We start from the raw sequence: 54,926 nt of genomic DNA on the forward strand, positions 1-54,926 counted from the left end.
GGGCATCCATATGGCCCGGGAAGTCCGGCCATTGCTTGGCGTTCTCGAACCGCTTCGCGCCGGCCATGGCAGCGGGGATGCTCGAGCTGAAGGAGGCCATCATCCCGTCCAGCGATGCGGGATCGGTGACGTGCGCCAGGTCCCGCAGGGCGTCCACCATGGACCGGATGGCCAGGCGCGTCTCGTACACGGCGATGAGGTCGGCGCTCGACTGGGTGTCCAGCCGGTCGGCCGTGTCGGTGATGACGCCCTCCAGCTGGTTCGCGGACTTCTCAAGCGCCGCGGTCTTCTCTTCCACACGCGGCTCGATGATGGCGCGCAGCTTCTGCTGGGCCTCGTTCATGCCGGCCGACAGGCCGGCGCCAAGCTCATCCGCCCCGATGCGCGCCTGCGCCACCCGGTCCAGGCTCGTAAGGTTTCCGAACATCGCCTGCGCCTCCGTCCGGAGGCTTCCCAGGACCTCCGCCGGGGCGCCGAACCGTTCGGCATCCCCGATCAGCGCGCTGAGCAGCGCCTGCTTGCGCTCCAGATCGGCCTTCAGCGCCTCGCGGCTGTCCTGCCGGTCGGCTGCGGCGAGCGCCGGGGCCAGGGCGACGAAGCGCGCGCTCTCCGCGTTCAGACCGTGCGCTGCCGAAAGGCTGGGAATGCTCTGCTTCACCACCTGGGTGAGGGCGTCATCGACGGTGTTGAAGGACAGCCAGCCGATGCCGGCGCCGAGCACCGCGATGGCCGAAATCGTGCCGACCGACAGAAGGAGCTTCCGGCCGATGCCGAAGGCGCCACGCGTACCCGTTGACGGCATGCCACCGCCGATCACCTTGCTGCCACTCATCCCATGCCCCCAGCGATACCGGCGCTCCGGGAAAACGCGATACGTTCCCGACGGCCATAATTCTGGAGCTGAAAGCTGATCCTAAAGTATTAACGATCCATCAACGAACCTGAATGGCGCGTTTTTGTTTATGATTAACAAGTTGACAAAGTTCTGCCATATCTTATGCATCGAAGGCCACATTTGGACGCGAACAATATCATTCTGTACTTGTGATATATTAATATTACCTACGAAGAAAGAAAAAGCCTAAAGCGAACGTAATCAGGATTGTTCAATCAGAAGAACGTGGCGGCGTCTGCTCTCGGAACACCTGAGCGTCAGGGTGGTCGCGCGGGAGCCAGGATGAGTTTCCAGAGCGCTCCGCGTCCGGGACAGGCCGCCCAAGAGGACGATCTGAATATTTCAGTATTGAAATTTTTTGTCTGCACGGCCTGTACGGCGGGCACCTGCGTCTGTCGCGCCGCGAACTGGCCGCGTGCCTCGCGGCCGGCATGCCGTTCGCCATGCTGGTCTTGCGGTCACGGCGGCCGGCTGGACAAAGACTGTTCCGAACCCGGCACGCGGACCGGGGCGGGTTCGGAGGCTGGCCGCGATTTTCCCGCCCCTACAGGGCGGGACGGCCGCCCGTCGGCCAGGATCCGGTAAATTCCTGGTTTTTCGAGTCGCGGGCGACGACCTGCAGCGTGCCGCCCGCCGCTGGATCGATGCCGAAGCTGAAGCTCGGGTCCTCGCTGATCGAGATGTCCGTGTCGATGTCGAGCACGGTTTTGCCGTCCAGCGTCACCGTGACCGTATCCAGGTAATGGGCGGGGATGTAGGTGCGGCTGATCTGGTCGAACTGGAAGCCGCTGTTGTTCGGGTGGGCGATGAGGAGCTGTGTGGTCACCGGCCCGCCGCCCACGGGCGCTTCCGCCTGGCGCAGCCGCATCTTGCCCAGGCGGTTCAGCGCCTCCTTGGGGTCCTTGAGCGCCGGGGCGGAGCAGCCGCCGGCCGCCTTCACGTAGGCGGCGGTCATCAGGAGCTGGCCGTCCTCCGTCTCGCCCACCGCGCGCACGTTGGTGTAGCTGTCCACCCGGACGCGCGTCTCGATGAAGCCGCCGGCGCTGGCCGGGCCGAAATGGACGGTGGCGGCGTGCGGCACCGGGTTGCCGTCGATGAAGAGCGACAGCGACTTCAACCGGGCCTGCGGCTTGACGTCGACGCGGATCGGCACGATGGCGGCGTCATGGGCGCGGGTGGGCGCGTCCAGCGCGATCAGGTCGCCGGCCTCCTCGATGGCGCGGCCCGCGTAGAAGTCGTTCCTCAGCACCTCCCAGCGCTCCACATCCTCCTTCTTGGTGGAGGGAGGTGCCGCCGCGAGGGCGGGCATGGCCGTGAGGACGGCCAGCACCCCGGTCAGCAGCGCGGCGCGAAGGCTTTTCGGGAACGCGTTCATGGTGTCCTCCCCTATTCCCATTCAAGTTCCGCGAAGGTCGCGGTGACGTTGCGCGGGTGATAGTCCTCGAACAACAGCCAGCGGCCCTTTTCGTCGGCGGCGACCGTCTCGACCGCCTCGCGCATGCCGCCCATCCGCTTCTGCACCGCCCGCACCCCTTCGACCACGGCGGTGAGGTAGCGGCGCTGCGCCTGCGCCGCGTCCGGCCAGGGCACCGAGGGCGGGCCGTGGCCGGGCACCGCGCGCTTGGCGGGCTGCGCCATCAACTCCTCCAGCACGCGCAGCCAGCCGAGCGCGCTGCCGTCGATGGCCGGAACCCGCTCCACGAAGAGAAGATCGCCGGTCCAGAGCGTGTCGGTCCGCAGGTCGCGGACGGTCAGGTCGTTGTTGGTGTGCGCCGTGCGGTGCGCCGTCAGGATCAGCCTGCGGCCGCCGAGGTCCAGTTCGCGCGTGGTCTCCACCGGCAGCTCGACGCGGACCGGCACCACGGCCTCGGCCACGGCGGCGCCCAGCTCCTCGCCCAACCGCTGGCGGTAGCCGTCGAAGCGCGCCGCCACGGCCCGCTCCAGTTCGGCATGCGCCGCCACCGGAACGCCGGGAAAGGCGGCGTTGCCGAAGATGTGGTCGGGGTGCATGTGGGTGTTCACGACATAGAGGACCGGCTTGTCGGTCACCGCCTCGACCGCCTCGCGCAGCCGCCGCCCGACCTCCGCCGATCCGCCGGTGTCGATCACCGCCACGCCCCGCTCGCCCACGACGAAGCCGACGTTGGCGATGTCGCCCTGGTTCCCTTCCGTCGCCTCGGCGTGCTCGCCCTGATGGACGAACAGGCCCGGCGCGACTTCGGCCATCGGCAGGGGCTCGGCCAGCGCCGGCCGCGCAAACCCCAGCAGGATGGCCGCGCCGATCGCGAGTACGCGCCCGGTCATGCGTTTCCTTCTTCCCATCGGCCGGCCTCTTCCCGGGCCATTCCGCCGCGAGTGCGGCACAATCCGGCAAGTCTACAGGCACGGTGGGGAGCGCGAAAGGCCGCCGGGGTCGTACTGCACTGCGAAATGTGGGGGTTGGGGGCGCTGAAGCCGTTCCCCTTCCCGAGGACCGCGCCTTCCCTCTTCGTCATTCCCGCGAAACGCTCTTGGCGAATGCCTCTGCCATTCGCCTGCCACGTCAGAGCAAACGAAGTTTGCTTGAGAGCGGGAATCCAGTCCTTTCCAAAACGAACCCGTTGGAAACTCTGGATCCCCGCGTCCGCGCATAGGCGCTAACTTTTGTACATCGGCCCGTTTTGCCGAAGCCTGCAATCTCCCTCTTCGTCATTCCCGCGAAAGCGGGAATCCAGCCCTTCCCGTAGGGAAACCGTTGGAAGCCCTGGATCCCCGCTTCCGCGGGGATGACGGTGGAGGGGTGGTCGGAGGCTTGCTTCAGTCAGTTAGCCGATAAAGTTAGCGCCTAAGCGCGTCCACGGGGATGACGGCGGAAAGCGTGGTTGCTGTCCGTGGACGGAACTCAAGTGGCCCGCGGAAGGACTCTCAGGAAAAGACCTGCGCAACGGGACCTTCGCGTAAGCCCACAAACGCCAAGAGGGCAGAAGATCCTGGCGGCCTTCTGCCCTCTCGGGACAACAACACTGCGCGGGGCGGCACCGTGGCGCCGCCCCTGGACCGGGCCGAAGCCCCGTCGGGCCTCAGCCGGCCGCGAACGGGTGCTTGGCGGAATCCTTGCCGCTGATGACGTCCTGGGCGGTCGGGAAACCGCGGACGGCACGCTCGATGGACTCCTTGGTGGCGCGGTAGTTGTAGTCCTGGATCTTCGCGTCGTCGGCGGCTTCCCAGTGGATGAACACGCCCACGCAGATGAAGATGTTGTCGGCTTCGTCGGCCGGGATGGTGCCTTCGGCGAGGCAATCGGCAACCGCCTTGGCGACACCGTGTTGGGCCGGGCCGAACATCTGGACGGCCTGCTTGGCGCCCTTGATGGTGACCTTGTTGAACATCACGGTGGCCGGCTTGCAGAGCAGGTTCGGCGCAACGACGGCGAGCAGCGAGGTGAAGCCGTCCTTGTTGTTCGTCAGGGCGTTGGCGAAGGCCGCCTCGGCGGCGCTGCCGCGCGGGCCCATGATCAGGTCGATGTGAGCGACTTCGTTGCCGTCGCCGACGAGCGACTCGCCAACCATCAAGCGATCAATCTTGGCCATAGGAATCCTCCCAAAGGTTGTATCTGTCCTGCCCGAATTGACTACCAGGCTGAGACTGGCGGGATCGTAACCTCAAGCCAAAGCGCAAACAAGCTGTTTACGGTGAGATCAGCCGAGGTACCGGGGTTTATCCCCATCTGTTTTAGCTCGCGGTCCCATTCCGCGAGCAAACGGCGCTTTTCAAATTTGCAATCAGTACTTTCGACTGATGTTTTCTTGCTGCGGCTGCGCAAGACAAGCTCCATCGCCGCCGCATCTCCGAACTTGCGGGCTACGTGGCTGTCCTCGAAGGCGGTGAGAAACTCGAGGAAGACGGATTCGGCCATGGCACCGGGCTCCACCTCCGCCGCGTGCAGCGCGCGGGCGCGGGCCACCCCGACCGTGAAGAGGTCGGCGTAGCCGTTGGCGTATTGCGCCGCGATGCGGTCGCGGCCCTTGGCCGCCACCATGGCGTCCAGCAGCGTCACGCGGGCGGCGCCACGCACGTCGTGCTCGGGGGCTTCGCCGAGCCCGGCGGGCGAGGCGATGCGGATCGCCTCGAACACCGCCTCGGCGTCCGCGACCGTCAATTCCGCCAGGACCCGCCGGACCTCCGCCTGGAGGCCGCCCCGCCCGCCGCCCCCCTCGCCACCCAGCCCCGCCCGCTCGGCGGCGGCGGCGAGCGGGGCGGCCAGCAGCAGGATGCCGAGGTTGGTGTTGCAGCCCACCGCGTCCCAGGTCGCGCGCATGGCGCCCAGCACGCGCTCCCCCACGCTCGCACCCGCCCGCGCGATCTCCGGCGCGGAGACCTCGGCGCTGCGCAGGAAGTCGCGCGTCGTCATGCCGTGCCCTTCGGCGTGGACATGCACGTTGCCGGGCTTCAGCCCTAGCAGCTCCGCGTGGCAGGCCGCGGTGAAGGCGTGCGCGATGTCAGCCATCAGGCCGGAACGGCGGAAGCCGGGGCGAGGCCCAGCACCCGCTCCGTGAAGTCGGCGATCAGCGCGTCGCCGATGTCCACCGGCGTCACCTTCTGCAGGCCCTGCCAAGCCGGCATGCTGTTGACCTCCAGCACCTGCCAGCGCCCGTCGGCGCCACGGATCAGGTCCACCCCCGCATAGTCCGCCCCGACCGCGCGCGCGGCTGCGACGGCGAGATCGGCGTGTGGCCCCTCGGACGGGGCCGGCTCGGCGGTGGCACCCTGATGGACGTTGGTGATCCAGCTCCGGCCCCGGCGGACCATCGCCGCCGCCGCCCGCTCGCCCACCACGAAGACGCGCCAGTCGTGCCAGTCGCCCTCGCGCCGTGGCGGCACGTAGCGCTGGAGGTAGTAGACGCCGCTCATCTCCTCCTCGTCCGGCAGGTCCGCGGCCTCCTCCAGCCGCTTCAGTCCGCGGCCCTGCGCTCCGAACAGGGGCTTCGCCACCACCTCGCCCCCCAGCCGGGGGAGTTCCTGCGCGGCCCGCTCGGGGCCCTGCACGGCGATGGCCGGCGGGGTCGGCAGGCCGGCGCGGGCCAGCAGGAAGCTGGTGATGCTCTTGTCCACGCAGCGTTCGATGGCGCGCGGGCCGTTGTAGACCGGCACGCCCAGCTCCGTGAGCGCGTGCAGCACGCCGAGCCGCAGGGTCACCTGCTCGAAGGTGCCCCGGCCGATGGCGCGCACGAAGACGCCGGCCGGAAGCTCCGTCTCGAAGCCGGGGATCGCCAGCCCCGTCCCGCCGAGACCAACGGCCAGGCCGCAGTCCGACGGGGCGGCGCAGAGATAGGGCACGCCGCGCCGTTCCAGCGCGTCGAGCAGGCGCGGCGTGTGCCAGTCCGGACGTTCGGTCAGGACCAGGACACGGCGCCCGCCGAGCCGGCCGGTCACGTCACTGTCCAGCGGCATCATCGGCCACGACGCCGAAGGAGCGGTCGAGCATCTCCGGGGCCAGCCGCCCGCCGGTGAAGCTGCGCCCGGTGTCGAGCGCGGTGACGATCACCCGGCCGGGGCTGAACAGCATGGAGTCGATGGCGTAGAAGTCGCCGTTCACGGCCTTGAACACCTCCTCGAAGGGGCGGCCGTAATCGCGCGAGCTGGAGCTGGGAAGGGTCTTGGCGAGGTTGGCGGCCTCCTCCTCCGGCCCGGTGACGTAGATCTGCACCGTGCCGCCGAACAGGATGGCGTCGTTGGTGCGGCCCATCGCCTGCATGAAGTTCTTGCCCGGCGGCGGCAGCGGGGCGGTGCCGATGCCGTCCACCACGCGCTCCAGCGGGAAGCCCAGCGCGTGAACCTTGTGCATGGCGACCTCCAGCACGCGGGCGACGATCTGCACCGTGCCGGCGAGGCTTTCGGTCGGGGTCAGGACCAGCGTCAGGTTCTCCGGCTTCACGCCGCAGGTCTCGGCGATGCGGGTCACCAGCGGCGCCGGCGGTACCTTGCCGACCTCCAGCACGAAGGCGGCGTGGTCGCCGGAATCCTGGTAGCCCAGCTCCTCGAACAGGGCCTCCTTGCGGGCGAGCGCCCGGCCGGGGCCGGAGCCCAGCGCGAAGAAGGAACCGTTCTCGTCCTTGTGGTCGAGGCTCCAGCCGGCGTACTGGCTGCCGAGGCAGGCGAGCACCGGGTCGCCGCTGTGCACCGTGACGGCGAAGGGCCGCACGGCGGAGGCCGGGTCGGTCTGGACGGTCACGGTGCCGAGCCCGCCGAGGCAGAGTTCGGCGATGCGCCGGCCGGCCTCGATGCCGCCGCGATGCGCCTTGCCGGCGTCGATGACCGTGGCGCCGGCCACGGTCTGCACGCCGAGCCGCAGCCGGGCGGCGTCGCGCAGCAGGGCCGCGGCGAGCGGCGCGGAAAGCGCGGAAAGGCTGGGGCGGTCCATCATCCTGTCTCCGTTTCGAAAAGGCCCGCGAGGCGGGCGCGCAGCCCGTCCATCCGGTCCATCAGGGAAGTTCGCGCGGCGGCGGACGTCGCTCCGTCCGCGGTGACGGTGCAAACCGGGGCGCCGGCCTGGATCGGGCCGGGGCCGGGCCGGTCAGCGGTCCAGTTGGGCCAGTCGAGGCCGTCGGGAACCGTCATTGTCCGCTCGGCGTAGAGGATACCGGCCGCACGCGCGCCCGGCAACGGCGGCAGGGCATCCGGCAGGTCGCCGGCGCACGCCGCCGCGTGCAGGGCCAGGAGCGGCGGCATCGGATCGCGATCGAAGATCTCCAGCGTGGCGCTCGGCCGCGGGTTCACCTCGACCAGCCAGGCGCGGTCGCCCTCGACCAGGAAGTCGGCCGCGTTCAGCCCGCGCAGCCCGAAGGCGGCGGTGACCCGCGCGACCCAGCCGGACAGCAGCCCGGACAGCCAGTCCGGCAGGACCAGCGGCCCGGCGGCCCCGCCGTAGCGAAAGGGCGATTCCGGCGCCGGGCAGGTCCATTGCGCGCTGAACCCGACCGGCAGGGCGCGCGTCCCGTCGGCCAGGAACAGCAGCGACACCGGCTCGCCTGTCTGGCGGCGCTGGAAATAGCTGCCGGGCTCCGCCATCTCGCCCTCCAACGCGTCGTCCTCGGCGGGCCGGATGTGCCAGCCGCCGCTGCCGCCGGCCCGCTTGCGCAGCCAGCCGCCCTTGCCCGGATTGGTCCTGGCGACGGGCGGGTGCGGGACGCCGAGGCGCCGCAGGGTTTCGGCGAGGACGAACGGATCCTTGACCCGCCGCACCACCTCGGGCGCGTTGCCGAGCAGCGGGCGCCCCTCGGCAAGGGCGGCGAGCAGGTCCGTGTCCTCCTCGAAACCCGTGCCGGCGACCAGCGGCAGGCCCCGCCGTTCCGGCGCCCGCGCGGCGGCGAGCAGGGACCAGCCGTCGAAGCGCAGCCCCTCCCCCGCCGCCTCGACCCGCGCGCAAGAACCGAGTGCCCGCGTGTCGGTGTCGGCGAAGAGGTCGAGCGCCGCGGCCTGCCAGCCGGCGCGCCGGCTCGCAGCCGCGAGCATGCGCGCCGAGACGGCGGCGATCAGCAGGTCCGGCGGAGCCCCTAGCTCCAGGGCGGCGCCCTGCCCGGCCTCGCTCTCAGGCGGTGAGGCCACGGGCGGTTTCCACCGCGTCCTGGAAATCCAGGTACACGGCCTTGGTGGCCTCCTGCATGCGGCTCAGCAGGGCGTGCTGCACCTTGAACTTCACGTTGCCGATGGCGAGCGCGCCGACGCCGACACCGTGGGGCAGCGCCACGCCGTTGTCGTGGACGTCCACCCCTTCGATGCCGAGCGGCGGGACGGCGTTGATGTCTGCGGCGACGCGGAGCTTGGTGGCACCCTCCAGCTCCTGCTTGCTCAGCACCTGCACGCCGGCGGCGGCGGCGCAGAGCACCACCTCGGCCTTGGCCAGCAGGTTCTCCTTGCCCTCGGTCTTCATGTCCACGCAGTTGAGCTTGACGCCATAGCGCCGACCGAAATCGTCGGCCTTGCCCTGGATCGCCTCGGCGCCGCGGTGGCTGACCAGCGTGACGTTGGCGCCGGCCTGGGCGGCGATCAGCCCGACGATGCCGCCGACGACGCCGGTGGCGCCGTAGACCTGCACCTCAAGCCCCTTCAGGCTTTCCGTGCCGGTCTTGCGCAGGGCCTGCTCGACCACCGCGATCATGGCGGCGGCGGTGGTGAAGGAGCCGTAGGGATCGACGAAGACGGAGATCTGGAACGGCGGGAACATCGATTTCTTCGCCGCGTCCATCATGTCCAGCGCCATCGAGGCGTCGCGCCCGCCGATGAAGATGCCGGTGCGCACCGCGTTGCGCGGGTCGCGCGAGAACATGGCGTCCTGGGTCAGGCCGACGATGTCCTTCTGGGTGATGTTGGTGTAGGGGACGATGATCGATATCCCCGCGTCCGCCGCCATGTTGACGTCGAAGGGGCTGACGTTCGCCAGCGGGGTCATCATGTGCAGGACGTATGGCGCAGCCATTCTTCTAGATCCTCCCAAATTTCTTTCTTTCCGCGGTCCTCCCCGGAGCGGTCTCCGGGGTGCCGCGGCTGCGGTGTAGGCTAGACCGTCACGGCGCCGAGGTCGGCGCCTTCGATGCTGGCTCCCGTGTTGGAACCACGGCAAACCAGAAACTTCAAGGGCTCGCCCGCCCAGCGGCATCGTGCCGCATCCGCCAGCCGCTCGGCCTCCGCCGCGCCGCCGACGATGGCGAAACCGGTCGGCCCCCAGCTGCTCTGGCCGACACCGGGGATGCCCTCGGACTCCAGCCAGCCGATGGCGTCGGCCACCAGCGGGCTGGTGAAGCGGCCGCCCTGGGCCGGGGCGAAATGGTCGCCGACCGTGCGCTGAAGCTCGCCGATCACCCCGCCGAAGCGGTTCACGTCGCGCTCGGCCAGCGCCGGCAGCGCCACCATCAGCATCAGCCGGCAGAGATGCGCCGCCTTCTCCGCCGGGAAGGGCGGCAGGCGGCGGAAGGCGTCCACCTCGGCGGTGCCGTGCAGGCCGCGCACATCGTCGTCGTGCATCACCAGAAGCAGGCGCCAGTCCTCGGGGAAGTCGGCGCGGGCGATGACCGGCGGCGGGTCGTCGCCCGGCCCGCGCCCGCCGTCGAGCAGCACGCCGCCCTGCTGGAAGGCGCCGAGCCCGATGCCGGAGCGCGCGCCGCGCTCCACCTTGCGGGCGAGGTCGCGCGCGGTGGCCGGGCGGCCGTTCAGCAGCGACAGGGCGGTGGAGACCGCGAGGTCCATCTGCGTGCCGGAGCCGAGCCCGGCATGCTCCGGGATCGCCTCTTCCACCGTCAGCTCGACGCGGCGGGAAAATCCTTCGGTCTCGCACAGCCGCTCGACGCAACGGCGCGCGCGCTCGGCGGAGGGGCCGGCGACGCTTAGCGCCTCGGCGTGCCGGACGCGGACCACCGTGGCGGGACGATCGAGGGTGATTCCGATGCTGCCGAACCGGCGCCCGAGGTCGCCGTTGAGGTCGAGGAACCCCGCATGCAACCGCGCCGCCGCGCGCACCCGAACCTCCGGTATCCGGTTCAGACCATCCATCATTCTTTCCTTTTTGCGTATCCTCCCGGTCGCATGATAGCGTGAACGAAAATCAAAATCCGCTCTACAATCCAAAAGGCCCGGCCAGACCCTGAAGAAGGGGTTTCGGGCCAAAGGGTTCCGGACAGGATGGTCCGGGGCGGCAAAATGGGAGGGTCATAATGTCCGACGAGAAGGAACAGCCTCTCGCCGAGGATGTGGTCGAGCGCCGTCTGCGCGAGGAGCTGCCCAAATGGGCCCTCAAGGACGGCTGGATCCGGCGCAAGTACAAGACCAGCAGCTGGAAGGGCACCCTGATGGTGGTCAACACCGTCGGGCATCTGGCCGAGGCCGCCTGGCACCATCCCGACATGACGGTGTCCTACGCCTGGGTCGAGGTGCGGCTGATGACCCATTCCGCCAAGGGGATCACGGAGAAGGACTTCCAGCTCGCCCGCAAGATCGAGGAGGTCGTGCAGTGGCAGCCGGGGGCCGAGGGCGGCGCGTTGGAAGGCACGCCGCGCGACGACCTGCGATTCTCCTACGTCAAATACGACTGAGACCCGACGGGACCGGAGTCCGGACGGCCGCCGCGGCGCGGCCCCGCATGGATTCGGTCCCGACACACGCCTGATCCGAAAGACGCAGAACACGCCCATGGCCCTCACCAAGAACGCCGTGTGCCCCTTCTGTGGGCTCGGTTGCGATGACATCGCGATCGAGCGCACGGAGACCGGCATCACGCCGCAGCCGACCGGCTGCCCGCAGGCGGACAGCCTGTTCCAACGCTCCGCCTCGCCCGGCTCCGGCCCGCGCGTCGGCGGCGCCCCCGCCAGCCTGGAGGAGGCCGTCGCGGCGGCCGCCCGGCACCTGGCGGGGCGCCGCGCGCCGCTGATCGCCGGCATGCAGACCGACGTGGCTGGCGTGCTCGCCGCGCTGTCGCTGGCCGACCGCATCGGGGCGACCGTCGATCACCGCCATTCCGAAGGTCTGTTCCGCAATCTCGCGGTGCTCCAGCGGCTCGGCTGGACCGTGACCACCTTCGCGGAGGTGCGCAACCGCGCCGACCTGATCCTGGTGGTCGGGCCGGATCCGGTGGCCTCCTACCCCCGCTTCTGGGAGCGCTGGGTCGCCCCCGCCCCGGCCCTGCTGCCGGAGGGCAGCCGCCGGCAGGTGGTCTTCCTCGGCGGCACGCCGGAACCCAAGACCATCGACGACCTGGGGGGCGCGCCGGAAACGGTGGCCGAGGGCGCCGGGATCAACGATTCCGTCACGGCGCTGCGCCTGGCGCTGGACGGGAGCGGGACGGAGGCGTTCGTCGATCTCGGCCGCCGGCTGCTCACCGCGCGCTACGCGGTGGTGGTCTGGGCCGCCGGCATGTTCGGCGGCGAGGCCAGCGACCTGACGGTGGAGAGCATCGTCCGTCTGGTCCGCACGGTGGACACCACCACCCGCTGTTCCGGCCTGCCGCTGTCCGGCACCGACAATCTGGCCGGCGCCAACTACGCCTGCGTCTGGCGCACGGGCTTCCCCCTGCGCACCAGCTTCGCGGGCGGGCTGCTGAGCCACGACCCCGACGCCATGTCTTGGGCCCGGCGCCTGCCCGGGTCGGACGCCGTGCTGTGGATCTCCAGCTTCCGGCACGAGACGCCGGCCGCCGATATCGCCAGGGCCAAGGGCCCGGTGGTGGCGCTGGCGACGCCGGAGACGACATTCGACAAGGAGCCTGATGTGTTCATCCCGGTCGGCACGCCCGGCATCGACCATGCCGGCGACGTGTTCCGCTCCGACAGCGTGCTGGCGCTGCACGCGCGCGCGCTGATCGACCGCGGCCTGCCGCGCGCCGCCGACGTGCTGGACCGCATCGGCGCGAGCCTGACGGAGGCCCCCGCATGCTGATCAAACTCGCGGGCGGACGCCTGTTCGACCCGGCCAACGGCCGCGTCGACGTGACCGGCGACATCTGGATCCGGGACGGGCGCATCGTCGCCGATCCGGGGCCGGGCGCCAAGCCGGACGAAACCCACGACCTCTCCGGCCGGATCGTGATGGCCGGGGCGACGGACATCCACAGCCACATCGCGGGCGGCAAGCTGAACATCGCCCGCATGCTGATGTCGGAGGAGCACCACGCCCACGTCCACCCGGCGCACGGCCTGTGCGGCTGCGGCAGCGGCATCGCCACGCCCTCCACGCTGACGACCGGCTACCGCTACGCCGAGATGGGCTTCACCGCCGCCTTCGAGCCGGCGATGCTCGGCATGAACGCGCGCCACACCCACCTGGAGATGGCCGACATCCCGATGCTCGACACCGGCGGCTACCTGGTGCTGGGCAACGACGACTTCCTGCTCGACCTGATGGCGTCGGGCGCCGGCCAGTCGGCGGTGAACGACTATGTCGGCTGGATGCTGGAGGCGACGCAGAGCCTCGGCATCAAGGTGGTGAATCCCGGCGGCATCAACGCCTTCAAGTTCAACCAGCGCAAGCTGGACCTGGACGAGCAGGGTCCGCATTACGGGCTGACGCCGCGCGACATCGTGACGACGCTGGCCCGCGCGGTGCATGACCTCGGCGTGCCGCACCCGCTGCACGTCCACGGCTGCAACCTGGGCGTCCCCGGCAACGTGGCAACGACCCTGGAGACGATCCAGGCGACGTCGGGCCTGCCGATCCACATGACCCACATACAGTTCCACAGCTACGGCACGGAGGGCGACCGCAAGTTCTCCTCCGGTGCGGCGGCCATCGCCGAGGCGGTGAACCGCTCGCCGCTGCTGTCCGTGGACATCGGGCAGGTGCTGTTCGGCCAGACCGTTACGGCGTCCGCCGACGTCGGGACCCAGCGCGGCACCGCCGCCGTGGGCAGCCCGCGCAAGTGGGTGTCGATGGACATCGAGTGCGAGGCCGGCTGCGGCGTGGTGCCCTTCAAGTACCGCGACAAGTCCTACGTCAACGCCCTGCAATGGGCGATCGGGCTGGAGCTGTTCCTGCTGCTCGACGACCCGTGGCGCGTCTTCCTGACGACCGACCACCCGAACGGCGCGCCCTTCACCTTCTACCCGGAGCTGATCCGGCTGCTGATGGACCGCGACTACCGCCTGTCCAAGCTGGCGGAGATCCACCCCGACGCGCCGGCCCACACCACGCTGGGCTCCATCGCGCGGGAATACACGCTGGCCGACATCGCCACCATGACGCGCGCGGCCCCGGCCCGCATCCTGGGGCTGGAGGACCGCGGCCATCTCGGCGTCGGCGCCATCGGCGACGTGGTGGTCTACACCGACCAGCCGAACCGTGCCGCCATGTTCGAGAAGCCGGATCTCGTCTTCAAGAATGGCCAGGTGATCGTGCGGGCGGGCGAGATCGTGTCGGTCGTGCAGGGCTTCACCCATACGGTGCGGCCGGGGTACGACAACCTGATCGAGCGCCGGCTGGCGAAGTATTTCGACGAGCGGATGGGGGTCAACATCGACACCTTCCGCATCAAGGACGACGAGATCCGCAACGGGCAGGGCCTCGTCCGCCACGCCTGCAACGCGCGGGGGGACGGATGCTGATCAACGGCGTGACCATCGTGGAAACCTTCGCCGAGGCCTTCGGCATGAGGGCCACGCGGCTGATCGTGACCGCCGAGACGCCGGAATGGGTGTCGGCGGCGGTGACCAGCATGACGGGCTTCGCCACCTCGGTCATCGGCTGCGGCTGCGAGGCGGCGGTGGAGCGGATCCTGGCGCCGGAGGAGACGCCGGACGGGCGCCCCGGCGCCTCGGTCCTGATCTTCGCCATGTCGCGCGACGAGGTGGCCAAGCACGTCGCCCGCCGCGTCGGCCAGTGCATCATGACCTCCCCCGGTTCGGCCTGCTACGCCGGCCTGAGGGAGGGGCGCATGATCGCGCTGGGCAACGGGCTGCGCTATTTCGGCGACGGCTTCCAGATTTCCAAGAAGTTCGGCGACCGCCGCTTCTGGCGCGTGCCGGTGATGGACGGCGAGTTCGTCTGCGAGGACAAGGTGGCCGTGGTCGACGCGATCGGCGGCGGCAACTTCCTGATCGCGGCGGCGAGCCACCGCCAGTGCCTGCGCGCGGCGGAGGTCGCGGTGGCGGCCATCCGCGGCATGCCCGGCGTGATCATGCCCTTCCCCGGCGGCGTCGTGCGGTCGGGATCGAAGGTCGGGTCGAAGTACAAGGCGCTGATCGCCTCCACCAACACCGCCTACTGCCCGACGCTCCGCGCAGTGGAGCCGAAGACGCAGCTCGCGGAGAACGTCGAGGCGGTGCTGGAGATCGTGCTGGACGGGCTGGACGAAGCGTCGATCCGTGCGGCCATGCGCGCCGGCATCACGGCCGTGACCGGCCTCGGCGCCGAGAACGGCGTGATCGAGATCACCGCCGGCAACTACGGTGGCAAGCTCGGCAAGTTCCACTTTCACCTGCATGAGGTGATGTCATGAGCGGCGTCGCGCTGAGCTTCCGCGGCGAGGCCGGCGTCCGCGCCGACCTGTCGGACCTGCTGCCCGAACGGATCGCCGGCCTCGGCCCGGAGGAGATCGCCCGCATCCCGCTGGCGACCGCCGGCGGCCCCGTGCCGCTGGGCGAGCTGTTCAACGTCAAGACCCTTGCGACGGAGACGGGTGGTGCCGAAGGCAGCCTCCTGATCCGGTCCGGCGGCGCCGTGCTGGACCGCGTCGGCGCCCGCATGGGCAAGGGGCTGATCGAGGTGGAGGGCGACGTCGGCGACCTCGCCGGTGCCCAGATGTCCGGCGGCACGCTGCGCATCCGCGGCAACGCCGGAAACCGGCTGGGCGGCGTGCTGCCCGGCGAGACGAAGGGCATGCGCAACGGGCTGATCCTGCTGTCCGGCGACGCCGGGGACCGGGTGGGCGAACGGCTGCGGCGCGGCACCATCGTGATCGATGGGAGCGTGGGTGCCGACTGCGGCGCCTTCATGACCGCCGGCACCGTCGCGGTCGCTGGCGGCTGCGGCCCGCGCCCCGGCTTCGGCATGCGGCGCGGCAGCCTGATCCTCGGCACCGAGCCGGCGAGCCTGCCGGTCGGCTTCGTCGATGCGGGCATCCGCGACTGGGTCTTCCTGCGGCTGCTCCAGTCCTACCTCGCGGAAACGGGCGGCTGGCTCGCCGCCCGCACGCTGGGCCGCTCCCGCCGCTACATCGGCAACCTCGCCGAACATGGCTTGGGCGAGATCCTGGTGCTGCCGTAGGGAAGGAAGGGCAGTGATTCCCTCTCCCGCCCCGGGAGAGGGTCAGGGTGAGGGTGCAAATCCAGGCAAAGGAGCCCCTGGGCTCCTTTGCGGCGTCCTTCGGACGCCGGCCCTCACCTTCCCAAGCCTAGCGGCTTGGGCCCCTTCCTCTCCCCGGAGGGGAGAGGGAACTGGACCCCGAGTCTCCGGAAGACCCGCCGGCCGAGGGCCGGCAAGGGAGGAAACCATGACCACCCGCCGCGCGCTCCTGGGGGCGCTGCTCGCCACCGCCTTCGGGCTCGGCCTGCCCCTGGCGCTCCAGTTCCCGGCGCAGGGCCAGGCGCCGGCCGCCTCCCAGCCCGCCGCGGCACAGGCCGTGCGGATCGGCTACCTGTCGCAGGAGGAGGACCCGCGCATCCCCCTGACCTTCCTGGAGCCGGAACTGACCGACGAGGGCGTCCAGGGGGCGCGGCTGGCGCTGGCCGACAACAACACGACGGGGCGCTTCACCAACCAGAAGTTTGAACTGGTGGAAACCGTGGTGCCGCGCGACGGCGACCCGGCGGAGGGCTTGAGGAGCCTCGCGGCGGACGGCGTCCGGCTGGTGGTGCTGGACCTCCCGGCGGAGGCGCTGGCGAAGGTGGCGGCCCTGCCGGAGGCGGCGGGGCTGCTGCTGTTCAACAGCCGCGCACCGGACGACGCGCTGCGCAACGAGGGGTGCCGGGCCAACCTGCTGCACACGATCCCCAGCCGGCGCATGCTGACCGACGCGCTGGGGCAGTATCTGGTCTGGAAGAAATGGGTCAACTGGGCGCTGATCGTCGGCCCGGCGCCGGAGGACAAGCTCTACGCCGAGGCGGTGCGCCGCACCGCCAAGCGCTTTGGGGCCAGGATCGTGGAGGAGAAGGCCTGGACCTTCGACACGTCGGGCAACCGGCGCACCGACACCGGGCTGGTGACGATCCAGTCGGAGATCCCCGTCGCCACGCAGCTGCGCGACCATGACGTGCTGATCGTCGCCGACGAGACCGACCAGTTCGGCGAGTATCTGGACGGGCACACCTGGCTGCCGCGCCCGGTGGCCGGCACGCAGGGCTACACCCCCACCGCCTGGGCGCGGGTGAACGAGCAGTGGGGCGCCACCCAGATGCACAACCGGTTCGAGCGGCTGGCGGGCCGCTGGATGACCGCGCGCGACTACGCCGCCTGGCTGGCCGTGCGCAGCGTCGGCGAGGCGGCGACCCGCACCGCGTCGGGCGACCCGGCGGCCATCGCGGCCTTCGTCCGATCTCCGCAGTTCGAGCTGGCCGGCTTCAAGGGCCCGCCCTTCACCTATCGCGACTGGGACGGGCAGCTCCGCCAGCCGGTCCTGATCGCCGGCCCGCGCATGCTGGTCTCCGTCTCCCCGCAGGAGGGGTTCCTGCACCAGAACTCGCTGTTGGACACGCTCGGCGACGACGCCCCCGAGAGCAAGTGCCGCAAGGCGCGCTGAACGCACGGTCATCCCCATCGCCATTCCCATCGCCATTCCGAGGAAGGCTCAACCCATGTTCCGATTCCGACTTCTTGCCACCGCGGGCCTCCTGATCGGCATGGCGGCGCCGGCGGCGGCCGAGACGATCTACGTCACCAACGAGAAGGACAACACGGTCACCGTGGTGGACGGCGAGAAGCTCGCCATCACGGACCGCATCAAGGTCGGCCGGCGCCCGCGCGGCATCACCTTCAACCATGACGGCACGCGGCTCTACGTGTGCGTCGGCGACGACAACCGCATCGACGTGATCGACATCGCCAGCCGCAAGGTGGTGGACCGGCTGCCCTCCGGCCCCGATCCGGAGCTGTTCGTGCTGGACCCGAACAAGCGCCGGCTCTACGTCGCGAACGAGGACGACAACATGGTGTCGGTCGTGGACACCGAATCCAAGAAGGTCATCGGCGACATCCAGGTCGGCGTCGAGCCGGAGGGCATGGCGCTGAGCCCCGACGGCAGCCTGCTGGTGAACACCTCCGAGACGACCAACATGGCGCATTTCATCGACGCTGAGCGGCACGAGATCGTCGGCAACGTGCTGGTGGACGCGCGCCCGCGCGTCGCGCAGTTCACGCGCGACGGCAAGCATGTGTGGGTGTCGTCGGAGATCGGCGGGACCGTCGCCGTGATCGACGCGGCGACCAAGCAGATCGTCAGGAAGATCGGCTTCGAGGTCCGCGGCGTGAAGCGCGAGGCCATCCAGCCGGTCGGCATCGCCATGACCAAGGACGGCAAGCGGGTGTTCGTGGCGCTCGGCCCGTCCAACCGCGTGGCGGAGGTGAATCCCGAGACGATGGAGGTCACCAAGTACCACCTCGTCGGGCAGCGCGTCTGGAACCTCGCCTTCTCGCCGGACGAAAAGCGGCTCTACACGACCAACGGCGTCAGCAACGACCTGTCGGTCATCGACCTGGAAAAGGACCGCGTGATCAAGAGTATCCCTGTGGGCGGCGCGCCCTGGGGCGTGGTGGTGAAGCCCTGACGCCTGAGTGGAGGGGCTGGTGCCGGCCCCTCCGGTTCCCATGGGTCAGTGAATGCGGATGACGGCGGGGTCCGGCTCCTCCGCCCCCTCCCGTGCCTCCGGCGCGCCGACCCGCGCCAGCAGCTCGTCCGCGTCGGGCAGCCCGCCCATCAGCTCCGCCAGCTGCGATAGCAGCGCCGGGGCCACGCCTCCGGCGAGCGTCACCACCGGCGAGGGGCCGGGGAGCGTCGCGCAGAAGCCGACGATGTCCTCGAACATCGTCACGGCGACGCGGCGCGCTTGCGTCTGCGCGCCGCCCTCGGCCGGAAGCGTTGCGGGGGCCTCCGAAGGGCCGCGCCGCAGGCGGTTCACGATCAGGAATTCCCGGACTCCGTCGTCGAACACGCGCGCCGCCATGTAGCCGAGCTGCTCGTCCAGGATGGCGCGGGTGCGGTGCAGCCCGGCCAGGATGCCGGCCGCCACCTCCTCGCGCGAGGCACGCCGCGCCGCGTTGGCGGCGGTCATGCCGATGAGCTGTGCGATGATCATCATGACCGCGCCTCCCCCTTACGGGAGGGGGGAGCGGCGGTGCGTCCCCAAACCGACGTCCTGCGCATGGCAACCTCCGTGGAGCGATAGCCTGGCGGCGCCGCGCCCATCCCAGGAATCGGGCGCACGCCGCACGACGAACCGTGCCGGACCCGCGCCGAAGGGGCGTCCGGCGGCGGGGGATTTGGGATTTTCTGGAAGGATGTCAAGAGGTTGATGGCTGCGGAAAGGCCGTGGACGGCGTCCGCGCGGTCACCCTTCGGCCCGCAACGCTTCCGTCACGTTGAAGCTGGCCGCCCACACCTCCGCCTGCGACCGGGACAGCCCCGTCAGCCAGCGGCCGGCGGCCTGCGCGTACACGCCGGTCTCGCGGTCCACGACGCTCCACCGCCCGTCCTGGTCCGGGCGGGTGGCATAGCGCGATGCGGGCGGAGGGGCATGGCGGTCGGGCATGGGAGGAGAATGCGGCAGTATGCCGTTGCCGTGAAGATGCCGTTGCAAATTGTGGCATACCGCAGCAATCGCACACGTCCGTAGGAGTTGCCTGCCTGTTCGTGACATCCCTGCCCGCTCTTGCGCACCCGCGAAAGGCTCCTAAATCTCGCGCGCTCCGGCGCCCGGGCGGGGAGGTTCCGCCCAGGCGCCGGAAGGCCTGACTTCATTGCCGATGCTTGCTTTCACGAGGGGTGTTGCTGATGAAGATCGCGCAGATCGCACCGCTGATCGAGCGGGTCCCGCCCAAGCTGTACGGGGGGACCGAGCGCATCGTTTCCTATCTGACCGAGGAGCTGGTCCGGCAGGGCCACGAGGTGACTCTGTTCGCCAGCGCGGACTCGATCACCTCGGCGGAACTGGTTCCCTGTTGCGACACAGCCCTGCGGCTGAACCCGCGGGTGCAGGATCCGCTTCCCTACATCACGATGATGCTGGAGCAGGTTCGCCGCCGCGCCGCCGATTTCGACGTCCTGCATTTCCACATCGACTATCTGCATTTCCCCCTGTTCCGCGACATCGCCGGCCGCACCGTGACCACGCTGCACGGACGGCTGGACCTGCCGGACCTGCGGCCACTCTACCGCGCCTTCCCGGACATGCCCCTGGTGTCCATCTCCGACGACCAGCGCCGGCCGATGCCACCGGTCAATTGGGCAGGGACGGTGTATCACGGGCTGCCGAGGAACCTCCTGTCCTTCTCGCCCGAGCCGCGCGAGGGCTATCTCGCCTTCCTGGGGCGCATCTCGCCGGAGAAGGGGCCGGACCGCGCCATCGAGATCGCCAGGCGAGCCGGCCTGCCGCTGAGGATCGCGGCCAAGATCGACAAGGCCGACCGACCCTACTGGGAGACGGTGGTCGAACCCATGATCCGCAACGCGCCGGAGGTGGAGTTCATCGGCGAGATCCGGGAGTCCGAAAAGGCCTCCTTCCTCGGCGGCGCGCGCGCCCTGCTCTTCCCCGTGGACTGGCCCGAGCCCTTCGGGCTGGTCATGATCGAGGCCATGGCCTGTGGCACGCCGGTGATCGCATTCGGCCGAGGATCGGTTCCGGAGGTGATCGACCACGGCGTCACCGGCTATGTGGTGGAGGACATCGATCAGGCCGTGGCCGCGCTGGACCGCCTCGACGAGCTGGATCGGGCGGAGGTCCGGGCCATGTTCGAGCGCCGCTTCTCGGTGGAACGCATGGCCGGCGACTATGTCGACATCTACCGGAGGCTCGGAGGCGCCGGCGTCCTGCCGCCCCAGCCGACGCGCCATCCGGAGCTGTCGCTGGAGGTGGCCGCCTGAGGCCCGCACGGACGCCCCTGCAAGGGAGATTTCCATGCCGAATTCCATCGCGGCCCCTTCCGCCATGCCGCCGTCCGGGCCGGTTCCGGACGCCGTGGGGGTGGGTATCCCGCAATTCTACATTCCCGCCACGGCCTCCCTCCAGGAGCGCCGGCCCCGCACGCTGAAGCACGGCGACAGCTTTGCCCTGTTCGACCACAACGGCGACGTCTCCTCCGGCCCCGGCAGCCCGGAGGGGCTGTTCCACGAGAACACGCGCCACCTCTCGCACTTCGCCCTGACCATCGGCGGCCAGCGCCCGATGCTGCTGACCTCCACCCTGCGGGAGGACAACGCCGCCCTGATCTGCGACCTGACCAACCCCGACCTGATGCAGGACGGGCGGGTCGTGCTCGAGCGCGATCTGATCAACATCCGGCGGCTGAAGTTCCTGTGGGAGGGGGGCTGCCACGAGCGGCTGCGCATCCGCAACTATTCCGACCGCGCGCAACGGCTGCGGCTGGAGCTGACCTTCGCGGCGGACTTCGCCGACCTGTTCGAGGTGCGGGGCTCCCGCCGCGAGCGCCGGGGGCAGACACACGCGCCGGTCCGCGGGCACGACACGGTGCTGCTCGCCTACACGGGGCTGGACGGGCGGCGGCGGACGACGCGGCTGCGCTTCGATCCTGCGCCGGTGCTGCTGACCGACGGCAGCGCAGTCTTCGAACTGGAGGTTCCGGCCCAGGGCCGGGCCGTGCTGCACGTCGAGGCCGCCTGCAACGCCGGGGAGCCCACCCGGCCCGTGCGGGAGGCCTTTACCCTGGCGATCCGGGATGCGCGGCGCGCGCTGCGCCAATCCTCCTCCCGCGCGGCCTCGGTGACGACCTCGAACGAGATCTTCAACGAGGCCGCGCGGCGGTCGGTGGCCGACCTCTACATGCTGATGACCGACAAGCCGGGCGGTCCCTACCCCTACGCAGGCATCCCCTGGTTCAGCACGCCCTTCGGGCGGGACGGCATCATCACCGCCTTCCAGATGCTCTGGATGGACCCGGAGGTGGCGCGCGGCGTGCTGCGCTTCCTGGCGGACCACCAGGCCACCGAGGAGAACCCGGCCGCCGATGCCGAGCCGGGCAAGATCCTGCACGAAATGCGCGACGGCGAGATGGCCGAGCTGGGCGAGGTGCCCTTCCGACGCTATTACGGCAGCGTCGATTCCACGCCGCTCTTCCTGATGCTGGCCGGCGCCTATCTGGAGCGCACGGGCGACCTGGACACATTGATGGCGCTCTGGCCGCACATCGAAGCGGCGTTGGGCTGGATCGACCGGTACGGGGACCGCGACGGCGACGGCTTCGTCGAGTATGGCCGCCGCACGAAGGAGGGGCTGGCCAATCAGGGCTGGAAGGACAGCTATGATTCCGTTTTTCACGCAGACGGACGGCTTGCCGCCGGCCCCATCGCGCTGTGCGAGGTGCAGGGCTACGTCTTCGCGGGCAAACGCGCCGCCGCCGCCATCGCGCGGGAGCTGGAACGCCCGGAGCGGGCCGAGGCGCTGGAGGACGAGGCGGAGGCGCTGCGCCGCCGCTTCGAGGAGCGTTTCTGGTGCGAGGAGATCGGCAGCTACGCCCTGGCGCTGGACGGGGACAAGGCGCCCTGCCGGGTGCGCAGCTCCAACGCCGGCCACGCGCTGTTCACCGGCATCGCCTCGCCCGACCGGGCGGCGCGGGTGGTGGAGGGCCTGATGAGCCCGGCCGGATTCTCCGGCTGGGGCATCCGCACGGCCGCCGTGGGCAGCGCCCGCTACAACCCGATGTCCTATCACAACGGGTCGGTCTGGCCGCACGACAACGCGCTGATCGCGCTGGGCTTCTCCCGCTACGGCCACCAGGAGGCGGTGGCCCGGCTGTTCGAGGGCCTTTTCGCCGCCTCGATGCACATGGACCTGCGGCGCCTGCCGGAACTGTTCTGCGGCTTTCCCCGGCGGCGCGCGACGGGGCCGACGGCCTATCCGGTCGCCTGCATCCCGCAGGCCTGGGCGGCGGCAACGCCCTTTGCCCTGCTTCAGGCGGCGCTGGGCCTGCGCTTCCAGCCTCGGGAAAAACGGGTCCAGCTGGAGCGGCCGTCCCTGCCGGCCTTCCTGGACGAGGTCGTGCTGCGCAACCTGCGGCTCGGCGACGCATCGCTGGACCTGCTGGTGCGGCGTCATGGGGACGGCGTCGTGGTCCGTCCGCTGGCACGCCGGGGAGAGGTGACGGTCGCCGTCCTGAGCTGACCCGGAAGGTCCGGCTCAAAGGAACAAGAAGCCGCGCCGCCCCATGGGGACGGCGCGGCTTCTTCAACAGGAGCCTCCCTTACAGGAGGTCCGGATCACTTGGAGGCGAGATAGGCGATCAGGTCCTTGCGGGTCTGCTCGTTCTTCTGGCCGGCATAGACCATCTTGTTGCCGGGCACGGTGCCCTTCGGGTCGGCCAGCCACTTGTCCAGCGTCGCCTCGTCCCAGGTCAGGCCGGACTCCTGGAGGGCCTTGGAGTAGCTGAAGCCCTCGACCGCTGCGGCCTTGCGGCCGACGACGCCGGCCAGGTGCGGGCCGGCCTTGTTCTTCCCGGCCTCGACCGTGTGGCAGGCGGCGCAGGCGCGGAAGGCCTTCTCGCCGGCGGCGGCGTCCTGCGCCATCGCCTGCGGGGCGAAGGTCACGGCGAGCGCGAGGGTCGCGGCGGCCAGGGTGATCTTGCTCATGGTTGGATTCCCTTTCTTGGATATGCTTGGCTAACACACGAGACGTGCGGATGGTGGCTTCCGCGCGACGCTACGCCCGGGCCTCCGCGCTGAAGCCCTTGTGGAAAGGCCCGCGGGACGCGCCCGTTCCCGAGGAGGCACCCGAGGCGGGCAGCGCCGCCGTCATGGCCGCGGCCACCCGCGCGACCGCCGTGGGGTCGATCGCCCCGGTGCGGCCGCGGGCGCCGCACAAGGCCCCCCGGAATCCCAGATAGTCGGCACCGGCCGCCCGGAGCGGCGCGATGTCCGGCAGGCGGAGCGACCCGGCGAGCCCGCTCATCAGGCCGAGCGCCCGGGCCTCCTCCACGAATGTAGTCAGTCCCTCATGCCCGCGCCCTTCGCGCAGGCTGCGACCTTTCGTCGCCGTGTCCAGCATGACGCCCGCGAAGCCGGCGCGGGCGGCGGCCTCCAGCGGCGTCCGGCCGGGCCAGAGGTCGGCGAAGAAGACGGCGACCAGCCGCACCCCATCCGCCGCGAGGCTGCCCAGCGCCTCCAGGCAGGCGAGCGGGTCGCCGCCCTCCGGCCCGGCCGGGGCAATCCCCGCCTTGACGTAATCGACCCCGGTCGCGGCCATGGCGCGCGCGGCGGCGAGCATGGCGACCGGCTCCATGGGCAGGTCGCCGATGGTGGCGCTGAGGCGCGGCCGGGCGGCATCGTCCGCAAGGGATCGGACCACGGCGGCGACGCGCTCCGCCGGCCAGGCGCCGAGTGCGCCGCGGGACGGGTCCTTCAGGTCGAGGATGTCCGGGCGGGCGGCGCGGACAAAGGCGATCTCCGCCTCGTCGGCGACGCTGGCGAGCCAGCCCGTGCGGATGGCGTGGGTCACGGGTTGGCCTCGCGCCAGGCGGCGATCCGCTCCATCAGCCAGTCCCAGGCCTCCTGCTCGGCAGGGCCGGCGGTCTTGGTGATGGCGATGGTGAGGTAGGCGATCTCCGCGTCGATCTTTTCGGCCGGCAGCATGTGCAGGCGGCTGATGAGCACCGCCGCCTCGACGACGGCGGCCTGGGCGCGGTTGAGGCCCAGGAAGGGACGGTGGTTCTCGCCATGGATCACGCGGCAGACCAGCCGGGGGCGGATCTCGTCCTCCTCCACCTCGACCACCTCGATCTCCTCATGGGAGAGCGTGCCGTCGAGGATGGGGGCGGTAACGTGCCGGGCGTCGCGCAGGGGCCAGTCGCGCTTGCGGCCGCTGACGCAACCGGCGATCACCCGGACCTCGTCGGTGTAGTTCACCACCGCGCAGCGCGTGGCGAGCATGTTGTCGAGCGTGCGGGACGGGCGGAAGGGCGCCAGGATGTAGCGGTCACCCTCCACCGTCACGCCCATGGGCGCGATGTGCGGGCGGCCGTCCGGGCCGCGCGTGGTGATGACGGTTTCGCGGATCAGCGGCATCTCTTACGGCGTCCTCTTGCCGCGGTCGCGGCGCGTCGGTCCCATGGCGTGGAAGGCGGCCTCGTCCTCGCGCGGCGAATCGACCGCCACGCCCCAGCGAAGCTCGTTGTCCTGGGTGTAGCGCTTGCCGAGCTGCCAGGCGATCTGCGCCCGCGCCAGTTCGACACCCAGGTAGAAGGCATGGCCCACGTCGCCCTCCAGTTCAAGCTTCGGGAAAAGATCGAACGGATCCGTGGCGACATGATGGCCGTCGCGGTTGTAGAGGTGGATTCCGTCGCGCGACGCCTCGATCCGGTAGTTGCGGTCGCGGATCATGGCCGCCGTCTCGGCGATCTGCTCGGGCGCGTTGGGGAAGGGTTTGCGGTCGCGCAGGCAGAGCAGCCCCTCGCCGAAGCCGCGCGGCATGGCCTGCGCCTCGCGCGCGGCGAAGAACTGGCGGCGGGCCACGTCGAACTCGCGCACGGCGCGGCGGCAGTGCGGACTGACCTGCACCGCCAGGACGGCGCCGATCCGCAGCTCCGAGATCACCCCCATCAGGATGGCGTTGATGCCCGAGGTGTCGGCGTCGGTCAGTTCGGTGACGTTGCCGATCCCCATCAGCATCTCAGCGTCCGGCCAGCGCTCCCGCACCGTGCGGTAGCGCAGCAGGGAGTCGGTGAAGCCGTAATGGATGGGCTCCAGGATCGGATCGACCAGGAAGCGCCGGCCCGTGGCGGAGAAACGCTCGATGGCGCGGGCGAGGCTGTCCATGTCGCGGGGCGTGGTCGGGATCAGGACGGGAACCGCCCCGCCCTCCTCCGCCAGATCCAGCGTGTCCTCGGTCAGGCTCAACAGATAGTCGGCGCCGGCCCGGTTGGCGCGGCGCAACTCGTCCGGGGCGAGGGAGTCCACGCTGACGGCGTGGCCCGCCGCGCGCAGGGCGGCGATCGCCTCCTCCAGATGGGGGAAGGCGGTGTCGGGCAGGCAACCGAGGTCGATCACGTCGGCGCCTTCGCCGCGCAAGGTGCCGGCGCGCGCGACGATGCCCTCGACGTCGAGGCGCGGCGCGTCCACGATCTCCGCGAAGATCAGCGTGTCGTGGCGGCTGAGGTCGAGCGGCCGGGCCTGGCGGCGGAAATATTGCGGGAGATCCTCGATCTCGTCCGGGCCGCGGTCGAACCGGGTCCCGAAATGCGCCTCCAGCCGGTCCAGGTCGCCCCGGAAGCGGCCGGGCAGCAGCACGAGGTCCGCACCCTCGGTGGAGGCCAGGCGGCGCAGCACGATCTCCGTCGTGGCGAGTGCCGCCACCTTGATGCCGAGGTTGGCGACGGTCGCCCGGAATCCCAGCGGCTGCATCGACTCCAGGACGCGCCGGAGCCGCCCTTCCGCGAGATCGCCGGTCAGGAACAGGACATGCTCCGGCGTGGATGGGGCGGAGGCGGGCGGAGTGATTTCAGACATTGGCGACTGCTTGGGCTGCTTCACGGGCATCGGGAAGAAGGCGCGTGCCGCAGGGCTCCTGCCCGTCCACCGCCGCGCCGAAGCCGGCGAGATCGTCGCGGGCAACGCAGAAGACCCCGGCGGAGAGCCCGGCCATGCGGTCCGGCAGGAGCGGATCGACGATGCCCTGCCCCGCCAGGAGGGCTGCCGGCACCGGGCCGGGCGGAAGACCGGCGGATTTCACCAGGACGAGCCGGTCGGCCCCGATCTCCCTGGCGAGCCAGGCGGCGATGCTATCGGAGGTCAGGTCCCAGCTCGCCGGCAGGTCGGCGCCCATCGCCATGGCGGCGGGCAGCCAGACCGCCGTGCGGCCGGCGCCGGCGATGGCGGCCGGGGTGGCGGCCGGGACGAGGCGGGGGTCGAGGTCGAGCAGCGCGTGGGCGTACTGCTCCATGGCGAGGATCGCCATGCGGTGGGCCGCCGCGTCGCCGATGCCGAGCCGGGGCTGGGCCTGACGCACCGCGTCGGCGAAGGGACCGCCGCCGGGCACGATCACGATCCGCACGCGCCGTTCGGCAGCCAGCCGGGAGAGCCAGGGGCGCAACGTGGCGCTATCCCACAGGCTGCCGCCCAGCTTCACTACCCAGAGTTCATTCGCACGGGTCTCGTTCGCCGCCCCGGCGCCGGGAGGCAGAAACGCGGAAGGCATCAGCGCCGGCCTTCCCGCCCACCCTCGATCACGATGCCGACACCGGCGGATTCCGGAACGATGTCGAGCTTTTCCACCTGCACCCGGGCGTGGACGGCGCGCGGGTCGGACAGGCACAGGCGCATAAGCTGCTCGGCCAGAACCTCGACCAGCTGGATGTGATCCGAGGTCTGGAGCGCGCGGATGCCGTTGATGAGATACTCGTAGGAAACGACCGTGCTGAGATCGTCGGCGAAGGCGCGCTCTGGATGCTCGACCTTGACCGTCAGGTTGACGCGGACCCGCTGGGTGCGGCCCTTCTCATGCTCCCACACGCCGATGCGGAAGAACCCGACATAGTCGCGGATGGTGAGGTCGTAATGGCGCATGGCGCTCGGCACTCGGCTCGGCGGCTGGGGCGCTGGCTGCTGCATCAGATCCAGGATCGAAGAGTAACCGGTTCGCAGATCATCAGGCACGCTTTCCTCCCATTCGAACCGTGTTTTCCGGCGACCGTGTTCTCCGGCCTTCGCCTGTCCGGACCCGCCTACCGGCCCGGGCGGCATAAACCCGGCGGGTTCCCTGCGGTTCGTTGGCCGCAGTATGGCCCGCATCCCGACGCCATTGCCACATATTTATCGGAGAAACCCTTGGCGCGACAGGGTGTTGCCCCCGTCCGAAAGTACCGTCAGGGGGCCTTCGCGGCGGCGGCCAGCCTGTTCTTCACGAGCCAGGTGACGCCGTGGATCCAGGCGCGGTCGTTGTCGCCGCGGATGTCGGCGACGCCCGTCGCCACCGGCTTGCCGGTCGCGACATCCTCGATCTCCAGAGTGACCGAGAGGATCAGCGTGCTGACCTTGTGCACGTAGCCGGTCGCCACGAGCTGCGCCCCGGTCTCCCGCCCGATGTCGATCTCGCAGCCGTTGCAGTTGTGGATGCTGACGTCGGCCGGCACGGCGTCGGCCGTCTTGGCCGGATCCATCACCTCGTAGCCCGCCTCCGCCAGGCTCCGGCGAAAGGCCTCGCTCGTCCGCTCGATGCGGTCGGCATGGCCGGGCAGGACGCCCTCGCCGCTGGTGTCCACCAGTTCCATGTCGAAGACCATCGTGCGCGGACCGGCCCAGGCCGCGCCCGCCCACAGGGCCGAGGCGGCGGCCACGCCCGCGAGGATCGTTCCAAGACCTTTGGCACCCATGTTCCGCATCTCCGCTCTTCGCAAAATTGGCTGGCCTGACCCTTCCGGCCACTGCACAATCGGGCCATGAAACAACTTGCCACTCACCTTGCCTTCCGCGTCGCGCTCGGCCTGTTCGCCGCGGGCCTGTGTGGCCCGGCGAACGCGCAGCCGGCGCATCAGAAGGACCCGGACTGGCCCTGCGTCCAGGTCTTCGTCCCCGAACTGTCGGCGGCCTCCGTCTGGGCCGGCCCGCCGCTCGACGGGCTGAAGGCGGACTGGCGCTCCGATCCGAAGATCCAGGGGCTGGTGTCCCGCGCGGCGGCCTCATCCTCGCCCGATGCGCTGGAGCCGGAGATCCAGTCCCTGGCCGAGGGCGCCGGCGCCAACCGCGACGAGACGCTGGCCCTGCTCTTCAAGGGCGTCTACGAGACGTTGAACGAGGAGCGGAGCGAGGCCATCGGCGCGATCCGCCGCTACGCCCAGCAGCAACGCGCGGTGCGTGAGCGCATCGCCGCCAATCTCAGGCAGCTCGACGCCCTTCCGCCCGAGGATCCGAAGGCAAAGGGCCTGTCCGACGCCATCGCCTTCGACCGCCGCGTGCTGAACACCCGGCAGCGCGCCCTTCCCGCCGTCTGCGAGCAGCCGGTCCTGATGGAACAGCGGCTCGGCACGCTCGCCCGGCTGATCTCCTACCAGCTCCAGTAACCCGCTCCGGCGGTCCCGGCGGGCGGCCCGGCCGTCAATGGACCGCCGGGGCCTCCGGCCGGAGTTCGGCAAGGGAGTGCCCCGCCTCTTCCCAGCCGCCGATCCCATCGCGGAACCATTTGACGTTGCCGTAACCCCAGTCGACCGCGCGCTTGGCCGCGTTCCAGGACATCCAGCAGTCGGGCTTGCAGAAGAACACCACCGGCTTCGAACGGTCGCCGCCGGTGAGCCGTTCCAGGTTGGCGCGGAAATAGCCCTCCTGCTCCGCCGAGAGCGCGCCATGCCCGATGTTGGGCAGCCAATGCGCGCCGGGAATGCTGAGATGCGGCTTCGGCACCCATTTGGTGCCCTCGGCGAGGCCCTCCGGCTTCGGCGGGTTCGGCAGCACGTCGAGCAGGAGGGCGCCCTCCTTCGCGAGCGCTTCGACGCGCTCGGCCGTCACCGTCTCCGCCCCGCGCAGGCCGGCCGGAGTGGGCGACTGGTAGCCGTCCATGCGGTAGCCGTCCGGCTCGGGGACCGCGAGGGAGGCGGCCTTGATGGTGCCGTCCGCGTTCACCAGCGGCACGCCGTATTCGGTCAGGATGCGCTCGATGTCCGGGCGGCGGCGCTCGATGAACTCGTTCAGCCAGTGCTTCCAGTCCGGCTCGTCCGGGCGGATGCCCATGGAGATCATGTAGTGAAGCCGGGCGAACCGGTTCTCGGGCAGGGGCACGACCGTCAGCGGCACCTTCTGGCGCGTGGCGAAATAGCCGGCGATGGGTCCCCAGATCACGGCGGCGTCCGTCTCGCCGTTGGCGACGTCGGCGACCGCCTGCTCGGCCGGATGGTTGACGCGGGTATCGGTGTTGAGCTGGTAGGGAACGATCTGCAGGATCGCCGCGCGCAGCAGCGCCGCCGCCGGCGGCGTCTTCTCGATCACGCCGATCCGCGCCTTGCGCAGCAGCGGGTCCGACAGGTCCTTCGCCTTGATCGGCGAGTTCGTCCGGTAGATCAGCGAATAGGTCGAGCGGTAATAGGGATTGCTGTTCTGCATCAGCTCTTCGCCGACCGCCGTGCCCATCACGAGGTCGCACCGGCGCGCGCCCAGCGTGTTGCGGACGAAGCCGAAGGTCTGCGGAGCCCAGGTGTAGCTGATGGGGATCTTGAGTTCGTCCGCGATCAGCTGTGCGATGCGGTTCTCGAACCCCTCGCCGCGCTCGTTGGAATAGGGAAGCAGGTTGGGGTCGGCGCAGACGCGCAGGACGTCCTGCGGGATCCCCTCGCCCGCCCCCGCGGTGGCGGCGGAAACGGTCCCTGCGGAACCGACGGTGGCGGCGCCCGCCAGCAGCATCGCCGACAGGACGAGTATGGATGGGCGTGTCATGTGGCCCCCTTGGCGCCGGGTCCCCGGACTGGGGACGGGTCCGGGACCGGGGGTCGCGCCGGTCCCGGCGAACGGGTTCCGGACGGCCCCGGGGGGCCGTCCGGATAAGCGCATCAGGACTTGAACCGCTCCGGGCGGCCGCGGCCGATCTTCTCGTCGGAGCGGGCCTTGAGGTAGCGGTAGATGTCGCCGAGGTGGTTCATCACGTTCGGGTCGGTGCCAAAGGCCGGCATCACGCTGGCGCCGTTGGCGCGGCCGTTGGTGACCGTGTCGGTGAAGGCCCAGTAATCCATCCGCTTCAGGGAGTCGACCAGCGCGGGCGCGAAGGTCGAGCCGGCGCCGTCGGGGCCGTGGCAGACGTGGCAGGTCGCCGAATAGCGGCGATAGCCGTTGTAGGTGCCCTTATCGACCTTGCCGTCCTTGACGATGTACTGCGGCACGCCGTCGGCATCGACCAGATCCTCCTCCTCGCCAGCCGCGGGCTGGGCCTGGGCGGTCTGGTCGGCGGCCGGCTTGGTCTCCTCGGCGTGGGCGGACGGCTGCATCGTCACGGCGCCGGCGGAAAGGACGATGGCGAAGCTTGCGATGGTGAGAAGCTTCAAGTGGTGAGAAAGCATGTAGGCGTCTCCTCGCGCGCACAAAAGGGGACCCGTCCATCGGGTGTCCCCGCGCGCACCATGTCTGCGCGTTGCTGTTGATGATATCCCGGCAGAAATGGGCGCCGACGCGGGTTGCATCGGCGCCCATCCAGTCCGGTTCGGTCAGGGGACCGGGATTACTTGGACGGCACTTCGAAGACCGTCAGCACGCCACCCAGCTGGGTGTAGTCGCCGAGGCTGGAGTGCGCGCCCACGGCGCCGAGGCCGTCGGTCGAGTTGGTCAGGCCAGCGGCCAGACCGATGCCCGCCCAGCCGCCGATGCCCGACAGCACGGCGACGTACTGCTTGCCCTTGTGCTGGTAGGTGTTGACGTTGCCGATGATGCCCGACGGGGTCTTGAAGGAGTACAGCTCCTTGCCGTCCTTCAGGTCGAAGGCCTTCAGGTAACCCTCGAGCGTGCCGTAGAAGCCAACGCCGCCGGCGGTGGTGAGCGCACCGCTCCAGACCGCGAACTGCTCGGGCTTCGACCACACGATCTTGCCGGCCGCCGCGTCATAGGCGATGAAGTTGCCCATGCCGCCGTGCGACTCCGGCGCCGGGTACATGCTCAGCGTCGCGCCGACGTAGGGCTGGCCCGCCGAATACGAGACCTCGAACGGCTCGTAGTCCATGCAGATGTGGTTCGTCGGAACGTAGAACAGGCCGGTCTGCGGCGAGAAGGAGGCCGGCTGCTGGTCCTTGCTGCCGAGCGCCGCCGGGCAGATGCCCTGGCTGTTGGTGTCCTCGCCGTTGGCGAAGGTGCTGAACTTCTCGACGGTCTGCGGACGGCCCGTCTTCATGTCCACGCCGGTCGCCCAGTTGACCTTCGGGTCGAACTTGGCGGCCTTCAGCAGCTCGCCGTTGGTGCGGTCGATCGTGTAGGCGAAGCCGTTGCGGTCGAAGTTGACGAGAACCTTGCGCTGCTTGCCGTCGATGTTGATGTCGGCGAGGATGTTCTCGTTGACGCCGTCGTAGTCCCACTCGTCGAAGGGCGTCTTCTGGTAGACCCACTTGGCCTCGCCGGTGTCCGGGTCACGGGCGAAGATGGTCATCGACCACTTGTTGTCGGCCGGCTTGCCGTCCTTGGTGCGCTGGGTCGGGTTCCAGGTGCCGGGGTTGCCGGTGCCGTAGTAGATCAGGTCCAGTTCGGGGTCGTAGGTGGTCCAGCCCCACGTGGTGCCGCCGCCGAGCTTCCAGCCGTCGTTCGGCCAGGTCTTCACGCCCAGGTCCGCCTCGCCGATCGGCTTGCCGAGCATCAGCGTCTTGGACGGATCGATCATCACGTCCTTGTCGGGGCCGGTCGACATGGCGCGCCAGGCCATCTTGCCGGTGTTGATATCGTAGGCCGTCAGGTGGCCGCGGACACCGAACTCACCGCCGGAGATGCCGACCAGGACCTTGTCCTTCACCACCAGCGGGGCGGCGGTCATGGTCTCGCCCTTGGAGATGTCGCCGTTCGACGTCTTCCAGAGGACCTTGCCGTTCTCGGCGTCGAGCGCCACGAGGTTGTTGTCGGCCTGGGCCAGGAAGACCTTGCCGTCGGCGACCGCGACGCCGCGGTTGACCGTGTCGCAGCACATCACCGGGATGGCGGCGGCGTCCTGCTTCGGCTCATACTTCCACTTGACCCGGCCCCTGTCGTTCAGGTCGAGCGCGTACACCGTGTTGGGGAACGGCGTGTGGATGAACATGGTGTCGCCGATCACGATCGGCCCGCCCTCGTGACCGCGCAGGACGCCGGTGGAGAAGCTCCAGGCGACGCGCAGGTCCTTGACGTTGTCGCGGGTGATCTGGTTCAGCGTGCTGTAGCGCTGGCCGGCATAGTCGCCGAGCTGGAGCGCCCAGTTGTTCGGATCCTTCTGATTCTTCAGAACACTGTCGTTCGCGTAGGCGGTCGTCGCCGCGCACATGGCGGCGGTAACCAGGAGACTCCGCAGAAACGGCTTCATCACGCTTCCTCCCATATCTTTCTATCGCGCTTCGCAAGGGTCGCAGGCGAAAAGGCCGGAAGCCTCTTACCGAAAGACCATCGAGCGTCACCGGCACCGACCAGCGTCAGCGGTTCATGCCCGGACACTGAAGACAGACCCTACAATTTGTTTGTGTCTCCAACAAGCTCGGCGTGCGCATAGACGACCCGCCATTGGGCATAGTACGCTTATGACGTAAGGCCGGCTTTTTTGCCTTTTTGCGCCAAAAATGGTCGTTTTTTGAGCAGAAACCGGTGCCGAAAGGACCTTATGATACGAAAGTAGCGCCTGCCGACCTCAAGCTGTCCCTTACGGGAAGGACAAGCGGCCCTTTGCCCCAGGGCGGCCGGGCGCGGCGCGATGCCGCACCCTTCCCGGCCACCCCGAGGCGGCATCCGGCTGTGGAAACCACGGTGTTTCCCCGCCCGCCCAGCGGAATCCAGACCGTTTGGATCCGTCCTCGCTCCGCTTTGAGAACAATTCGTGCTTGTGCTCACCCGCCGCCCCATATCATCATGCGCAAAAATGCCTGCACGGGCAGGCGTGCATTATGGGAGGAAGTGCTTATGAGTCTCTTGCAGCGCGCAACGACGTTCATCCGCCAGGTCTTGGGCGGCGGCGCGCCGGCGGCCGGCAGCAGCCCGAACGTGACCCCCTTCCCGGCAAGCCGCCCCGACGGCAACGGCGCCGCCACGGCCGCCCGCGCTCCGGCGGCCCCGGCGCAGCAGAGCCGTCCGGCCGCCGCCGGTTCGTCCAGCCTCGCCGAGAAGTTCGTGCGCGACAACCGCGCCCTCTTCTCCGAACTCTTCCTCGACGGATCGGGCCAGGTCCGCGGTACGGTGCAGGGCACCGCGCTCGACCGCGCCTTCACCTCCGGCAAGGCCGGAAACCTGTCGCCGCAGGCCTTCCGCATGGCGGTCGTCGGCTGCCAGCTCGGCTCCTGCCCCAACGACGGCGTCGTCCTGAGCAAGACGGGCACGGAGGTTCTGTCCCGCGTGCTCGGCCGCTGACGCGCGTCCGTTTCTGACCACCGGTCACCCCTGCGGGGCGGCGCTATCCGGGTTCGCCCGGACGGCGCCGCCCCGCAGCCGTTTCCGGAACACCCCATTGCGGGTTCCTCCGGCGCCGGCCGGCTCAGGCGGCCCCGACCAAGCCCTTGCAATGCCGTCCCTTTGATCGGACTCTGTACAGCCCTCCGTTCCGCGCTCCCGGCGCGGGCCGGACAAGCCTTCCCGACGGTGGCCACATCATGCAGACACAGACCGACAGCCCCGCATCGCCCCAGCACGCCTCCTCCGCCCCCGTGGCGTCCGCGGTCCGCGACCCCGGCCCGGGCGTCCGGCGCGGCTGGACCGACGAGACCGATCCGGTGCGCGCGGCGGAGGCGCTGGCGCGGACGGCGGGCGGTGCCGACGTCGAGGCGGTCCTCATCTTCTGCTCGCCCGACTATGACCCGGAGGCGCTGGCCTCGGCCCTGCGCTCCTCCTTCGGCGAGACGCCGCTCTTCGGCTGCACCACGGCGGGCGAGGTCGCCCCGGTCGGCTACACGAGCCATTCCATCACGGCTGTCGGTTTCCCGCGCGGCGCCTTCACGGTGAAGAGCGCGCTGATCGACCAGCTCTCCAACTTCGAACTCGCCAACAGCCGCGACCTCGTCCATTCCCTGCTGGGGGAGGCCTGGACGGCGTCGCCCAGCCCGTCGCGCCTGGGCGAGAACAGCTTCGCCATCATGCTGGTGGACGGGATGAGCCGGAAGGAGGAGATGCTCGTCAGCGCGCTCTACGCCGAGCTGGGCAGCATCCCGCTCGTGGGCGGCTCGGCCGGCGACAGCCTGGGCTTCGAGCGTTCCCTCGTGCTGTGCAACGGCCGGTTCCACACCAACGCGGCACTCGTCCTGCTGGTCGGCACCACGCGCCCGTTCCATGTCTTCCAGACCCAGCACTTCACCCCGACCGGGACGAAGATGGTCATCACCTCGGCCGACCCGAGCCGCCGCCTCGTCCGGGAAATCAACGCGGAACCCGCGGCCGACGAATACGCGCGGCTCGTCGGAGTCGGCCGTGACGAGCTGTGCCCGGCGGTGTTCGCGAGCCATCCCGTCCTCGTCCGCGTCGGCGGAAATCACTATGTGCGCTCGATCCAGAAGGTCGAGGAGGACGGCGGCCTGATCTTCTACTGCGCCATCGACGAAGGGGTGGTCCTCACCGCCGGCAACAGCATCGACATCGCCGCCAATCTCGAAGCCCAACTCCAGTCGCTGCACGAAGACGTGGGCGAGCCCGACATCGTGCTCGCCTTCGACTGCGTCCTTCGCCGACTCGAAATCGAGCACCGGCAACTGAACCGGCAGATCTCCGACATTCTCGTCCGCCACGGTGTCCTCGGCTTCAACACCTATGGCGAGCAGTTCAACAACATGCACACGAGCCAGACACTGACCGGCATCGCCATCGGCAAGGCGTGAGCCGCGGTCCGGCTTGGCGCCTGTCAAGCCGGACAATCATGGATATTCGTGCGCGAGACTTGGCGGACGCCTATTTGCCGGATTCACAAAGCGCCGTGCGCACGCTATATTTGGCGGCATGTTCACTTCGCTGCGCGATATGCAGTTGCCTCCCTTCGATCGACCCGACTCCGGCGCCCACCGCTCCGGCCGGAACGCTCATCCCATCGAGACCGGCCACCGCTGTGAGCGCTGCGCGCGCCCGCACAACCGGCAGGTGCGCTGCCTGCCGGACGGCCGCTGGTTCGACGGGGAAGGCGGGACCTGGCGGGACGCCCAGGGTGTCCAGGCGCCCTGGCCGGACATCGTCGATTACAGCCATGTCCAGCATCTGAAGGTGGTCCTCGCGGCGAGTCTCCGGCAAAGCGCCCTCGATGACACGGGCGCCGCCGTGAATCTGATCCTCTGCCAAAGATGCCGCCCTTTGCACCGGCGTGAGGAACACCGCCGTCATTCGCGCATTACTGCATTCAAGAGAAAAGCTTTGGGCGATTTGTTCCAGGGTTCCTATCCGGCCTGACGAGGCAGGAGAAGACCCGGAAGAAGCGCAGTCCAGAGCGCCTCGAATCGACAAGAACCAATCGAGAGTTACAGATGAGTTACTCTTTCGGCAGGCTCCAGGGCCTGCAGCGGCACGCACGCACGCCGGCCGGCAGCCGCCGGAACGGCGATCCGGTGGCGGTGGCGCTCGATCTTCTGTCCGACCAGCGGCACCGGGACGCGGTCCTGCGCGCCGTCGAGAGCCGCGTCCGGGCCGACGCGGCCGAGCGCCGCTATTTCGCCGCGGCCGGAGGCCGCGTCCATGGCCTGAGCGGCCAGGCGGCCCTGTTGCAGGCCGTGAAGAACTACCTCGGCGACCTCGCGCGGCCCGACGGCGCCGACCGCACGGCAACCCTGGCGCACATCGCCGCCTCCGTCGCGGAAATCACCGGCCTCCGGCCCCACGAATCAACCGCCGATCCTTTCGCCGCTGCCGAAGCGCTCTTCCGGAAACCTGCCTGAGGGCCGTCTCGCCCCGCATTTCCGGACAAATCCGCCTGTAATGTCCAGATCCGGCGCCAAAACGCGGCCCGCGAATCAAGAAGGCCGTCTTCCGGCATTTCCGCCGATCCTTCCTTATCCTGTCCTTTCGCTTGGCGCTCCAGCTTCGGCCAAGGTAAGCGGCGGGCAGCCACACGGACTCGTCTGATCCGCTCTGCGCCTTGGTTACCTACGAAAACGGTCATACTACAACACTGGACGCAACGATTAGCGTTTGACAGCTGTTCTTTTCTATGGGATGCGGTGTACAAGTAACTGATGCAACCGACTCCTGATCTCGCATTCGGCGAATCAAAACCGGACACCACAACAGGGCAGCCCGCCCGCAAAAGGACAGAGACATGCAGGACAACGACCTTCGTTCCCGTGATGCGCAGGGCCCCGATCTGGTCACCATGACCGGCCAGATCGTCGCTTCTTACGTGCGCGCCAATCAGGTTGCCATCGCGGATCTTCCCAATCTCATCCGCTCGGTGCACAGCAGCTTGGCTGGCACTAATCAGCCGGTTCCGGAACCAGTGGAACTGCGCCCGGCTGTTCCGATCAAGAAGTCGGTGACGCCCGATTACATCGTCTGCCTGGAAGACGGCAAGAAGCTGAAGATGCTGAAGCGCTATCTTCGCACGACCTACGACATGACTCCGGAGGAATACCGGGTGAAGTGGGGCCTGCCGGCGGACTACCCGATGGTCGCGCCGAACTACGCCGCCCGCCGCAGCGAGTTCGCCAAGCAGATCGGCCTCGGCCGCAAGCCCGCCGAAGAGACGCCGCCCCCGGCCGCCGCGAAGCGGGGCCGCCGCAAGGCCGCCTGACCGGCGCCCTGCCCCTGCGGGCGTTGTCTGTGTACGGTGGTTCGGAACGACGCGGCGGCCGAAAGGCCGCCGCGTCGGATTCATATCCCGAGCGATGCCCTCAGTAGGGGGAGGCGCCGAGCTGGGCGAAGGCGCTGGCGGCGTCGTGCAGGCCCGCGCGCACGCGCAGGTCCTCCAAGCGCCGGCGCGCGCCCTCCAGGGAGGCGTGGGCGGCCTGCTGCCGTTCCAGGGCGGCCTCGTGCGCGGCCCAGAGCCCCTGGAGGATGTTGTAATGAGCGAAGGAGCACTGCGCGGCGCGGTAGGCGTCACCCGCCTTGGCCGCGGCGGCCGAGCTGGCCGTGTAGCTGCGCCACAGGCCGCGGCAGGCGGCTTCCGCCTCCTGCAATTCGCTCAGAGCGGCGCGCCCGAAGGTGGCGTCCGCGGAAGGCATGTCCGGATGTGTCGGTCGCGTGGCCACGGTTCCGTCCCCTTTCGCTGTTTCCTTTGAAGATAACAATCCAGCGGGCCGGAACGTATGGCCCCAGAGGACGTAGACCGATCCACCGATGGGCGGGCGCAGGAACGTCCGGCACCGTCGCAATGGCGCACCCCTCCACACGCATTTGAGGATAGGACGGTTCCCATGATCTCCCGCCGCGGCCTTCTGGCCTCCGCCGCCGCGCTGTCCGGCGCGGCCGCCCTTTCCGCCGCCCTTCCCGGAAGGGCGCTGGCCGCCACGCGCCTGCGCGTCGGCTACATCCCGATCATCCCCATGACCCAGCTGTTCGTGCTGAGCGGCGAGGGCTGGGCGCGGCAAGCCGGGCTGGAGCTGGAGACGACGAGCTTCCAGTCCGGGCCGGCCATGGTGCAGGCCCTCGCCTCCGGCACGCTGGACGTCGCCTATGTCGGCATCGGGCCGGCCATGGTGGCCCGGTCCAAGGGCATCCCGCTGAAGATCGTCGCGGCCAACGTCGTCGACCAGGTGGCCCTGATCGGGCGCGGCGCGCTGGCCTCGGCCGCCGCCTCGGCGCCGACGGCCGCCCAGGCCTTCGCGGAGTTCCGCCGGACCCAGGGCCGGCCGGCGAAGATCGCCACCCTGCCGGCCGGCTCGGTGCCGGACACGGTGCTGCGCTACTGGGTGCGCGAGCGGGCCGGCATCCCGGCGGAGCACATCGAGATCGTCGGCATGGGCGAACAGCAGGTGCAGCAGGGGCTGCTGGCGGGGGCCGTGGACGGCGCCTCGATCCTGGAGCCGATCCTGACCATCGTGCGCAGCCGCCTTCCCGACGCGCGGATCGTCGCCGCGGCCGGTGACCTGTTCCCAGGCCAGCCCGGCGCGATCCTCGCCGTGACGGAGCAGACGATCGCCCGCGACCGGGACGCCGTGACCGAGCTGGTCCGGCTGCATGTCCGCGCCACCCGCTTCGCCAGGGAGGAGCCCGACCGCACGGCGGCCCACGTCGCCGCCTTCATCGGCCAGGGGCTGATCGAACCGGCCCTGCTGCGCGAGGCCCTGACCTCCGGCGCGACGACCTTCACCGAGGATCCTCGCGCCATCATGGAGCCCACGCGGAGCATGCAGGCCTTCCAGCAGACGCTGGGGCAGCTCGCCAACCCGGTCGAGGTGGATTCGCTGTTCGACCTGTCCTTCTACGACGCCGTGACGAAGGGTTGAGCCGATGGCGGACGCGGCGCTACGCCTGCTGATCCACGCGCCCACGGCGGCCGCCCTGACGCGGGCCAGGCGCAACGCCGCGAACCTGCTGGCCGCCCGTCCGGACGCCGAGGTCCGCATCGTCGCGAACGGGGAGGCCGTGGCCGCGGCACTCGACCAGCCGGACCCCGCGACCGACCCGCTGCTGCTTCTGTGCGGCAACAGCCTGTCCCGCCTCGACCGGCCCCTGCCGGACGGGCTGCGCCGCGTGGATGCGGCGGTGGTTGAGATCGCCGAGGCGCAGGCTGCGGGCTGGGCCTACATGCGGGCATGAGAGCGCGGGGGACGCGCCCCCGGCTTTCCGGATGCGGCTTGCCGGGGGCATCCGGATCGTCCACATAGGGCTAAGGACTGGAGACAGGTCCGGCGGACGGTATCGGTTCGGCGGACCGCTGAAGGAGAGACGCGTTGGACGGCGACATCAGCTTTGCCGAGGTGATGCTCCGCAAGGGAGCCGAATTGATCGAGCAGAAGGAAGCCGTGGAACCGACCGTGACGGTCGATTCGCTGGCGCGGCTGCTCGCCACCCTGGCGCTGACCGACGGGCCGCTCGTCATTCACAGCGAGGGCGGCGCCCAGCCGGAGCTGTTCGACGAGGCCGCCCGGCTGTCGGCAAAGGGGCTGGGCGACAAGGTCACCGCACTCGCCACGGCACGGCAGGCGGAGCGCGCCGTCCTGTTCGAGTTCGACGGCACCGGCCCGCTCACCGGCAGCCGCGTGATCGCCGCCGTGCTGCGGCCGGAAGCGCGGGAGGATCTGCTCGACGCCTACATCGCCGTCGGCCGCGTGCGCAATGGTGCCGCCGAGATGACCGCGGCGCCTGCGTCGGTCCGCTTCGACGCCGCAGCACTCGCCCGGACGCTGGAGATGGTCGGCCCGGCCGTGCAGGCCAGCGCCAACGCGGCGACCGCCGCGCTCGCCCACGCCGCCAGGGTGCAGCCCCTGCCCGGTCAGGAAGCGCCCGGCATCCCCGCCCTGCTGCTGGAACTGTTCTGGCACGCCTTCTGCCTCTCCACGGTGCGCGCGCACCGCGCCCGGCCGACGCTGCATTGAGGCTTCCTGCCATAGGGTATGGAACGCCCTATTCGGGCGCTTGATGCCCCTTCGGCGATGGGGCATTCTATGCCCTATGAAGGCCTAGCTTCTCCATCATGAAAAACGCCGTTTCGATGATGGGGGCATTCTTCAAATGAAGCTCTGGCGGGTGCCGTCTCCGGTTCCAGTAAGCCGGCACCCATTCAAGTACAGCCTGTTCTATGGCCGTGATGGCGTGCGCGTCGTCAGATACGACAATGAACGAGGTAAAGGCGATCACAGGCATCTCCACGGCGAGGAGACGCCCTATATGTTCATATCCGTTCACAAGCTGGTGGCCGACTTTCTGGCCGATGTCGAAACAGCCCGAGGTTCACCATGAGCAAGTTGACCCTGCATTCCGGCGAGGACATCGGCAAAGCGGCCCAGCGCTTCATCGACGCCTGGGAGCGTGGCGAGCGCGGTGAAACTTTCGAGCCGGAAACCCATGTCACGTTCGAAAGCTGGGCCGGGCTGGCGGCGGTGCTGACGCCGAAGCGAGTCGAACTGCTGCGCGTCGTTCATGGCCAGCCGGCGGCATCCGTGGCGGAACTGGCGCGCGCTTTGGGCCGCGATTACAAGCGGGTGCGGGAAGACGTCGAGGAACTGGCTGCCGCAGGCCTGATCGAACGAACGGCCGAGGGCGTCCGCGTCGATTATAACGAGATCCGCACGGCCATCGCCCTGTGATGGGTCAGAAGGGCAGCTTGCCCCTCAGCCGGTTCAGCTTGCCCTTGATGCGGTCCAGCGCGCTGTTGTGGCGCTGGATCGCGTAGTATTTGCGGATGGTTTCCCGGATGTCCCAGGTGCCGGTGAAGCCCTTGGGGATGGCGAAGGCGTCGCCCTGCCGGTACTCCTGCGGCTCACCGCCGGCCGGCGTGATGACCACCCGCCCGGCGAGCAGGACGCACAGCTCGTCGTAGGGCCAGTCCTTCATCTCCACCACGCCGACGCTGCATTGCCAGACGCCGCAGCCGAAACGCTTGGTCGGGTCGTCGAAGACGTTGATGGACACCTCGGTGGGGCTGCCGGAGGCCACGGCGCCGAAGACCGCCGGCTTGCCGCCATCGGCGTCGATCAGGCCATGGTCGAGCCGCACGAGCTGGTTCCGCATTTCCATCCCCTTCCAACCGCAGCGCTCACGCCGCGCAGGGATAATGCGCAAGCGGGCTCCCTGTTCCTTGGCCCTGTCGAGCGGACGGACCGGGAGCCCTGCGGCGCGGCGGTCAGGCGCGCTTGGCCCAGCCCGGCACCGGGAAGACCGGTTCCATCTCCGCCGAGCCCTTGGGCAGGACGACGGTCGGGCGCTGGTTGCGGTTCTGCACGCAGGCCGAAACGATCTGCGGGTTCTGGCCCTTCTCGTCGAAGGTGATCGCCGGTCCGACCATCAGCTTGTCGGTCAGGTTGGTCCGGCGCAGCGCCTCCAGCATGGCGGCGGGTTCGGCGGAGCCGGCGCGCTTGAAAGCGTCGGCGGCGACCAGGATCGCCTCGAAGGTGAAGGCCACGTTGAAGGCGTAGCCCTCGAAACGGTCGTTGGGGAAGCGCTTGCCGAAGGCGGCGATGACCCGCTTGGTCAGGTCGCGGTTGGGGTCGTACCAGGGCAGGTTGGTGATGGCATAATCCGAATACTTGCCCAGCACCTTGTAGAACTGCTCGTCGAACATGCCCGGCGAACCGGGGGAAACGATGGCGCTCGGCTCCCAGCGCTGCTTGACCATCTCGCGCACCAGCATGATCGCGTCGTTGGCGCGGGTGGTCACGATGGCGAGGTCGGCGCCCGTCGCCTTGGCCTTCGCCACCTCCACCGCGAGATCCTGCGCCTTGGGGTCGTAGGCGATGGACTGGACGAGCTGGAAAGGCATGTCCAGCCCCGGCAGCAGCGCGTCGATGGCGGCCTTGTTGGCCATGCCGAAGGTGTCGTTGGCGTGCAGATAGACCGCCGTCTTCGCGGTCGTGCCGGTGGCGGCGAACAGATCCTTGGTCAGCGCCATGCCGTTCGACACGACCATGGTCGCGGTGGGGAAGTTGCGGAAGACGGTCCGGTAGCCCTGCTCGGTCAGCTTGTCGGCCGAGGCGACGTTGATCACCAGCGGGACGCCGCGCTGCTCGCAGACCTGGGCGGCGGCGGCGGTCTGGCCGCTGTCGAAGGCGCCGACGATGACGTTGGCCCCGTCGTTGATCAGCTTCTCCGCGCGCGAACGCGCGACGTCGGCGTTGGATTCGGTGTCGGCCGACAGGATCTCGACCTTGTGGCCCATCTCCGCCAGCAGGCCGGGCGCGATGTCCGCGCCGCGCTGGCAGGCCTGCCCGGCCTGGGCCAGGTGGCCCGAGCGCGGCAGGAGCACGCCGACCTTCAGCACCTTCTCCTGCGCGAACACCGGCGCCCGGCCGAAGGCAGCCAACGTGCCCGCCGCGACGGCGGCACCGCCGAGTTGGCGGCGCGTCAGGCCGAGCCCGGCCGTTTTCATTCCCTTGTCTTCCATGTCGAAAAAGTCCCTGCGGCACAAGCGATGCGCGGGAGGATCCGGCCTGTGCCCGTCCAAGTCAAAGCGGAAACAGCTTGCCCGGACATTTATGATCCGCGATCAAGCCGGATGTTTGCGGCCCCCGGTCACGGACCGCCCGGCATGCCCTGGACGATAAGCTCCTCGATCTCGCAGGCGCCCAGCGCGTGGCAGGCCTGGAGGCGGCGAGCGGCCTGGACCACGGGGCGCCAGTGGCGGCGCAGGATGGAGCGGGCGGTTTGCCGCGCCCGGTCCAGGGCCTCCTCGGGCACGAGGTCCCAGACCAGGGCGGCGCGTTCGATCTCCGCGGCGATCCGGCGCTCGTCGCAGTCGGGATGGGCACCGGCGAAGCCGAGGTCGGCGTCGGTCGCGGCCGGCAGCAGCCCGGCGGCGGCCGCCAGGGAGACCGCCTCCCGGCCGCCGTAAAGCCGCGCGCAGTAATGCAGGCTCGCCGCCGGATCGGCCGGCCGCGCGCGTTCGAAGGCGGCGCCGTTCAGCCGCCCGGCCCCCGCCGGATCGACGCGGACATACAGCAGCGTCTGCCCGGTCCGCAGCCCGACGACGGCGTGGCCGATTTCATGAAAGCATCGCTGAGCGAGACCGGCGTCCATGCGTTCCTTTCCTGCCCGCCCTTCCTTCCGGCGCCGCGCCGCGCCGCGCCGCGCAATCGCTCATGATGGTGATCTGGGTACCGCCCGGAAAGAGCGTGGTGTTCGAAACCGGGTGGAGCCGAGCCGAAAAGCCCACTTGGCCGGAATGGCCCGCGCCCTATCATGTTCACGGTGGAAGCGGAATGATCGGAAAAGGTGGCGGGATGCGTCGGGTTTTCGGATGGACGGTCCTGCTGGGAGCGGGGCTGGGGATGGTGTCGGGCGCCGGGACCGCGCCCGCGCAGGATCAGCCGATCCGCCTCTACCCGCGCGCCACCTCCCCCGCACCGGAAAGCACGCCGTCCTACACGCCACCGCCGACCGCACCGATGGCTCCCCGGCCCGTTCCCCTGCCGTCGATGGAACCGGAAACAGCGCCGGTCCCGGCGCCCGGCCCGTCTCCCGAGGCGCCGCGCCTGCCGCAGCCGGCGGCCATGCAGGCCCCGCCCGCCGATCCCGCCGCGCGCCCGGCGCCGCAACCGTTTCCGCGGGAGCCGGGCGTGCCGGACGCGGAGGCCACGGTGCGCGGCTTCTACGCGGCGCTCTCCCGCGCCGACGGGGAGCGCGCAAACGCCTATCTGATCCCGGAGAAGCGCGACGCCGGCCCCTTCGAAATCGACTCCATGAACCGCTTCTACGGCGCCATGCGGGAGCCCTTGCAGATCCTTGGGATCGGCCGGCTCGACGCGAACCTGATCCGCGTGCGTTACGCGTACGAACACCGCAGCGGCCGGCGCTGCGACGGGGCGGCCGACGTGACGCTCCGGGGTATCGGCGACGGCTACCTGATCGAGCGCATCCGCGCGCTGAATGGCTGCTGAACATACCCTGAAGACAGAACCGGCCGGGGCGCGTCGCGTCCCGGCCGGCCTTGCCTCATCCCTGAACCGTCACGGTCAGACCGCGCCGGCCCCCGCGAAGGGCAGCACGTGCAGGGCCTTGCCCGTGGCCGAGAAGTAGGCGTTGGCGACCGCCGGGGCGGCGCCGGGGACGCCCGGCTCGCCGACACCGGTCGGCCGGAGGGTGGAGGGCACCATGTGCACCTCGACCACCGGCATGTCCGACATGCGCATCGGCTCGTAGCTATCGAAGTTGGTCTGGTCCACGACGCCGTCGGTCAGGGTGATCTGGTCGCGCAGCGCGTGGCCGATGCCCCAGCCGGTGCCGCCCTCCATCTGGGCCTTCACCACGTCGGGGTTGATCACCTGGCCGCAGTCGATGGCGACGACGACGCGCTCCACCTTGATCTGCTGGCGCTCGTTCAGGCTGATCTCGGCGACATGGGCCACGAAGCTGCCGAAGCTCTCATGCACGGCGACGCCGCGGAAGCGGCCCTGCGGCAGCGGCTTGCTCCATTCCGCCTTTTCCGCCGCCAGCTTCAGCACGCCCAGCAGGCGCGGGTGGTCCTGGAGCATGTCCGCGCGGAAGGCCACGGGGTCCTTGCCGGCCGCCTTGGCCAGTTGGTCGATCATGACCTCCTTGGCGTAGGCCGTGTGGGTGTGACCCACCGACCGCCACCAGAGCGTCGTCACCGGCGACTTGGTCAGATGGTAGTCCACCGCGAGGTTCGGCACGGTGTAGGCCATGTCGGAGGCCCCCTCCACGGCGGTCGAATCGACGCCGTCCTTCACCATGAAGGGCTCGAACAGCGTGCCGGCCATGAAGCTCTGCCCGACGATGCGCTGGTCCCAGCCGACGATCTTGCCGGACGCGTCCACGCCGGCCTTGATGCGGTGCAGGAACAGCGGGCGGTAGCGGCCGCCCTGGATGTCGTCCTCGCGCGTCCAGACCAGATGGACCGGCGCCTTGGGGTAGGCCTTGGCGATGGTCACCGCCTCGGCGATGTAGTCGCCGTCGGGCGTGGCGCGGCGGCCGAAGCTGCCGCCGGCCCACAGCGTGTTGATCTTCACCTGCTCCGGCTTGCAGCCCAGCACGCCGGCGGCGACCTTCTGCTCGACGCCCTGGAACTGCGACCCGGCCCAGATCTCGCAGCCGCCGTCCTGGGTCAGCTGGGCCGTGGCGTTCAGCGGCTCCATCGGGGCATGGGCCAGATAGGGGAAGACGAACTCCGCCTCCACCACCTTGGCCGCGCCGGCGAGCGCCTTGGCCGCGTCGCCCTTGGCCGCCGCCTTGGCGCCGGGCTTGTCGGCCAGCGCGCGGTAGTCGGCGATCATCTGCTCGGTGCCGCGCTTCTCGGCCTTGCTGTCGTCCCACTCGACGGTCAGCGCCTGGCGGCCCTGCATGGCGGCCCAGGTGTTCTTCGCGATTACCGCCACGCCGATGGGCAGGGTGATCACGTCGATCACGCCGGCGACCTGGCGGGCGGCCTTGTCGTCCACCGACTTCACCGTGCCGCCGAAGCGGGGCGAGCGGGCGAGCACCGCCGTGACCTGACCCGGGCGCCGGACGTCCAGCGCGAACTGCGCCGTGCCGTTGGTCTTGGAGATGTGGTCGAGCCGGTGCAGGGCCGTGTTGCCGATGAGGCTGTAGCTTGCCGGATCCTTGTAGGTGACCTTGGCCGGCACCGGCTGCTTGGCGGCGTCCTCGGCAAGCTCGCCGAAGGTCGCGGACTTGGCCGACTTGGCGTGTTTAACGACGCCCTTCTCGACCGTGATCTCGGCGGCCGGAACGCTCCAGCGCTGGGCCGCCGTGGCGACCAGCATGGCGCGGGCGGCGGCGCCGGCCATGCGCAGCTCGTCCCAGCTGTTGGTCACGGCGGTCGAGCCGCCGGTGCCCTGGATGCCGAACATGTGGTTGGCGTACAGCTCGCCGTTGGCCGGCGCGAACTCGCCGCGCATCTGCGCCCAGTCGGCGTCCAGCTCCTCCGCCACGATGGTGGCGAGGCCGGTCATGATGCCCTGGCCCTTGTCCAGGTGCTTGACCAGCACGGTCACCGTGTTGTCCGCCGCGATGCGGACGAAGGCGTGCGGGCGCGGGTCGGTCGGGCCGACGATCTTCGGGCCGGCGGCGTCCTCCGCGCGAACGCGGATCGGCAGCATGGCGCCGAGCACGAGCGCGCCGCCGCCCATCAGGACGGAGCGGCGGGACGGGGCCGCGACGGCGATGTCGGCGGCGGCCTGCTTGATGAGGTTGTGCAGCATGGTCAGGCCCTCATCGTCTTGGCGGCGTCCTTGACGGCCGCCCGGATGCGCTGGTAGGTCGCGCATCGGCAGACGTTGCCGTCCATCGCCGCGTCGATGTCCTCGTCGGACGGATTCTGGTTCTCGGCCACCAGCGCGATGGCGCTCATGATCTGGCCGGACTGGCAATAGCCGCACTGCACGACGTCCATCTTCTGCCAGGCGGCCTGAACGGCCTGGGCGGCCTTGCCCTGGACGCCCTCGATGGTCGTGATGGCGGTGCCGGCGGCGGCCTCGACCGGCGTCACGCAGGAGCGCGTGGGCGTGCCGTCGATGTGCACGGTGCAGGCGCCGCACTGGGCGATGCCGCAGCCGAACTTCGTGCCGGTCATGTTCAGCTCGTCCCGCAGGACCCACAGCAGCGGCATGTCGGCCGGAACGTCGACCTCCCGCTCCTGGCCGTTGATGTTCAAGCGGATCATGTGTTCCTGCCCTCTTCTTGGCGTGGCGTTAGGCCCTTGGCCCCGATCGTCCGCCCCCACGGACCATCGGACGGCGCGGCCGGTCCATCCCCCGGAGGCCAAAGGAACGTACCGGTCGGTAACATGTCAAGCGCTTTGCGGCCCCGGAAGGTCACGGGCCGGCGGGCGGATCCCTATGGATGACCGCCCGGCCCCGAAAAAGGATCCTTCGGCGGGAGGGCTGCCTCGATCAGCCGTTCCGCCACGCTCGGCAGCACGTCGAAGGGGCCGTTGCCGGGGCCATAGGTCTGGCTGGCCGCGTAGGCCCCCTCGATCAGCAGGGCGAGCGCGCTCGCCAGCCATTGCGGGTCGGCCGCCCCGGCGCTCTCGGCCAGGGCGGCGAGCCGTTCGTTCAGCTTGGCCTTGTTCGCGATAACCAGCAGCCGCACCGGGTGTTCCGGATCGGGGAACTCCGCCGCGACGTTGACGAAGGGGCAGCCGCGGTATCCGGGCGCCGCCGCCTTCGCCGCCATGTCCACGAAGAGCTGGACCATCTGCCGGCGGGGGTCGCCGGGATGGCGGGACAGGCTGTCCTCCCAGAAGCGCCAGAACTCCTCGTCCTTGCGCCGGAGGTAGGCGGAGACTAGTTCGTCCTTGGAGGCGAACTGGCGGTACAGGCTCATCTTGTTCACGCCGGCCTGGCGGACGACGGCGTCCACGCCGACGGCGCGCACGCCCTCGCGGTGGAACAGCTCCACCGCCGCGTCGAGCAGGCAGGATTGCGCCTCGGCCCCCGGCATGCGCCGCGCGGGCCGGGCGGCACCCTCCGGCTTGTCCTTGCCCTTCTTCATCGGTTGCCCTTCGATTCGGAGCGACCGCCGCTCAATAGGCCGGATCGTCCCGCCGGGGCAAGGGCGGCGTGACCCGGCGCCGCCGGCGCTCGCCTTAGACCGTCGAGAAACGGAGGAGCTGCCGGTGCTCGTAGACCTCCGCCGGATCGAGGCGCGCCATGGCCGGCCAGCGGTTGGGGGCGTCGGGGTAGCGCTGCGTCTCCAGCGCGATCCCGCCCTCCCGGCAATAGCGCCGCCCGCCCTTGCCCACGACCCGGTCGGTGAGGTAGGCGCCCGTGTAGACCTGGAGGCCGGGCTGGTTCGTGAAGAGATCGAGCCGGCGGCCCGAGGCCGGGTCCTCCAGCCAGGCGGCCAAGTGGAGGCCGTCCTCGCCGGCCTCCCCGTCCAGGCACCAGTTGTGGTCGAAGCCGATGCCGCCCACCTCGCCGATCGCCTCGCCGATGGCGCGGCCCTGCCGCAGGTCGAAGGGCGTTCCCCCGACGGGGCGGAGTTCCCCCGTCGGGATCAGAGCCTCGTCCACCGGCAGCCAGTGGCCGCCCAGCACGCCCAGCCGATGGCTCCGAATGTCGCCCGAACCCTGGCCGGCGAGGTTCCAGTAGCTGTGATGGGCCAGGTTGACGACGGTTGCCTCCTCCGCCATCGCGGTCATGCGGATGTGCAGCGCGTCCTCGGCGAGCCCGTAGGTCACGCTGGCCGTCAGGGTGCCGGGATAGCCCTCCTCCCCGTCCGGGGAGAGGAGCGAGAAGGTCACGGCGTTGCGGTGCGGCAGCGGGACGGCGGTCCAGACCCGGCGGTCGAAGCCCTGCGGACCGCCATGCAGCTGGTTCTCCCCCTCGTTGCGGGTGAGCTGGTGGACGGTCCCGTCCAAGGTGAAGCGCCCGCCGGCGACCCGGTTGGCGTAGCGGCCGCAGGTCCCGCCGAAATAGGCGTCGCTCGCCAGATAGTCCGGCAGGGTGTCGAAGCCGAGCACGACGTCCGCCGCCCTCCCGTCGCGGTCCGGCACCCACATCTCCAGCAGCCGCGCGCCGAAGGCGGTGAGCTTCGCCCGCATGCCCCGCCCGTTGGTCAGGACGAAGCCGGGCACCACTGTGCCGTCGGGCATGGGCAGGAAAAAGGCTTCGATGGTCATGCTCGGCGCTCCCGGCTCCGGTGTCTGGACGCTTTCCATCTTGTAGCGGAGGCGGGAATCCGGAGAAAGCCGGAAGGTGCCGGAGCCTCAGGCGGCCGGGGACAGCAGGGGAAGCACCGCGTGCAGGTCCGGCAGGATCATGGCGCAGCGCGTCCGCATCTCCTCGGTCGGGGGAAGCAGGTCCGGCACCATGATCACCCGGGCGCCGGCAGCACAGGCGGCGCGGACGCCGTTGTAGGAATCCTCCAGCACGAGGCAGCGCTCCGGCGTCCTGCCGATCTCCCGCGCCGCGCGCAGGAACAGGTCGGGGTGCGGCTTGCCGCGCTCGACGTCGTCGCGCGTCACGATGACCTCGAAGCGGTCGAGGATGCCGGCGCTGCGGAGGTGGAGGTCCGCCTTTGCCCGGCTGGAGGAGGTGGCGACCGCCTTCGGCAGGCCGAGGGCGTCGATGCGGTCCAGCAGCTCCGGCACGCCCGGCTTGACCTTCAGCAGGCCGGCCTTGATCAGCAGCTCCGTCTGCCGGCTGGCGTCCGCCAGGAAGCGGTCGGCCGCGAAGTCCGGTCCGAACCGTTCCAGCACCAGGAGCCGGCACTGGTCGGCCGGCACGCCGATCATCGCGTGGCAGAGGCTTTCCGGCGCCTCGAAGCCCATTCCGGCGGCGGCGGCGGCCAGCCCGCGCATCGCCAGGCTCTCGGTGTCGACGAGCAGCCCGTCCATGTCGAAGATGACCGCCTCGACGGGCAGAGCCTGCGCGGAATGGGCCGGGGCGGGGGCAGCGTTCATGTCCGGGAATCTCGTCAGTTTCATCGCAACGGTTCGGGGCCACAGTTTAGCGGAAGAGTTCAGCGCAGCAACGCGGCGGCGGCGGCGCGGGGTCCCTTTCGCTGGAGCGCGGCCATGGCGCGCGACAGCCCCGTCCGGAAAGCCTCCAGCCGAAGCAACTCCGTCCCGAAGACCTCCTCCATCCCCAGCACCAGGGCGGCGAGCCGGTCCATGTCCGCGCCCGCCGCGCCGCCCAGGCGCCTCATGCGCTCGGCGAGCGGATCCTGCATCGCCGGGGAACAGGGGCCGGTGTGGCAGAGAACCCAGGCGGCGACGGCGAGCAGCGTGCAGGGCGCCGGGCGTCCGGCCTCCAGGTTGTCGCGCAGGCCCGCCAGCAGCCGCGCCTGGAGCTTGTCCGACCCGTTCCGTCCCACCCGGTCGAGCTGGTGCACGATGCCGGGATTGCGCCAGCGCCGCACGAGCTGGCGCGCGTAGGCCTGGATGTCGTGGCCGCTCGGCGGCAGAGTCGGCATCTGCTCGTCCAGCATGAAGCGCAGGACGTAGGAGGCGAAGACCGGGTCGTCCATGACCTCCGCGACGGTGCGCAGCCCCTGCAGGGCGCCCAGATAGGCGATGGCCATGTGCGTGCCGTTGAGCAGCCGCAGCTTCGACGCCTCCCAGGGCGCCACGTCCGCCACGAACTCGGCGCCCGCCTCCTCCCAGCGCGGGCGCGGCCCCTCGAAATCCTCGATCACCCATTGGCGGAAGGACTCGGTGGAGACGGGCGCCTCGTCGGCGAGGCCGAGCATCGCGGCCGCGTCGGCCAGGTCGGCGGCCTCCACCGCCGGCACGATCCGGTCGACCATCGTGCAGGGGAACTGCACCGACCGGCCGATCCACTCCGCCAGGGAATCATCGAAGACCGCCGCGTAATCCATCGCCGTGCGGCGCAGCGTGCGGCCGTTGGCCGGCAGGTTGTCGCAGGACAGGACGACCGGCGGGCGCCGGCCTGCCTCGCGCACGGCGGCCAGCCCCCGGACCAGGAAGCCGAGCGCGCTGGATGGCGCGGAGCCGCGCGCGGCGTCCCGCAGTTCCCCGCGAATGCCGGGGTGGTCGAGGCAGAGCCGCCCGGTCGCCGGGTCCAGGCAGTAGGCCGAGGCCGTCACCGTGAGCGTCACGATCCGGGTGGAGGGGTCCGCGATGCGGGCGATGAGCCCCGCCGGATCGTCCCGCGCGTACAGCACCCCGCGGACCGTGCCCACCACCTCGGCGCGGACCGAGTCCGGACCGCGTTCGAGCACCGTGTAGAGCCCGTCCTGCGGGCGCAGCCGGTCGCGCGAGGCGGGACGGACGAGGCTCGCCGCGACGATGCCCCAGGAGGGCGGCGCGTTCCCGCTTCCGGCCGCCGCCTCGGCCTCCATGGCGCGCTGCGTGAAGACGGCCTGGTGCGCGCGGTGGAAGGCGCCACATCCCAGATGCAGGATGCCGGTCCGCAAGGCCGCCATGTCGAAGCGCGGGCGCCGGATGGACGGGGGCAGGCGGGCAAGCGTGTCGAGCGATAAGCGTGGCGTCGGTGCGGGTTGCAGGCTGGCGCTGGCAGGGAAATTGAGTAAGGCGGCCCTTTGAGCGGACAGGTTAGCCACGTTCGAACGTCCTCCTTAGCCTCCGCAGGGGAGCGTAACCAGAGCCGGACAACCGGCGCTGTCTAAGGATGGTTCCGGAATGATTCCCGCCCGATCGGGAAGGACAGACCCAATGTTCGAAAGCGTACAAAGCCTTCCGAGCTCGAATTGCTTATTTCATCGGACATGTTCGCTACACCAACCTTATTGACGACAATGACCCCAAGACATAGGGCGAGGGCACCAGCGGCAACTTTTTCATGGTTTTTGGCAGGGAATGGCCGCCCTGGCGCAACGATCCGCGTGATGCTGCGTTTGTCAGGGCGGCAAGGCGGGACCCTGGCCGTTCGGATGCGCGCGGAGCCGTCCCCGATGGGAGAGACGGAGCGCCTGCCCCACCGGTCCCGCCCATTCACGAAGGCCGCGGCCGGCTCCGCCGGCGCGGATGTACAAGGTCGAGGGGATGTCCATGGGAAAGAGTCTTGTTCTGGCGCGCGTCGGGCGCAACTCGCTGCACCGCGGCTGGATCGACCAGGGGAAAGCGAAAAACTGGGACCTCTATCTCTGCCCCTTCCAGGAGATCCCGCCGCAGGACGGGCTGGACTGCACCGTCGGGGAGGTCATTCCCGGTCCGAAATGGACGGGGCTGCGGACCCTTCTCAACGAATGGAAGGGCTGGCGGGAGTATGATTACGTTTGGCTGCCGGACGACGACATCTTCGCCAGCCAGGACACGATCAGCGCGATGTTCGACGCCGCCCGCGCGCTGGACTTCCAGCTCTTCGCGCCAGCCCTTCACGAGAGTTCGCACTACGCCCACTATGTCGCCATGCGCAACCAGCGCTTCTTCGCGCGGCGGGTGGGCTTCGTCGAGATCATGATCCCCGGCTTCAGCCGGGCGGCGCTGGAGCGGCTTCTGCCGACCCTGGACCAGTCCAGCACGGGCTGGGGCTGGGGGCTCGATTCGCTCTGGCCGAAACTGCTGGACTACAAGGGGCTGGGAATCATCGACGGCGTGCCCGTGCTCCACACCCGCGCCGTCGGCAAGTTCCGCGACGAGGATCTCAGCCGCCGGGTGATGGCGGAATCCGACCGCATCCTGACCGAGAACGCCTGCGGCCAGCGCATGGTCACCTTCGGCGGCATCGGTCCCGACCTGAAGGACATGGAGTTCGGCCCGGACGAGCTGCTGGTCGAGCTGGTCCGGGGCTGGCAGTACCTGTTCGACGGGAACCCGCGCCTGCTGCGCTGGATCGTCGAGCAGCAGGAGGCCTTCTTCGCCGGAAAGCCCTACCCGGTCGAGGGCACGCCCTGCTGAGCTCCTTTGCCGAGCCCCTTGCCGAGGAGGGGCCGGAGCGCGCGGTCCCCTTCCGGGCGCTTCCTTGTCACCGCGCCCGCGCCTTTCCCTCAACAACCCCTTAACCATAAGAAACGGACACTGAGGCCAATCCCGCCGGCGCCGCGCAGGACGCGCGCACGCCGGCCCGGGTTTCCCGAAAAGGATCGGCCATCGTGTCTGGACTCAGCCCCTTCCGGCTGCTCACGCTCCATTATGGCTTCTACCAGCTGTCGGCCGCGCTGGCGGGCGGCTTCGTGGGGGCCTACCTGCTGAAGCTCGGCTTCAGCCTTCCCATGGCCCTGCTCGCCTACGCCGCCCTGCTGACGCTGCGCTTCGGCCTGCGCTTCGTCGCGCTCGCCGCCGTGCGGCGGCTGGGCTACCGCGGGGCGATGGCGACGGGCGCGGCCCTGGCCGCCACCCAGTTCCTGCCCCTGCTCTGGGCCGAGGACCCGGTCTGGCTCGGGATCTGGCTGCTGGTGGTTTCCCTCGCGGAGTCGCTCTACTGGCCCGTCTACCACGCGGCCGTCGCCGTCACCGGCGGCCAGTCGCGCGGTCGGGAGCTGGGGATCCGGACCGCGGTCGGCGCGCTGGTCGGCGTGCTCGGCCCGCTGGCCGGCGGCTTCCTGCTGGAGCGGTTCGGGCCGGAGGTCGATTTCGCCATCGCCGCCGCCCTGTCGCTGGCGGCCGTCCTGCCGCTCCTGGCGCTGCCCGGCATTCCCGCCGGGCCGGTGCCGACCTTGCGCGATTCCGTCCGCGCCGTCGACCGGGCCGGCATCGCCGCCTTCGCCGCCGACGGCTGGATGGCGTCGGGCCTGGCGCTGGCCTGGCCGATGGTGCTCTTCATCACGCTGGATTTCCGCTACGAGTCCTTCGGCATCGCCAACGCCGCCGCCGGCCTGGTCGGCGCCGCCGCCGGCCTCGTCTGCGGCCGCGCCATCGACCGCGGGCAGCGCGACCGCTACCTCCTCCTGGTGTGCGCCGCGCTGGCGCTGGGCTTCGCCCTGCGCGCCTGCGCCACCTGGTCGCCGCTCGCCGCCACCGTCGCCAACGCGACGGGCGCCGCCGTGCACGGCCTGTACGTGCCCGTGCTGATGAGCGTGGTGTACGACCGGGCGAAGGAGTCCGGTTCGGCATTCCGCTTCCACTTCTCGGCGGAGGCCGGCTGGGACGTCGGCGCGATCCTCGGCTGCCTCGCCGCCGCCGCCGTGGCCTGGGCGACGGTCACCCCCTCCCTCGCCCTGCTGCCCGCCGCCCTCGGCGTCGTGGCGGTCCATGCCTGCGTGCGCGGCCAGGCCGTGCCGGCGGCGCGCCTGCCCCTTGGGGAAACCGTCCCGGCGGGCTGAGCCGCGCCGGTCCGCGCGTCCGCCACGCCCTCCCCGACACGCCTTCGTTCCCGCCCCCGCCGGCCCGCCCGGCGGGGGCGTTCCGATTCCGGACCGCGGCCGGCGGCCGGGGCGTACGGTCCCGAAAATCGTCACCCGCTCGGCCGCCGGGCACCGCTATCTTATCACCCGATCTTATCGTCCTGACCCTCCCCAAGCGCCCGAGCCACAAGGGATTCCCTAAGTGAATGGCTCATGTTTTTTGTCAGCAGGGGGAACTGTTCAGAAAGACGACAAATCCTCTTGCGCGGATATGGTATCTGGTATACGGTATCGCCAATGACGCCCTGCGGCGATAAGCCGCGGCGGGCAAGAGAAACCCGGCGCCCCCCGGCGCCGGGAATGGGGTCGGAAAACGCCATGAACCGCATCAGCTTCGCCGTCGAGCCGCTCGATCCGGGCCAGAGCTTCAAGGCCAAGGCCTATCAGGCCCTGCGCCAGGCCATCACCCAGATGGACATCTACGGCCAGGAGAGCGAGATCCGCCTCGACGAGCGCCAGCTCTGCGAGGCGCTCGGCGTCAGCCGCACCCCGGTGCGCGAGGCCATGGCCCTGCTCGAGCAGGAGGGCTTCATCCGCTCCCAGCCGCGCCGCGGCATCTTCGTCGTGCGCAAGACCAAGGCGGAGATCATCGAGATGATCACCGTCTGCGCCGCCCTGGAAGGCATGGCCGCCCGGCTCTTCGCCGAGCGCGCCACCGACCAGTGCATCGAGGATCTGCGGGCGGCCTTCGAGCGCTTCGAGCAGGAGGGGGTGGACGGCCACATCTCGGAGTATTCCGACGCCAACATCGCCTTTCACCAGAGCATCGTCCAGGCGTCGGGCTGCCAGCTCATCGGCGACCTGATCGAACGCTTCTTCGTCCACATGCGCGCCATCCGCCGGGCAACGATCCGCAGCGGCGGGCGGGCCGACACCTCGATCCATGAGCACCACGAGATCATCCAGGCCCTTGCCAGCCGGAACGCCGATCTCGCGGAGCGGCTGGTGCGCGAGCACACGCTCGGGCTGGCCCGCTTCGTGGAACAGCACTGCGACTTTCTCGACTGACACTCTCGACGACTCTCGACCGAACGAACCTGAACCTTTTGACGCTCCGGAAGGACACACGCTTATGTCAAGTGCGGCTGCAACACTCGATAAGACCCAGGCCACGGATGCATCGGAAGTCGGTGCGCCGCCGGCGCTGACGGACGGTTTCCAGCTCGTCATCGACGCGCTCAAGCTCAACGGCATCGAGAACCTCTACTCCGTGCCGGGCATTCCCATCTCCGACCTGCTGCGCATGGCGCAGGCCGAGGGCATGCGCGTCATCTCCTTCCGCCACGAGCAGAACGCCGGCAACGCCGCGGCCATCGCCGGCTTCATCACCAAGAAGCCGGGCGTCTGCCTCACCGTGTCGGCCCCGGGCTTCCTCAACGGCCTCACGGCGCTGGCCAACGCCACCACCAACTGCTTCCCGATGATCCTCATCAGCGGCTCGTCGGA

The 54,926-nt window shown here is 69.9% G+C and carries 56 protein-coding genes and 1 pseudogene (1 of these 57 cut by a window edge); 25 read left to right on the top strand and 32 right to left on the bottom strand.

Features of this window, described 5'->3' with window-relative positions:
* The 10 genes from JUB11_RS17160 to JUB11_RS17205 all read right to left on the bottom strand — a co-directional run.
* Positions 1-802, bottom strand: partial view of a methyl-accepting chemotaxis protein gene (locus JUB11_RS17160; RefSeq protein ID WP_207459793.1) — the start only. It extends 1,787 nt beyond the left edge of the window; only the first 802 of its 2,589 coding nucleotides appear in the window; it begins with the start codon at positions 800-802; the stop codon falls past the left edge of the window.
* A 637-nt stretch (positions 803-1,439) separates the two neighbouring features.
* The gene (locus tag JUB11_RS17165; protein ID WP_207459794.1) at positions 1,440-2,270 is read right to left on the bottom strand and encodes a quinoprotein dehydrogenase-associated SoxYZ-like carrier; all 831 of its coding nucleotides are present in this window, start codon (positions 2,268-2,270) and stop codon (positions 1,440-1,442) included.
* 11 nt (positions 2,271-2,281) lie between these two features.
* Positions 2,282-3,199, bottom strand: coding sequence for a quinoprotein relay system zinc metallohydrolase 2 (locus JUB11_RS17170; RefSeq protein ID WP_207459795.1), 918 nt, complete (start codon positions 3,197-3,199; stop codon positions 2,282-2,284).
* Positions 3,200-3,954: 755 nt separating this feature from the next.
* On the bottom strand, positions 3,955-4,464 hold the full coding sequence (fae, locus tag JUB11_RS17175) for a formaldehyde-activating enzyme (protein WP_207459796.1): 510 nt from the start codon (positions 4,462-4,464) through the stop codon (positions 3,955-3,957).
* 41 nt (positions 4,465-4,505) lie between these two features.
* On the bottom strand, positions 4,506-5,381 hold the full coding sequence (locus tag JUB11_RS17180) for a triphosphoribosyl-dephospho-CoA synthase (protein WP_207459797.1): 876 nt from the start codon (positions 5,379-5,381) through the stop codon (positions 4,506-4,508).
* The gene (locus JUB11_RS17185) at positions 5,381-6,328 is read right to left on the bottom strand and encodes a RimK family alpha-L-glutamate ligase (protein WP_247887124.1); all 948 of its coding nucleotides are present in this window, start codon (positions 6,326-6,328) and stop codon (positions 5,381-5,383) included. Before JUB11_RS17185 ends, JUB11_RS17180 begins: the two co-directional genes overlap by 1 nt.
* Positions 6,309-7,298 carry a methenyltetrahydromethanopterin cyclohydrolase gene (mch, locus tag JUB11_RS17190; RefSeq protein WP_207459798.1) on the bottom strand — a complete coding sequence of 330 codons (990 nt, stop codon included), beginning with the start codon at positions 7,296-7,298 and terminating at the stop codon, positions 6,309-6,311. Before mch ends, JUB11_RS17185 begins: the two co-directional genes overlap by 20 nt.
* On the bottom strand, positions 7,295-8,479 hold the full coding sequence (locus JUB11_RS17195) for an ATP-grasp domain-containing protein (protein WP_348771456.1): 1,185 nt from the start codon (positions 8,477-8,479) through the stop codon (positions 7,295-7,297). Before JUB11_RS17195 ends, mch begins: the two co-directional genes overlap by 4 nt.
* Complete coding sequence (locus JUB11_RS17200) at positions 8,463-9,350, bottom strand: NAD(P)-dependent methylenetetrahydromethanopterin dehydrogenase (RefSeq protein ID WP_207459799.1); 888 nt, start codon at positions 9,348-9,350, stop codon at positions 8,463-8,465. The genes JUB11_RS17195 and JUB11_RS17200 overlap by 17 nt, the downstream gene beginning before the upstream one ends.
* An 80-nt stretch (positions 9,351-9,430) precedes the next feature.
* Positions 9,431-10,423 (bottom strand): beta-ribofuranosylaminobenzene 5'-phosphate synthase family protein, encoded by a 993-nt coding sequence (locus JUB11_RS17205; RefSeq protein ID WP_207459800.1) that lies wholly within the window; start codon positions 10,421-10,423, stop codon positions 9,431-9,433.
* A 158-nt stretch (positions 10,424-10,581) separates the two neighbouring features.
* Here JUB11_RS17205 and JUB11_RS17210 point away from each other — a divergent pair, with 158 nt between their 5' ends.
* From JUB11_RS17210 to JUB11_RS17240, 7 genes are all read left to right on the top strand, one after another.
* Complete coding sequence (locus JUB11_RS17210; RefSeq protein WP_207459801.1) at positions 10,582-10,959, top strand: 4a-hydroxytetrahydrobiopterin dehydratase; 378 nt, start codon at positions 10,582-10,584, stop codon at positions 10,957-10,959.
* Positions 10,960-11,056: 97 nt separating this feature from the next.
* On the top strand, positions 11,057-12,298 hold the full coding sequence (locus JUB11_RS17215) for a formylmethanofuran dehydrogenase (RefSeq protein WP_207459802.1): 1,242 nt from the start codon (positions 11,057-11,059) through the stop codon (positions 12,296-12,298).
* On the top strand, positions 12,292-13,959 hold the full coding sequence (locus tag JUB11_RS17220) for a formylmethanofuran dehydrogenase subunit A (RefSeq protein ID WP_207459803.1): 1,668 nt from the start codon (positions 12,292-12,294) through the stop codon (positions 13,957-13,959). The genes JUB11_RS17215 and JUB11_RS17220 overlap by 7 nt, the downstream gene beginning before the upstream one ends.
* Positions 13,953-14,852, top strand: a complete 900-nt coding sequence (gene fhcD / locus JUB11_RS17225) for a formylmethanofuran--tetrahydromethanopterin N-formyltransferase (protein WP_207459804.1) — start codon at positions 13,953-13,955, stop codon at positions 14,850-14,852. The genes JUB11_RS17220 and fhcD overlap by 7 nt, the downstream gene beginning before the upstream one ends.
* The gene (locus tag JUB11_RS17230) at positions 14,849-15,619 is read left to right on the top strand and encodes a formylmethanofuran dehydrogenase subunit C (protein WP_207459805.1); all 771 of its coding nucleotides are present in this window, start codon (positions 14,849-14,851) and stop codon (positions 15,617-15,619) included. Before fhcD ends, JUB11_RS17230 begins: the two co-directional genes overlap by 4 nt.
* A gap of 226 nt (positions 15,620-15,845) precedes the next feature.
* Positions 15,846-17,090 carry an ABC transporter substrate-binding protein gene (locus tag JUB11_RS17235; protein WP_207459806.1) on the top strand — a complete coding sequence of 415 codons (1,245 nt, stop codon included), beginning with the start codon at positions 15,846-15,848 and terminating at the stop codon, positions 17,088-17,090.
* Positions 17,091-17,145: 55 nt separating this feature from the next.
* On the top strand, positions 17,146-18,114 hold the full coding sequence (locus JUB11_RS17240) for a PQQ-dependent catabolism-associated beta-propeller protein (RefSeq protein WP_207459807.1): 969 nt from the start codon (positions 17,146-17,148) through the stop codon (positions 18,112-18,114).
* Between the two features lie 45 nt (positions 18,115-18,159).
* On the opposite strand, the gene JUB11_RS17245 is transcribed toward JUB11_RS17240, so the two are convergent.
* A complete protein-coding gene (locus tag JUB11_RS17245) occupies positions 18,160-18,645 on the bottom strand; it encodes a hypothetical protein (protein ID WP_207459808.1) in 486 nt (161 codons plus the stop codon).
* Positions 18,646-18,894: 249 nt separating this feature from the next.
* Positions 18,895-19,095, bottom strand: coding sequence for a hypothetical protein (locus JUB11_RS17250; protein ID WP_207459809.1), 201 nt, complete (start codon positions 19,093-19,095; stop codon positions 18,895-18,897).
* A 242-nt stretch (positions 19,096-19,337) separates the two neighbouring features.
* On the opposite strand from JUB11_RS17250, the gene JUB11_RS17255 reads away from it, so the two are divergent.
* Together JUB11_RS17255 and JUB11_RS17260 are read left to right on the top strand one after the other, a co-directional pair.
* On the top strand, positions 19,338-20,426 hold the full coding sequence (locus JUB11_RS17255) for a glycosyltransferase family 4 protein (protein ID WP_207459810.1): 1,089 nt from the start codon (positions 19,338-19,340) through the stop codon (positions 20,424-20,426).
* A 34-nt stretch (positions 20,427-20,460) separates the two neighbouring features.
* Positions 20,461-22,680 (top strand): amylo-alpha-1,6-glucosidase, encoded by a 2,220-nt coding sequence (locus JUB11_RS17260; protein ID WP_247887125.1) that lies wholly within the window; start codon positions 20,461-20,463, stop codon positions 22,678-22,680.
* Between the two features lie 95 nt (positions 22,681-22,775).
* On the opposite strand, the gene JUB11_RS17265 is transcribed toward JUB11_RS17260, so the two are convergent.
* From JUB11_RS17265 to JUB11_RS17295, 7 genes are all read right to left on the bottom strand, one after another.
* Positions 22,776-23,144: a cytochrome c family protein gene (locus JUB11_RS17265; protein WP_207459811.1), complete on the bottom strand. Its 369-nt coding sequence runs from the start codon at positions 23,142-23,144 to the stop codon at positions 22,776-22,778.
* A 70-nt stretch (positions 23,145-23,214) separates the two neighbouring features.
* Positions 23,215-24,009 carry a (5-formylfuran-3-yl)methyl phosphate synthase gene (locus JUB11_RS17270; RefSeq protein WP_348771457.1) on the bottom strand — a complete coding sequence of 265 codons (795 nt, stop codon included), beginning with the start codon at positions 24,007-24,009 and terminating at the stop codon, positions 23,215-23,217.
* Positions 24,006-24,575 (bottom strand): DUF447 domain-containing protein, encoded by a 570-nt coding sequence (locus JUB11_RS17275; protein WP_207459812.1) that lies wholly within the window; start codon positions 24,573-24,575, stop codon positions 24,006-24,008. The genes JUB11_RS17270 and JUB11_RS17275 overlap by 4 nt, the downstream gene beginning before the upstream one ends.
* Positions 24,576-24,578: 3 nt before the next feature.
* Entirely contained in the window at positions 24,579-26,015 is a 1,437-nt protein-coding gene (locus JUB11_RS17280; protein ID WP_207459813.1) for a DUF6513 domain-containing protein, read from the bottom strand.
* Complete coding sequence (locus tag JUB11_RS17285) at positions 26,008-26,703, bottom strand: aspartate/glutamate/uridylate kinase (RefSeq protein WP_207459814.1); 696 nt, start codon at positions 26,701-26,703, stop codon at positions 26,008-26,010. Before JUB11_RS17285 ends, JUB11_RS17280 begins: the two co-directional genes overlap by 8 nt.
* Positions 26,703-27,161 (bottom strand): dihydroneopterin aldolase, encoded by a 459-nt coding sequence (locus tag JUB11_RS17290; RefSeq protein ID WP_207459815.1) that lies wholly within the window; start codon positions 27,159-27,161, stop codon positions 26,703-26,705. Before JUB11_RS17290 ends, JUB11_RS17285 begins: the two co-directional genes overlap by 1 nt.
* A gap of 209 nt (positions 27,162-27,370) precedes the next feature.
* Positions 27,371-27,877 (bottom strand): DUF3280 domain-containing protein, encoded by a 507-nt coding sequence (locus JUB11_RS17295; RefSeq protein WP_211112552.1) that lies wholly within the window; start codon positions 27,875-27,877, stop codon positions 27,371-27,373.
* A 66-nt stretch (positions 27,878-27,943) separates the two neighbouring features.
* Between JUB11_RS17295 and JUB11_RS17300 the strand changes: the two genes are divergently transcribed.
* On the top strand, positions 27,944-28,564 hold the full coding sequence (locus JUB11_RS17300; RefSeq protein ID WP_247887126.1) for a hypothetical protein: 621 nt from the start codon (positions 27,944-27,946) through the stop codon (positions 28,562-28,564).
* A gap of 34 nt (positions 28,565-28,598) precedes the next feature.
* Here JUB11_RS17300 and JUB11_RS17305 read toward each other — a convergent pair whose 3' ends face one another.
* The 3 genes from JUB11_RS17305 to JUB11_RS17315 form a co-directional block, all read right to left on the bottom strand.
* Entirely contained in the window at positions 28,599-29,927 is a 1,329-nt protein-coding gene (locus JUB11_RS17305; RefSeq protein ID WP_207459816.1) for a quinoprotein dehydrogenase-associated putative ABC transporter substrate-binding protein, read from the bottom strand.
* A 113-nt stretch (positions 29,928-30,040) separates the two neighbouring features.
* Positions 30,041-30,544 (bottom strand): c-type cytochrome, encoded by a 504-nt coding sequence (locus JUB11_RS17310; RefSeq protein ID WP_247887127.1) that lies wholly within the window; start codon positions 30,542-30,544, stop codon positions 30,041-30,043.
* A 158-nt stretch (positions 30,545-30,702) separates the two neighbouring features.
* Positions 30,703-32,514, bottom strand: coding sequence for a methanol/ethanol family PQQ-dependent dehydrogenase (locus JUB11_RS17315; RefSeq protein ID WP_282189085.1), 1,812 nt, complete (start codon positions 32,512-32,514; stop codon positions 30,703-30,705).
* Between the two features lie 587 nt (positions 32,515-33,101).
* On the opposite strand from JUB11_RS17315, the gene JUB11_RS17320 reads away from it, so the two are divergent.
* The 5 genes from JUB11_RS17320 (at position 33,102) to JUB11_RS17340 (ending at position 36,891) form a co-directional block, all read left to right on the top strand.
* The gene (locus JUB11_RS17320) at positions 33,102-33,545 is read left to right on the top strand and encodes a hypothetical protein (RefSeq protein ID WP_207459817.1); all 444 of its coding nucleotides are present in this window, start codon (positions 33,102-33,104) and stop codon (positions 33,543-33,545) included.
* 239 nt (positions 33,546-33,784) lie between these two features.
* Complete coding sequence (nosP, locus tag JUB11_RS17325; RefSeq protein WP_207459818.1) at positions 33,785-34,999, top strand: nitric oxide-sensing protein NosP; 1,215 nt, start codon at positions 33,785-33,787, stop codon at positions 34,997-34,999.
* A gap of 118 nt (positions 35,000-35,117) precedes the next feature.
* Positions 35,118-35,558, top strand: coding sequence for a hypothetical protein (locus tag JUB11_RS17330; RefSeq protein ID WP_207459852.1), 441 nt, complete (start codon positions 35,118-35,120; stop codon positions 35,556-35,558).
* A 74-nt stretch (positions 35,559-35,632) separates the two neighbouring features.
* Positions 35,633-36,040: a hypothetical protein gene (locus JUB11_RS17335; RefSeq protein WP_207459819.1), complete on the top strand. Its 408-nt coding sequence runs from the start codon at positions 35,633-35,635 to the stop codon at positions 36,038-36,040.
* A 380-nt stretch (positions 36,041-36,420) separates the two neighbouring features.
* Complete coding sequence (locus JUB11_RS17340; RefSeq protein ID WP_207459820.1) at positions 36,421-36,891, top strand: MucR family transcriptional regulator; 471 nt, start codon at positions 36,421-36,423, stop codon at positions 36,889-36,891.
* Between the two features lie 100 nt (positions 36,892-36,991).
* Here the strand turns inward: JUB11_RS17340 and JUB11_RS17345 are convergent, their stop codons facing one another.
* Positions 36,992-37,321 carry a hypothetical protein gene (locus JUB11_RS17345; protein ID WP_207459821.1) on the bottom strand — a complete coding sequence of 110 codons (330 nt, stop codon included), beginning with the start codon at positions 37,319-37,321 and terminating at the stop codon, positions 36,992-36,994.
* A 192-nt stretch (positions 37,322-37,513) separates the two neighbouring features.
* Here JUB11_RS17345 and JUB11_RS17350 point away from each other — a divergent pair, with 192 nt between their 5' ends.
* From JUB11_RS17350 to JUB11_RS17365, 5 genes and pseudogenes are all read left to right on the top strand, one after another.
* A complete protein-coding gene (locus JUB11_RS17350; RefSeq protein WP_247887128.1) occupies positions 37,514-38,545 on the top strand; it encodes an ABC transporter substrate-binding protein in 1,032 nt (343 codons plus the stop codon).
* Positions 38,546-38,549: 4 nt separating this feature from the next.
* A complete protein-coding gene (locus tag JUB11_RS17355) occupies positions 38,550-38,858 on the top strand; it encodes a hypothetical protein (RefSeq protein ID WP_207459823.1) in 309 nt (102 codons plus the stop codon).
* A gap of 134 nt (positions 38,859-38,992) precedes the next feature.
* Entirely contained in the window at positions 38,993-39,637 is a 645-nt protein-coding gene (locus JUB11_RS17360; protein WP_207459824.1) for a hypothetical protein, read from the top strand.
* A gap of 121 nt (positions 39,638-39,758) precedes the next feature.
* Positions 39,759-40,001, top strand: a pseudogene (locus JUB11_RS32820) (DUF6516 family protein); the annotation flags it as partial.
* Positions 39,998-40,348: a hypothetical protein gene (locus tag JUB11_RS17365; protein WP_207459825.1), complete on the top strand. Its 351-nt coding sequence runs from the start codon at positions 39,998-40,000 to the stop codon at positions 40,346-40,348. The pseudogene JUB11_RS32820 and the gene JUB11_RS17365, both read left to right, overlap by 4 nt.
* Before the next feature lie 4 nt (positions 40,349-40,352).
* Here JUB11_RS17365 and JUB11_RS17370 read toward each other — a convergent pair whose 3' ends face one another.
* The 3 genes from JUB11_RS17370 to JUB11_RS17380 form a co-directional block, all read right to left on the bottom strand.
* Positions 40,353-40,772, bottom strand: a complete 420-nt coding sequence (locus JUB11_RS17370; RefSeq protein WP_247887130.1) for a cupin domain-containing protein — start codon at positions 40,770-40,772, stop codon at positions 40,353-40,355.
* Between the two features lie 112 nt (positions 40,773-40,884).
* On the bottom strand, positions 40,885-42,126 hold the full coding sequence (locus JUB11_RS17375; protein WP_247887131.1) for an ABC transporter substrate-binding protein: 1,242 nt from the start codon (positions 42,124-42,126) through the stop codon (positions 40,885-40,887).
* A 143-nt stretch (positions 42,127-42,269) separates the two neighbouring features.
* Positions 42,270-42,773 (bottom strand): hypothetical protein, encoded by a 504-nt coding sequence (locus tag JUB11_RS17380; protein ID WP_207459828.1) that lies wholly within the window; start codon positions 42,771-42,773, stop codon positions 42,270-42,272.
* A 203-nt stretch (positions 42,774-42,976) separates the two neighbouring features.
* Here JUB11_RS17380 and JUB11_RS17385 point away from each other — a divergent pair, with 203 nt between their 5' ends.
* Positions 42,977-43,633, top strand: a complete 657-nt coding sequence (locus JUB11_RS17385) for a hypothetical protein (RefSeq protein WP_207459829.1) — start codon at positions 42,977-42,979, stop codon at positions 43,631-43,633.
* Between the two features lie 75 nt (positions 43,634-43,708).
* Here JUB11_RS17385 and JUB11_RS17390 read toward each other — a convergent pair whose 3' ends face one another.
* From JUB11_RS17390 to JUB11_RS17415, 6 genes are all read right to left on the bottom strand, one after another.
* Positions 43,709-45,913 (bottom strand): xanthine dehydrogenase family protein molybdopterin-binding subunit, encoded by a 2,205-nt coding sequence (locus JUB11_RS17390; protein WP_207459830.1) that lies wholly within the window; start codon positions 45,911-45,913, stop codon positions 43,709-43,711.
* Positions 45,914-45,915: 2 nt separating this feature from the next.
* The gene (locus JUB11_RS17395) at positions 45,916-46,374 is read right to left on the bottom strand and encodes a (2Fe-2S)-binding protein (RefSeq protein ID WP_207459831.1); all 459 of its coding nucleotides are present in this window, start codon (positions 46,372-46,374) and stop codon (positions 45,916-45,918) included.
* A gap of 173 nt (positions 46,375-46,547) precedes the next feature.
* Positions 46,548-47,204 (bottom strand): TetR/AcrR family transcriptional regulator, encoded by a 657-nt coding sequence (locus tag JUB11_RS17400; protein ID WP_207459832.1) that lies wholly within the window; start codon positions 47,202-47,204, stop codon positions 46,548-46,550.
* 94 nt (positions 47,205-47,298) lie between these two features.
* On the bottom strand, positions 47,299-48,333 hold the full coding sequence (locus JUB11_RS17405) for an aldose epimerase family protein (RefSeq protein ID WP_207459833.1): 1,035 nt from the start codon (positions 48,331-48,333) through the stop codon (positions 47,299-47,301).
* Positions 48,334-48,420: 87 nt separating this feature from the next.
* Complete coding sequence (locus tag JUB11_RS17410; RefSeq protein ID WP_207459834.1) at positions 48,421-49,116, bottom strand: HAD family phosphatase; 696 nt, start codon at positions 49,114-49,116, stop codon at positions 48,421-48,423.
* Positions 49,117-49,175: 59 nt separating this feature from the next.
* Positions 49,176-50,738 carry a mannitol dehydrogenase family protein gene (locus JUB11_RS17415; RefSeq protein WP_207459835.1) on the bottom strand — a complete coding sequence of 521 codons (1,563 nt, stop codon included), beginning with the start codon at positions 50,736-50,738 and terminating at the stop codon, positions 49,176-49,178.
* A 448-nt stretch (positions 50,739-51,186) separates the two neighbouring features.
* Between JUB11_RS17415 and JUB11_RS17420 the strand changes: the two genes are divergently transcribed.
* From JUB11_RS17420 to JUB11_RS17435, 4 genes are all read left to right on the top strand, one after another.
* Positions 51,187-52,035, top strand: coding sequence for a hypothetical protein (locus tag JUB11_RS17420; RefSeq protein ID WP_207459836.1), 849 nt, complete (start codon positions 51,187-51,189; stop codon positions 52,033-52,035).
* 194 nt (positions 52,036-52,229) lie between these two features.
* Complete coding sequence (locus JUB11_RS17425) at positions 52,230-53,399, top strand: MFS transporter (RefSeq protein ID WP_207459837.1); 1,170 nt, start codon at positions 52,230-52,232, stop codon at positions 53,397-53,399.
* A gap of 399 nt (positions 53,400-53,798) precedes the next feature.
* Complete coding sequence (locus JUB11_RS17430; protein ID WP_207459838.1) at positions 53,799-54,488, top strand: GntR family transcriptional regulator; 690 nt, start codon at positions 53,799-53,801, stop codon at positions 54,486-54,488.
* 64 nt (positions 54,489-54,552) lie between these two features.
* Positions 54,553-54,926, top strand: a 374-nt coding sequence (locus JUB11_RS17435) for a thiamine pyrophosphate-binding protein (protein ID WP_247887132.1), incomplete at its 3' end; no start/stop codon positions are given.

It is taken from the genome of Azospirillum sp. SYSU D00513 (assembly GCF_017356015.1).
Lineage (GTDB): Bacteria > Pseudomonadota > Alphaproteobacteria > Azospirillales > Azospirillaceae > Azospirillum.

Coding starts and splice junctions, on each gene's coding strand:
- JUB11_RS17165 (WP_207459794.1), bottom strand. CDS start 2,270: ATGAACGCGTTCCCGAAAAGCCTTCGCGCCGCGCTGCTGACCGGGGTG.
- JUB11_RS17170 (WP_207459795.1), bottom strand. CDS start 3,199: ATGACCGGGCGCGTACTCGCGATCGGCGCGGCCATCCTGCTGGGGTTT.
- fae (WP_207459796.1), bottom strand. CDS start 4,464: ATGGCCAAGATTGATCGCTTGATGGTTGGCGAGTCGCTCGTCGGCGAC.
- JUB11_RS17180 (WP_207459797.1), bottom strand. CDS start 5,381: ATGGCTGACATCGCGCACGCCTTCACCGCGGCCTGCCACGCGGAGCTG.
- JUB11_RS17185 (WP_247887124.1), bottom strand. CDS start 6,328: ATGATGCCGCTGGACAGTGACGTGACCGGCCGGCTCGGCGGGCGCCGT.
- mch (WP_207459798.1), bottom strand. CDS start 7,298: ATGATGGACCGCCCCAGCCTTTCCGCGCTTTCCGCGCCGCTCGCCGCG.
- JUB11_RS17200 (WP_207459799.1), bottom strand. CDS start 9,350: ATGGCTGCGCCATACGTCCTGCACATGATGACCCCGCTGGCGAACGTC.
- JUB11_RS17205 (WP_207459800.1), bottom strand. CDS start 10,423: ATGATGGATGGTCTGAACCGGATACCGGAGGTTCGGGTGCGCGCGGCG.
- JUB11_RS17210 (WP_207459801.1), top strand. CDS start 10,582: ATGTCCGACGAGAAGGAACAGCCTCTCGCCGAGGATGTGGTCGAGCGC.
- JUB11_RS17215 (WP_207459802.1), top strand. CDS start 11,057: ATGGCCCTCACCAAGAACGCCGTGTGCCCCTTCTGTGGGCTCGGTTGC.
- JUB11_RS17220 (WP_207459803.1), top strand. CDS start 12,292: ATGCTGATCAAACTCGCGGGCGGACGCCTGTTCGACCCGGCCAACGGC.
- fhcD (WP_207459804.1), top strand. CDS start 13,953: ATGCTGATCAACGGCGTGACCATCGTGGAAACCTTCGCCGAGGCCTTC.
- JUB11_RS17230 (WP_207459805.1), top strand. CDS start 14,849: ATGAGCGGCGTCGCGCTGAGCTTCCGCGGCGAGGCCGGCGTCCGCGCC.
- JUB11_RS17235 (WP_207459806.1), top strand. CDS start 15,846: ATGACCACCCGCCGCGCGCTCCTGGGGGCGCTGCTCGCCACCGCCTTC.
- JUB11_RS17240 (WP_207459807.1), top strand. CDS start 17,146: ATGTTCCGATTCCGACTTCTTGCCACCGCGGGCCTCCTGATCGGCATG.
- JUB11_RS17245 (WP_207459808.1), bottom strand. CDS start 18,645: ATGATGATCATCGCACAGCTCATCGGCATGACCGCCGCCAACGCGGCG.
- JUB11_RS17250 (WP_207459809.1), bottom strand. CDS start 19,095: ATGCCCGACCGCCATGCCCCTCCGCCCGCATCGCGCTATGCCACCCGC.
- JUB11_RS17255 (WP_207459810.1), top strand. CDS start 19,338: ATGAAGATCGCGCAGATCGCACCGCTGATCGAGCGGGTCCCGCCCAAG.
- JUB11_RS17260 (WP_247887125.1), top strand. CDS start 20,461: ATGCCGAATTCCATCGCGGCCCCTTCCGCCATGCCGCCGTCCGGGCCG.
- JUB11_RS17265 (WP_207459811.1), bottom strand. CDS start 23,144: ATGAGCAAGATCACCCTGGCCGCCGCGACCCTCGCGCTCGCCGTGACC.
- JUB11_RS17275 (WP_207459812.1), bottom strand. CDS start 24,575: ATGCCGCTGATCCGCGAAACCGTCATCACCACGCGCGGCCCGGACGGC.
- JUB11_RS17280 (WP_207459813.1), bottom strand. CDS start 26,015: ATGTCTGAAATCACTCCGCCCGCCTCCGCCCCATCCACGCCGGAGCAT.
- JUB11_RS17285 (WP_207459814.1), bottom strand. CDS start 26,703: ATGCCTTCCGCGTTTCTGCCTCCCGGCGCCGGGGCGGCGAACGAGACC.
- JUB11_RS17295 (WP_211112552.1), bottom strand. CDS start 27,877: ATGGGTGCCAAAGGTCTTGGAACGATCCTCGCGGGCGTGGCCGCCGCC.
- JUB11_RS17300 (WP_247887126.1), top strand. CDS start 27,944: ATGAAACAACTTGCCACTCACCTTGCCTTCCGCGTCGCGCTCGGCCTG.
- JUB11_RS17305 (WP_207459816.1), bottom strand. CDS start 29,927: ATGACACGCCCATCCATACTCGTCCTGTCGGCGATGCTGCTGGCGGGC.
- JUB11_RS17310 (WP_247887127.1), bottom strand. CDS start 30,544: ATGCTTTCTCACCACTTGAAGCTTCTCACCATCGCAAGCTTCGCCATC.
- JUB11_RS17315 (WP_282189085.1), bottom strand. CDS start 32,514: ATGAAGCCGTTTCTGCGGAGTCTCCTGGTTACCGCCGCCATGTGCGCG.
- JUB11_RS17320 (WP_207459817.1), top strand. CDS start 33,102: ATGAGTCTCTTGCAGCGCGCAACGACGTTCATCCGCCAGGTCTTGGGC.
- nosP (WP_207459818.1), top strand. CDS start 33,785: ATGCAGACACAGACCGACAGCCCCGCATCGCCCCAGCACGCCTCCTCC.
- JUB11_RS17330 (WP_207459852.1), top strand. CDS start 35,118: ATGTTCACTTCGCTGCGCGATATGCAGTTGCCTCCCTTCGATCGACCC.
- JUB11_RS17335 (WP_207459819.1), top strand. CDS start 35,633: ATGAGTTACTCTTTCGGCAGGCTCCAGGGCCTGCAGCGGCACGCACGC.
- JUB11_RS17340 (WP_207459820.1), top strand. CDS start 36,421: ATGCAGGACAACGACCTTCGTTCCCGTGATGCGCAGGGCCCCGATCTG.
- JUB11_RS17345 (WP_207459821.1), bottom strand. CDS start 37,321: ATGCCTTCCGCGGACGCCACCTTCGGGCGCGCCGCTCTGAGCGAATTG.
- JUB11_RS17350 (WP_247887128.1), top strand. CDS start 37,514: ATGATCTCCCGCCGCGGCCTTCTGGCCTCCGCCGCCGCGCTGTCCGGC.
- JUB11_RS17355 (WP_207459823.1), top strand. CDS start 38,550: ATGGCGGACGCGGCGCTACGCCTGCTGATCCACGCGCCCACGGCGGCC.
- JUB11_RS17365 (WP_207459825.1), top strand. CDS start 39,998: ATGAGCAAGTTGACCCTGCATTCCGGCGAGGACATCGGCAAAGCGGCC.
- JUB11_RS17370 (WP_247887130.1), bottom strand. CDS start 40,772: ATGCGGAACCAGCTCGTGCGGCTCGACCATGGCCTGATCGACGCCGAT.
- JUB11_RS17375 (WP_247887131.1), bottom strand. CDS start 42,126: ATGAAAACGGCCGGGCTCGGCCTGACGCGCCGCCAACTCGGCGGTGCC.
- JUB11_RS17380 (WP_207459828.1), bottom strand. CDS start 42,773: ATGGACGCCGGTCTCGCTCAGCGATGCTTTCATGAAATCGGCCACGCC.
- JUB11_RS17385 (WP_207459829.1), top strand. CDS start 42,977: ATGCGTCGGGTTTTCGGATGGACGGTCCTGCTGGGAGCGGGGCTGGGG.
- JUB11_RS17390 (WP_207459830.1), bottom strand. CDS start 45,913: ATGCTGCACAACCTCATCAAGCAGGCCGCCGCCGACATCGCCGTCGCG.
- JUB11_RS17395 (WP_207459831.1), bottom strand. CDS start 46,374: ATGATCCGCTTGAACATCAACGGCCAGGAGCGGGAGGTCGACGTTCCG.
- JUB11_RS17400 (WP_207459832.1), bottom strand. CDS start 47,204: ATGAAGAAGGGCAAGGACAAGCCGGAGGGTGCCGCCCGGCCCGCGCGG.
- JUB11_RS17405 (WP_207459833.1), bottom strand. CDS start 48,333: ATGACCATCGAAGCCTTTTTCCTGCCCATGCCCGACGGCACAGTGGTG.
- JUB11_RS17410 (WP_207459834.1), bottom strand. CDS start 49,116: ATGAACGCTGCCCCCGCCCCGGCCCATTCCGCGCAGGCTCTGCCCGTC.
- JUB11_RS17420 (WP_207459836.1), top strand. CDS start 51,187: ATGGGAAAGAGTCTTGTTCTGGCGCGCGTCGGGCGCAACTCGCTGCAC.
- JUB11_RS17430 (WP_207459838.1), top strand. CDS start 53,799: ATGAACCGCATCAGCTTCGCCGTCGAGCCGCTCGATCCGGGCCAGAGC.